We start from the raw sequence: 57,671 nt of genomic DNA on the forward strand, positions 1-57,671 counted from the left end.
GATGGCGTAGTAGGGGTGGCCATCATGTTCTCCGCAAGGGGAGGGGAAAGGCGCGATGGATTCTGAGTTAAAGCGCTGAATCCACTCGTTGACCGCGGGGCGCGTAACGTCGGTCAGCCGGGCGACATCGGCGAGTGTCAGTGTTGCGGTCACTTGAGGCCTCCTTTCATAGGGTAGTGATGGGGAATAAGGGCGAGCGGTCATCGCTGACTGCTCTGTCCAATACGTTAAATGAACTCGAGTAAAGTTCCCAGCTTTTAGTCTGTTAATCGTCCTGAAGGGGGCTTAAGGCTGGTTAATTAATGCTAAAAGAGTGTTACCCGAGATTGGTTTGGTTGTGTGGGGATCGGGCTTCAAAAGCGCATGACTTGCTGACGTGTTCGGTCAGGTCCGGTGCTAAAGCGGGGGATTGATGCGCACTCTGTGGCCGATTTCCTGCTTGTGAATGTGTTGGCTCGGGCTGTCTGTCGACGTCGAAATGTGCATGGTTATCGTCTCTGCGCTGAGCGTGTTCGACAACAAGCTGGCTCCGTTCTGGAACGAGGGTAAGGCGTTTTGTCGGTACTTTGTCGGTTCTGTGCGAGCTGCGAGTCGGTGTTGAATACAGGAGTGAAACTCCGTAAGGTTAACGCTAGGTTAACAAACAGAGAACAGAAAGTGATTGGGTGAGTACCATGACGCATCTCAATGATCACCGCCTCGCGACCTTGCGCCAGGACCTCCACGACCTGTACGGCAACGCTCACGCTGCTGCGGAAATCGACGCCGAGGTAGACGCGGCAATCGCGCGCCATACTGCCGGTGCAACGGTCGAAGAATTCATCCCTGTTCTGGTTGAACGTGAGGTAAAAGATTACTTCGGCGAGCACCGCCTTCACGTGCGCTTTTCCGCTGGCGCAAATCAGGCCTTGGCACAGGAAGTTGTAGAGCTCGCCAAGAAGTATGCTGGCGACGCCTTGCTTGTCGACGCCGCGGCACCCCACGAGGAAGCCGACCCCGAAGGCCGTATGGTCGAAATGCCTGATTTCATCGTCTACCTAGGCCGCGAGATTCCGCGCGACGAGCCGGGCAAGGACATCAAGATCTGGGACATCGCAGAGGCTAACACCGAGGAAGAAAAGCGCGAGCTGCACGACGACCTCGACGCCCGCGTGCTTTATATGTTGGGCAAGCTGGGGATCGAGCCAGTAAGCGATAAGGCCCCTGTCGAGGCCTAATCTCACAACTAGAAGCGATAGGCCGGTGGCAGGTTCGCAGAAATAGCGTTGTTGGACACCCAGAACTCGGCGTAGTTATAGGGCATGTAGTGCGTGCCCATGCCTGGATGCCAATCCTGCTCGCCTAGTTGCGGCGGGACTGCCCGCTGGTGATTGAGTTCGCCGTGGGCATAAAGCCGCTCGGGCAGCGCGCCGATGATAGGACGGTAGTCGGCTAGAAGGCGCGCAAACTGTGCCGAGAAGTCCGAGCGAGAAAGATTCTTCTCCAAGAGCTCAATTCGCTCGAGAAGGGCGCTGATCGCGCTCGTCGCCGGAAGGTCTCCGCTTTCTACCACTGCAGCAGCTTTCTGCATATCTGCTTTCAACCATGCCAACTCAGTTGACCGCGTGAGTTTTTCGCCCTTAGCCATGCGCTGAAGGTCATCCAGCTGCGCCTTCGCAGTGCTGAGTCGGTGCAACTGGCGGTAACCCTGCGTAATTGATCCGCTGTGTTGGAAAAGTAGGGAAGCGCTAGCCGAAGGATCCAACGAATCCAGTGCCACAATGTTCGGCTTTCCCCGGCGATAGTCAGCCTTGATTTGTTCCCATTGAGCCTTGAAGGCTTCGTTAATCAGCGGGGTATTAAGTCCCGCGACGATTTTGTCGCCCTCGATGATGAACTTCGTGGCCGCTGGTAGAGCACTGCGGTTGAAATCCAGCTGTTCGAGGAGTCGACGGGCGGTTACCCTGCGCGAATACAGAAACGAAGCCACGAGCATCGTGACCGCCAGCACTGATATCGCGATGAAGATGCTCCAGCCTGGAAGCCCCGTGGTCGATTCGCGGGAGATAGAGGGATCGCCCGCAGCCTTGGCCGCTAAAAGCAGGCCGACGGTGTAGTTGCCGCCCCGCATCGGGGCTTCCATCTGGTCCAGAATACCGTCCAGGCGTCCCGGCGCCTCGATGGAAATCGCCTCGCACACGTCGGTACTGCAACGGGCAGTCGATGACACTGGCTCCAAACCAACGCCGATGAGCAGCGTTCCTTCCCTAAGACTGCGTCCATCCGGGTTCAGCAGGCCGCGGGCGTTGTCTCGCAGGTATTCCAATGCATCAGTCGATACATCCTCGTGGTTGTGCTCATAGGTGAAGTACAGAATCCGGCTTACCTCAGGAGGTAGGTCGAGTGCCTCCGATTCCTGGCGCAGAGTTGATTCATCCGAGGGAGAAAGCAGATTACCTTCATCAAAAATTTCCACCGTGGGCGTAGCGGCGTGTGCCGTTGCTGGCAGCGTCACCAGCAAGAAAGCTACGGCAAGTAGCTGGAAAAGATATTTCATTTGATAAAAGAGTCCGCTCTTAAAGAGATAGAGAATGCGAGCGCATTTATGGCTCTTTAGGCTCAGATTAATCGTAATGCTCACGGCCGGATTGTGTTAAATACGCGTCACTGCAGCCATGAATCCGTGTGGGAGCGAGGTTATCGTCCACAAACCACTAGGCTGTTTGACTGAATATTGTCATAAAACCGTTTGGAGAATCGAAGTAATCGTGACTGCCAACAATCCCTCCGCCAGCGCCGCTGGCAGCGAAACCCACGTTTTCGAACCTGTTCAGCGAATCTTGCTGCCCAAGCGCGGCGAGCCTTTTGACGTCCGGATGCTCTATCTCATCGAGTCCGAGCAAAACCGCGAGCGCCTGAGCTGGACCAACCGCACTGCGGTGACGATTCCAGCGGGTGAAGAAGCTTCTTTCGAGACCTACTTCAACGCTTTCCCTGCTTCCTACTGGCGCCGCTGGTCCCAGCTGAAGTCCATCGTGCTCTCCCTCGAGCTCGAAGGCCAAGCCAACGTCTCCATTTACCGCTCCAAACAGGACGGTCAGCGCATCTCCGTGGCCAACCACCTGGTCGGCAGCGGTCACCACGACTTCGAACTGCCGCTGAAGAACTTCGAAGACGGCGGCTGGCTGTGGTTCGACATCACCGCAGAGAAGGAAACCGTCCTTTCTAATGCGGCATGGTGTGCACCGCACGCCCCACAGGCACAGATCCTGCCCGATGGCACCGAACTGCCGGCTTCGGAAAAGCGCGTTGCCGTGGGAATTCCTACCTTCAACCGCCCAACCGACGCCGTCGCAGCTCTGCAGGCTCTCGCCGAGGACCCAGTGGTTGACGGCATCATCGACTACGTCCTTATGCCGGACCAGGGCAACCAGCACCCAGCAGACGAGCCAGGCTACGAGCAGGCCGTCGAGCACTTCGGCCCGCGCTTCCGCGAGTTCCGGCAGGGCAACCTGGGCGGCTCCGGCGGCTACTCCCGCATCATGTACGAAGCGTTGGAGAACACCGATTCCCCGTTCATCCTCTACATGGATGATGACATCGCCATCGAGCCTGACTCCATCCTGCGCGCAGTTCAGGCCGCGCGATACGCCGCAAAGCCGATCATCGTTGGCGGACAGATGCTGAACCTGCAGGAGCGCTCCCAGCTGCGCACCACTGGCGAGCAGGTCAACAAGCACGACTTCATGTGGGGCGGGGCGCCGCACGCGGTCTACGACCACGACTTCGCCAAGTACCCATTGCGCGCTATTGGCGACGCCCAGTCGCACCTCGACCCACGTAAGTACGACTCCCGTGCTCTGCATCGCCGCGTCGACGTCGAATACAACGGCTGGTGGATGTGCCTGTTCCCACGCGTAGTTGCCGAGTCCAATGGCCAGCCGCTGCCGCTGTTTATCAAGTGGGACGACACCGAGTACTCCCTGCGTGCAGCCGCTAATGGCTTCCCAACCGTGACTTGGCCAGGCGCTGCCATCTGGCACATGGCCTGGGCAGACAAGGACGACGCCATCGATTGGCAGGCGTACTTCCACCTGCGCAACCGTCTCATCGTCGCTGCGATGTACCACGACGGCGACGTCAAGGGCATTACGAAGTCCATCTTCAAGTCCACCCTCAAGCACACGATGTGCATGGAATACTCCACCATGGCCATCCAGCTGGAAGCTATGAAGGACTTCCTCGCCGGCCCGGATCACCTCTTCGACATCCTGGAATCCTCCCTGCCGCGCATCGCGGAAATCCGCAAGAACTACTCCGATGCCGTCATCATCGAGTCTGCCGACCAACTGCCGGCTCCGACCGGCGCGCCGGGCGTACCGACCCGCAACATCGGCGGCCGCCTCGGCAAGGTCAAGAAGCTGCCATGGCTGCTGAAGTCCGCAAAGCACCTGGTCACCAAGGAAGACCGCGCGCACTACGAGGCGCCGCAGCTCAACCTCACCCCAGACGAGGCGCGCTGGTTCACCCTGTCCCGCGTGGACTCCGCAACAGTTTCCACCGCAGGTGGCACCGGCGTGGCCTTCCGCAAACGCGACCGCGATCTGGCCACCGACCTCGTCAAGCAGACCCGCGGCCTGCTCAAGGAGATCGAGGAGAACTTCGACGATCTGAAGGCGCAGTATCGCGCCGCGATGCCGGAGCTGACCTCCCGCGAATCCTGGAAGAAGGTATTCGATGCCCAGTAAGCTTTCTGTAGCTGAATCACACGTTCTGGAAAGCATCCAGAACGCAGCTTTCGACGTTCCTGGAGTTGTACCTGCCGCCCGCGGCCTTAGCCACTTGGGTGAGCATGCCCTGGGCTGGATGGGCACTTCCGCTCTCATGTACGCGGTCAATCGCGCGGACAAAGCGAAGGCTCGCCAGTGGGCATACGTCGGCGCGAGTGCTTTTACTGCCCATGCGGCCAGCGTTGTGTTAAAGCGCATCGTTCGCCGCAAGCGTCCCGATTACCCGTACGTGCGTGTGGGCGTGGCAACGCCGTCTAAGCTGTCGTTTCCTTCTTCCCACTCGACGTCGACAACCGCGTTCCTCGTCGCCGTCGCACATCTTTTGTCCACCCCAGCGCCGCTTGTCGGCGTGCCCGTGATGATGGCTTCGCGTATGGTGCTCGGAGTGCATTATCCAACGGATACCGCGGTTGGAGCTGCGATCGGCGCAGTCACCGCAGAGGCATTAACCCGCTACGAAAGGAAGACCGCGTGAGCGATTCCCACCACGACGACGGTACGCAGCGCGTGTTCCACTCTGAACCGCATACCGCAGGCATCGACACTGGCCGCAAGCGTAAGCCGCCGAAGAACCTCGCCGACGGAATGGTAAAGGCCCTCCGCCCAAAGCAGTGGGTCAAAAATGTCCTCGTCCTCGCTGCTCCAGCAGCAGCGGGTGCGGACGCACTGTTCCATTCGCGCGTGCTTCTCGACGTCCTCCTTGCCTTCATCGTCTTCTGCATGGGCGCGTCCTCGATTTACCTCATCAATGACGCACGCGACGTCGAAGCTGACCGCGCGCACCCGACCAAGCGTTTCCGCCCGATTGCCGCTGGCGTCCTACCAGTTGGCCTAGCCTACGCCATGGCGGCAGTGCTCATCGTTGGCTCCATTGCGTTGTCCTTCCTGGCCACCGCTGGCCCACAGCTGGCAATCGTGATGGCTGTGTACATCGCTTTGCAGCTGGGCTACTGCTTTGGCTGGAAGCACATGCCGGTTATCGACATCGCGCTGGTTTCCTCTGGCTTCATGCTGCGCACAATGGCCGGTGGCGTTGCCGCGGGCATCGTCTTGTCGCAGTGGTTCCTGTTGGTTGCGGCATTCGGCTCGCTGTTTATGGCTTCCGGTAAGCGCTACTCGGAGATTCTTCTTGCGGAGCGCACCCGCGCCAAGATTCGCAAGTCCCTCGAGGGCTACACGCCGACCTACCTACGCTTCGTCTGGACCCTTGCGGCTACCGCTTTGGTCATGTCCTACTCGCTGTGGGGCTTCCAGCTTTCCAACGCCGCCGATGGCCCAGCTGGCGTCTGGTACCAGGTTTCGATGGTTCCGTTTACCATCGCTGTGCTGCGCTATGCCGCTGACGTCGACCGCGGCAATGGCGGCGCTCCCGACGAAATCGCCCTGGAAGACCGAGCACTGCAAGTCCTTGCGCTCGCGTGGCTGGCCTGCATCGCTATGGCGGTCTACATCATGCCGATGCTGTAGAGAACAGGGTTCTCTACAGGGGCAGAGCGCTCTACAGGAACGGAATATGACACCATAAGGAATGTATTCTGGCAGCACAAAGCCAGGAATATAACCAAATAAGATGGGTAATGTTAAACTTTTACCCCGTGAATAACACTAATAACAAGAATCTGGTCCGGCTCAGTGCCGTGGCATCGGTGATTGTTATTAGTGTTTTTTCTTTTTGGGGAGGCTTTGTCCGCCGCTGGATTTCCGACGACGGCCTCATCGTCCTGCGCACCGTACGCAACCTCGAAGCCGGAAATGGCCCCGTGTTCAACATGGGCGAGCGCGTCGAGGCTAACACCTCCACGCTCTGGCAGTACCTGATCCTGCTGCTGCGCTGGATCACTAGCGCCGACCTCGCAGGCATTGCCATCTACTTAGGGCTTTTCCTTTCTGTCTGTGCGATGGCGCTCGGCACATTTGCCACCGCTGGTCTTGTTTCGCGGGGCAAGAGCGCAACCCTCGTCGCTCCTGCCGGCGCACTGGTCTACCTCGCGTTGCCACCAGCTCGCGACTTTTTCACCTCCGGCCTCGAATGGGGCCTAGCCATCTTCTATCTGGCTGTGCTGTGGTGGATGCTGCTGAAGTGGGCTCGGGGCGTCGATAAGCATGCGGCGAATGCCAGCGACTCCATGCCATATTGGCTGGCTGTCTGGGCTGGTCTGTCCTGGCTCGTGCGCCCAGAGCTCGCTCTCTATGGCGGGCTGGTTGGTGTGCTGCTGCTGGCTGCCCACCGTAATTGGAAAGCATGGCTCGGCATTCTCACTGCGGCGCTGCCATTGCCACTGGGCTACCAGATTTTCCGCATGGGCTACTACGGCCTACTTACCCCGCACACTGCGGTGGCGAAGTCCGCATCCGGCGCAGCGTGGAGCCACGGTTTTAACTATTTGGGCGACTTCGCTCTGCCGTATGCGCTCTACTTACCGCTCATTGTCCTCGCCGCGTGGGCGCTGTGGAGCCTGCGTCGTGAACTGCGTCCCAGTGGGTTTCGTACTCCGGCCACCGCAGCCTACCTTTTGCTCGCGGCCGGTCTTTTACATTTGATTTATGTCCTGCGCGTCGGCGGTGACTTCATGCATGGCCGAATGCTTTTGTTGCCGCTTTTCGCCTTGCTGTTGCCGGTCTTCGTCCTCCCGTTGCGTTCGATTCTTGGGGGTCTAACCGCTGCTATCTGCGCGATCTGGGCAGGCGTGATTGTTCTGCGTGGGCATTCCGTTGACTGGGATGATTTTTCTCGCCCGCTCAACATCGTCGACGAGCGTGAGTTCTGGACGCATGCCACCAAGCACCAAACCGGCCACCCGCCGCGCTCGGTGGAAGACTTCGACCACATGCGCTTTATTGAGCACTACCAAGAGGGCATGGATGAGCTCGAAGCCGGCGACGCCCTTGCCGTTCTTTATGCCAAGAAGGGTGAGGAGAATGCCTATGGCTGGATGGGCATCGAACGAGACCCCAGCATTGATGAATTACCCACGGTCTACTTCATCAACATGGGCATGACTTCTATGAACGCCCCGCTCGAGGTGCGCGTGCTCGATGACATCGGCTTGGCGACGCCGCTCGCCGCCCGCCAACCACGCATCGCCGACGGCCGCATCGGTCACGACAAGAGCCTGCCGACATATTGGCAGGCGGCGCAGACCGCGGTGGACATTGACGAGCTGCCATCCTGGTACGACAAGGAAGAAACCCGGAAGGCGCGCAAAGCCTTGCAGACTGAGGACTTCCAGAAGCTGTTTGCCACCTACAAAGATCCGCTTGATGCGAAGAGATTTTTCGAAAACATCAAATTCGCGCTAACCGACGGCCGCACCCTGACTTTTTCCGAAGATCCTGGCGATTACCTTGGGAAATGATAGGGGTTTAATCTCCGTTACGGCGTGGCAGCTTCCCTAAACTGCCCTGCGCCTACCCAGCTAACGTGGTTCTGGATGGGACTTTGCTGGCTAAGTGGGTTAAGCTGCTAGAGATTCCTCGTTATATTTCTGTGACGTTAACGTTTCCAGATGTGGCGACGATATGTGTCAGTAGCACTAAATTTTTCTATCTAGCTCTTGTTGAGAAGTACATAAAGGAGAGACATGACTTCACTGAGTTCGGGTCTCAAGGCGCGTGTTCTCACAGTTGTGATGGCCGTTGCGGTCGCGCTTGGACTCGCTGTTGCCGCCGGTAGCCAGGAAGCGTCTGCTGCAAACCGCGACTTTTTGCGTGCCGATGCCACGGGCACCTGTGACTGGGATGCCGTCGGTTGGTGGGTGCAGCGCTGTGACGTTTGGTCCCCAGCAATGGGCCGCAACATTCCGGTGCAGATTCAGCCGGCTAAGAACGGCGGCAACGCTGGTCTGTACTTGCTGGATGGCCTGCGCGCGACGAACCGCACCAACGCTTGGGTCAACGACGTAAATGCTGCCCGCACCTACGAGCCGCACAACATCACCCTCGTAATGCCGGTTGGCGGAGAGGCCTCCTTCTACGCTGACTGGGAGGGCCCGGCTACCTACAACGCTGTTTCCCCGATCAACTACAAGTGGGAAACCTTCCTGACCTCCGAGCTGCCAGGCTACCTGGAGCGCAACTTCGGCGTTGCTCGTAACAACAACTCTCTTGCTGGTCTGTCCATGGGCGGCACCGCAGCCATCACCCTGGCCGGTAAGCACCCAGACCAGTTCCGCCAGGTTCTGTCCTACTCCGGCTACCTGACCACCACCTTGCCGGGTGCGCAGACCTTTATGCGCCTCGCGCTTCTCGACGCCGGCGGATTCAACATCAACGCAATGTACGGTTCTCTGGTTAGCCCGCGCCGTTTCGAGAACGATCCGTTCCGCGTCATGGGCGGTCTGCGCAACACTGACATCTACATCTCTGCAGCTTCCGGTATCCCAGGTGCAGGCGATGCAGGTTACTTGCCGCAGCATCAGCTGTCTGGCGCCGTTTTGGAGATGTTCGCTGGCGCTACCACCCGTATCTGGGAGGCAAAGGCTCGTGCAACTGGTCTGCGCGTGACTTCCAACTACCCGATGCAGGGTCTGCACAACTGGGCACAGTTTGGCTACCAGCTGGAGCGCTCTAAGCCACAGGTCCTTAATGTGATGAACGCTTGGTAAGCATCTAGGGAATTCGTTAGGAAATCGCTCCGGCGAACTGTCCTAGATGTCTTCTTAACCGGCCGCAGGTTTTCCTGCGGCCGGTTTTGTGTTTTTGGCGTGTTCCTCTATGAAAAGTCTCAAGTTCAACTTAAACTTGAGCGCACAATAGACAGCACTTCGCGGCCTAGATGAGGAAAGTCCGGAGGAGGGGAACCTTCGGAAAACCACGCCTAGTCCGCTACCTCGACATTAAAACCTCGACTTCATACAAGGACTCATCTATGCGTAAAAATGCGTCTGCATCCAGCCTGCGCTCTCCAGGTTCCCCGACCAAGGCTCGTAAGGGTCTGGCCATCGCAGCTTTGCCTACTGCTGTAGCGGTGGGCCTGTCTCTCCTGCCGAATGCAACGGCTCAGTCCTCCCTTGGTTCTTTGACACAGAACCTGGGTAGCTCCAACCTATCTGATGCTTTCGCTCCTGGCACCCCGCCGGAGCGCACTCCGATTCAGACCGAGTACCCGGAGGTTGAGGGTCTTCCGGAAGGCGTCGACATCTCCCGCGTGGAATACCTGACCAACCGCAACCTGCGCGTCTACATCAAGTCCGCAGCGATGCCGGACAAGGAGCAGGTTGTCCAGATCCAGCTTGCTCGTGACTGGTACTCCAGCCCGGATAAGAAGTTCCCAGAGGTATGGGCACTCGACGGCCTGCGCGCACGCGATGACGAGTCCGGCTGGACCATTGAGACCGACATCCAGACTCAGTTCGCTGACCGCAACGTCAACCTCATCATGCCGGTGGGCGGCGAGTCTTCTTTCTACTCTGACTGGCAAAAGCCGGACAATGGCCGCAACTACAAGTGGGAGACCTTCCTGACCAGGGAGCTCGTCCCGATTCTCGATAAGGCTTACCGTTCCAACCAGAAGCGCGCCGTTACCGGTATCTCCATGGGCGGTACCGCGGCTATGAACTTGGCGGAGCGAAACCCGCACCTGTTCCAGTTCGTTGGTTCCTTCTCTGGCTACCTGGACACCACCACGCAGGGCATGCCTGAGGCTATCGCCGCAGCCCAGATGGACGCTGGCGGATACACCTCTACCAACATGTGGGGTCCGCACTACTCTCAGGATTGGATCGACCACGATCCGAAGCTGGGCATCGAAGCACTCAAGGACATGAAGGTCTACGTCTCCGCCGGCTCCGGTAAGGACGACTACGGCAATCTGAGCTCCGTGGCAAAGGGCCCTGCAAATGCTGCTGGCGTTGGCCTCGAGGTCATCTCCCGTATGTCTACCCAGACCTTCGTCGATTACGCGAAGCGCGCCGGTGTGCCAGTTGTTTCCCGCTTCCGCCCATCTGGCGTTCACAGCTGGGAATACTGGCAGTTCGAAATGCGCGAGGCTTGGCCAGTCATGGCCGACGCCCTCGGCATCGCTAAGGAAGACCGCGGCGCAGATTGCACCCCGGTTGGAGCTATCGCAGAGGCAACCAAGTCCGGCATCCTAGGCTCCTGCCTGAACAATGAGTACGACGTCGCCGGCGGTAAGGCCGAGGATTTCCAGGCGGGTACCGCTTACTGGTCCCCAGAGACTGGTGCACACGCCATCTTCGGTCGCATCGGTGCACGTTACGCAGAAAGCGGCGGCCCGACCTCCTGGCTGGGCTTCCCAACCACCGGCGAGACCAAGACCCCAGACGGCAAGGGTCGCTTCGTTCACTTCCAGCACGGCTCCATCTACTGGACCGCAGAAACCGGCGCTTGGGCTATTCCAGGTGACATGGTTGAGGCATGGGGCAAGAATGGCTTCGAAGGCGGCGACCTGAAGTACCCAACCGGCCCAGTCACTAAGGTCGGCGAGGGCTTCGCACAGGACTTCCAGAATGGCGTTCTGACCCGTAACCCGGATGAGTCCCACTCCATCGTCCACGGTGCTATCGGTGCCAAGTACAAGGAGCTGGGCGGCCCGTCCTCCCCGCTGGGCTTCCCGAAGGGTGGCGAAAAGCCAATCAAGGGCGGCTTCTTCCAAGAATTCGAGCACGGCAACATCTACTGGTCCGCTGAATCCGGTGCGCACTACATTCTGTACGGCGCAATCATGGACGAGTGGGGCAAGCGCGGTTTCGAGCAGGGCGAGTTCGGCTGGCCAACCAGTGACTACAACCAGATCGCAGCCGGCGGCATCTCCCAGACCTTCCAGCACGGTGAGATCCGCGAAATCATGGGCAGCGTTCAGGCGGAAAAGAAGTAATCATGCGTACCTCCTTCCGGGTTCCTGTAATGTGCGCAGCCTTCATGGCTGCAGCACTCGGCCTCAGTGCCTGTGGTTCCGCAACGGTTGAAAGCGAAAACTCTCCCGAACAGACGAAAGTCGCCCCGCTCGAGCGTTCTTCGCAGCCTGCAAGTGCTTCTGAAAGCGCTTCTGCGAGCGCCTCTGAATCTAGCTCGCAGTCGGCGGATTCTTCGGACGAAAAGTCCTCTTCAGAATCCAGCGCTGCTTCGGCAAGCGATGAGCCTGAAGACCGTGGCGCCCGGGAAATCTCCGCTATCCCTTCGCCTCGCCAGACTCAGGGACCTGAGCAAGATTTCCTAGCTGCAGTTCAGAAAGCTGGAGTAAAAACAGAAGGTGCAGAAGATCAAATCATCGGTGCAGGCCAAGCTGCATGCAACGAAGGCGATGCCGTAACCATCCCCGCTGTTGCAGGTCAGCTCATCGAGCAGGGCCGCGCACCTTTGTCACATGAGGAGCTAACCGCTGTCCTCACGGACCAAGCGCGCGGCACCCTGTGTGCTAAATAAGGTAGAAATTTATGCGAAAAACACTCACGGTTGTTGCCGTCCTTGTCGTATTAGCTGTCATCGGCGCGGGAGCGGTTCACTTCTTAAACGCCAACAAGGCACGAGAATCCAACAACCTGAGTGAGCCGGTGCCCACCGAGCAGGGCGGGGGAGTCGAGGCCCCTGCCCAGCCGGATTGGTGCCCGCGCTTCGAAGTGATTTCTGCCCCTGGCACTTGGGAATCTAAGGCCGATGATGACCCTATCAACCCGAGCGCCAACCCCAAGTCCTTCATGCTTTCCATCAGCAACCCGCTGAAGGAGGCCTACGTTCCTGAAGACGTAAAGGTCTGGACGCTGCCTTATACCGCGCAGTTTAAAAACATCAACGCTCAACAGGAGATGAGCTACGACGAATCCCGTGATGAGGGTACCTCTCGCCTCGAGGGCGAGCTGACCACCATGCACGAGAACTGCCCAGCCACCAATTTCATCATCGCCGGTTTCTCTCAGGGCGCTGTCATTGCGGGCGACGTCGCAGACCGCATCGGTGGTGGCAATGGCCCAATCCCAGCCGAGGCTGTTTCGGGCGTTGCGTTGGTGGCAGATGGGCGTCGCCAAGCAGGCGTAGGCCAGAACCCCGGTGTGCCCGTTGCTGGTGTCGGTGCAGAGATTGCTCTGCAGCCGGTTGGCATGCTCATCCAAGGCATCGTTCCTGGAGCATCCATGCGCGGGCCGCGTGCAAATGGCTTCGGCTCCTTGGCAGATCGCACCTTCCAGATTTGTGCACCTGATGACTCTATCTGTGATGCCCCACTCGATGGCCCAAACGGCCTTGAGCGCGCACGCGGGCTCATTGAAGCAAACGGTGTGCACGCGATGTATGCCACTAACTCGAACGTGATTCCGGGTACCACTGCCAACCAATGGGTCGTCGGCTGGGCGCGGGAAATTATCGACCGCACCTAACTCCGTTCAAACTTAAAATGGCCACGTTATGTAACGCTGCGCGTCTCCGAGATGATATTTTTAATGTCAAAAGTAAACAATCTAAGCCCAAAAGGAGATTAGATGGACCTCCAAGCATTGATTGGCCAGTTCTTTGACGGGAATGGTCGCATTGTTCTGCCGCCTCACTTGACCCTGCCGGGGCTTTGTGAGCACGTCTTTGAAATGGAACAACAATCAGGAGTTCCTGATCGCCCGGTTTTGCGCCAGTGGCTCTTTGATGATGACCCAGCTGGTGCCCCGCGCGATTTCACGCGCTCAGAAGTAAACAAGCGAATCAAGGTCGTGGCCGCGCGCCTGCAGCAGGTCGGCGCAGTAGGGGACCGCGTGGCTATTCTTGCCGGAAACTCTCCGGAGTACCTGTTTGGCTTTATGGGCGCGATGTATGCGGGAATGACGCCGCTGCCACTCTATGATCCGAACGAGCCGGGGCACTCCGAGCACCTGCGCGCAGTCTTTGGAGATTCGAATCCTTCGATTGTTCTGACCAACAATGTTTCTGCAGCCGCAGTTCGCCGCTATTTCGCAGACTTGCCGTCGGCGCAGCGCCCACGCGTGATTTCCATCGATTCTCTGCCGGATTCGCTCGCGGCTTCGTGGAAGAATCCAGTTGAGCAAGGCGCCGGTGAGGGCGCAGCAGCGCCCGTCGACGCTCCCGCTTTCCTCCAGTACACCTCCGGCTCTACCCGCACTCCAGCGGGCGTGTTGCTGACTAACCGCTCGATTTTGACGAACGTACTGCAGATTTTTGCTGCGGTACACATTAAGATGCCGCCGCGCATCGTTTCCTGGCTGCCGTTGCACCACGATATGGGCATTATTTTGGCTTCTTTCGCCACCATTTTGGGCTTGAACTTCGAGATGATGACACCGCGTGACTTTGTGCAGCAGCCGAAGCGTTGGGTACGCCAGATTAGCCGCCAGCCAGGCGATGAGAACTTCGCAGGAATCTATGCCGTGGTTCCGAACTTTGCTCTGGAGCTAGCTGCTCGTTATGGCGCACCGGTTGCGGGTGAGGATATTGATCTATCGCATATCGATGGCATTATCATCGGCTCCGAACCTGTAACAGAGACTGCAGTTGATAACTTCTGGGAGGTCTTTAGCAAGTACGGTCTCAAGCGCGAGGCTATGCGTCCTTCCTATGGTTTGGCAGAGGCAGCGTTGATGGTGGCTACTCCGCAGGAAGGCGAGCGCCCGCTCATCACGCACTTCAACCGTGAGCAGTTGACGGCAGGCAAGGCCGTTGTGGAGGCTAAGTCCGATCAGACGGTGGCTTTTGCATCAAATGGTCAGGGCATGCCTGCTCAGTATCTGACGATCGTGGACCCAGAAACCAAGGCTGAGCTTGCCGACGCCCAGATCGGCGAGCTGTGGCTGCACGGCGACAACATGGCAGCCGGTTACCTAGGCCGCGAGGACGAGACAGCTTCTACTTTCCGGAATACTTTGGCTACGCGCCTGCCGGAGGGTTCCCGCGTTGTTGGGGCGCCGGAAGATGACAAGTGGATGGCCACGGGCGACCTTGCCACCATCGTGGATGGTCACCTCTACATCACGGGCCGTTTGAAGGACTTGATCGTGGTTGCGGGACGAAACCACTACCCACAAGATATCGAGGCGACCGTCCAGGAGGCCTCGGCGCATGTGCGACCAGATTCCATCGCTGCCTTCTCTGTGGAAGGTGGCAGTACCGAGCAGCTAGTGCTGCTGATCGAACGTGCTGATGATGCAGATTCTGCAGGCGATGAAGCAGCGACTGAGGTTATTCGTACCGCCGTCTCGAAGGCACACGGTATTACGCCGGAGGTCATTCGCTGGTTTAGCGCGCATGAAATCAATCGCACTTCTTCTGGGAAGATTGCACGCCGTGTAGCGAAGAAGCACTTCCTCGCGAGCTAACGCGGCGCTTTTAGCTTTCTCACCTCTGCTGTATTGCACTGCCATATAGCAGAGGTGAGTTGTTATCGTGACAGAAGTTAACAAAATGAGACAATAAAGCGATAAAGATTGCATGCATGCGGCAACCAGTGCTGTGCAGAATTGTGCGGAAACTCCCCATTTATAGAAAGCTAATTTAGATGACTGTTGAAGAACTACGAGGCTGGCTACGCAATTGGGTCGCGCAAACCACCGGCCTATCCGCTGAGGAAATTACTGATAGCAAGCCTCTAGAAAACTTCGGGTTGTCCTCCCGCGATGCAGTGGTTCTCTCCGGTGAACTGGAGAACCTACTCGGGATGAAGTTAGAACCGACTGTCGCTTATGAATACCCGACTATTGCACAGCTCGCTGACCGTCTGGTCAACGGTGTAGCATCCTCGAGCAACTCCGCGGCCGATTCCAGCAGCGGTACCGCCTCCTCGCGCAATGCCGGCATCATTGGCGGCGATATCGCGATTATCGGTGAAGCTGGCCGTTTCCCCGGCGCGCAGAACGTCAAAGAGTTCTGGGACATGTTGGTCGAAGGCCGTGCCGGAACCGGCCCGCTACCTATGGGCCGCTGGTCGGAGTACGCCGCAGAGCCGACGGTCTCGGAAAAGATCGCTAACCAGAACACCGATGGCGGTTACCTCGAAGACATTGCTAGCTTCGATGCGGAGTTCTTTGGGCTTTCTCCCCTCGAAGCCGCGAACATGGACCCTCAGCAGCGTATTCTTCTCGAACTAGCTTGGGAAGCGCTCGAGGACGCAGGACTTCCAGCCAACCAGCTACGCGGCACGGCAACGGGCGTGTACATGGGCTCGACAAACAATGACTACGGCATGCTCATCGTCGCTGACCCTGCAGAGGCGCACCCTTATGCCATGACCGGCACCTCTTCTGCAGTGGTGGCGAACCGCATCTCCTACGCGCTGGACCTGCGTGGCCCTTCCATCAACGTGGACACTGCATGCTCTTCTTCGCTGGTCGCTGTTAGCCAAGCCGTCAATGACCTGCGCACAGGTGCCTCTGACGTAGCTTTGGCCGGCGGCGTTAATATCCTCGCTGCTCCGCATGCCTCGACTGGTTTTAGCGAACTTGGCGTTATCTCCCCGACCAGCGCTATCCATGCTTTCTCCGACGACGCCGACGGTATCGTCCGCTCTGACGCCGCCGGCGTTTTGGTGCTCAAGCGTCTCGCCGATGCCGAGCGCGATGGCGATAACATCCTCGCCGTCATCAAGGGCACTGCCGTTAACTCCGACGGCCACTCCAACGGACTGACCGCCCCGAACCCAGACGCGCAGGTTGACGTCCTCGAGCGCGCCTACGCCGACGCTGGTATTGACACGCAGCTAGTCGACTACGTCGAAGCACACGGCACCGGCACCATCCTCGGAGACCCAATCGAGGCCACCGCCCTTGGCCGTGTTCTCGGTTCCGGGCGCGAAATGGCAGCGCCGATGCTTCTCGGTTCTGCGAAGTCGAACATCGGTCACTCTGAATCTGCTGCCGGCGTAGTTGGCCTCATTAAGGTCATCGAGTCGATGCGCCACGGCGTCATCCCGCCAAGCATCAACTTCTCCGCCCCAAACCGCTACATCGATTTCGACAACGAGCACCTCGAAGTCGTCGAGGATCCCCGCGAGTGGCCGGAATACTCGGGCCAAAAGGTCGCCGGTGTCTCTGGCTTCGGCTTCGGCGGCACCAACGCACACATCGTTCTTACCGACTACCGCGGCCTGACTGCCGAGACCGCAGCGCAGGTCAACATCGACGAGGGCGCTCCAGTCTCCCTGCCGATTTCTGGCCTTCTTCCATCTCGTCGCGCGGCTGCTGCAGGCCAGATCGCTGACTACATTGAGCAAGAACATCCTGACCTGCTTTCTCTCGCGCGCACGCTTGCGCGCCGAAACCATGCGCGCTCCCGTGCAGTGGTGACGGGCGTCAGTGAAGAAGACGTCGTCAAGCGTTTGCGTCAGGTAGCCGACGGCAAGGTCTCCATGGGAATCGCCTCTGCAGATTCCCCGTCTGTACCAGGCCCCGTCTTTATCTACTCCGGCTTCGGTTCCCAGCACCGCAAGATGGTTAAGGATGTGCTCGAGATTTCTCCAGCGTTTAAGGAACGCTTGGAAGAACTCGACCGAATCGTCGAATTCGAGTCCGGGTGGTCCATCCTCGACATCGTTGCCGACGACGCCCAGACCTATAACACTGAAACCGCCCAGGTAGCGATTACCGCAATCCAGATTGCTTTGACGGACCTTCTTGCATCCTTCGGCGTTCGTCCGGCGGGTGTTATCGGTATGTCCATGGGCGAAATCGCCGCTGCCTACGCTTCCGGCGGTATCACTGCAGAAGACGCCATGCTTATCGCCGCTCACCGTTCCCGCTTGATGGGCGAAGGTGAAAACTCGCTCGGTGAGGAAGAACAAGGCGCAATGGCTGTTGTCGAGCTTACTGCTGCTGAAATCGAAGCTCTGGACGGCAACATTGAACCTGCCGTCTACACCGGCCCTGGTATGACAACTGTTGGCGGTCCGCGCCCTGAGGTCCTCGCTTTGGTGGAAAAGCTGGATGCAGAAGGAAAGTTCGCACGCGCGCTTAACGTGAAGGGTGCAGGACATACCTCGGCTGTGGACCCAATTCTGGGCGAGCTGTATGCAGACATCGCTGGTATCGAACCACGGCCGCTGCACACGACGCTGTACAGCTCTGTCGACCGCGGTGAAATCTACCGCCCAGGGGCCCTTGTCCACGATGAGGATTACTGGATTCGTATGACTCGCCAGCCGGTCATGCTGCAGGATGCTACGGAAGCTGCTTTTGCCTCTGGACATACGCAGATTGTGGAAATATCACCGAACCCAATTGCGTTGATGGGGCTAATGTCGACTGCCTTTGCGGTTGGTAAGTCTGATGCACAGTTGCTGTTTAGCTTGAAGCGGAAGGTCGATCCGACGGAGTCTTTGTTGGACCTTCTGGCGAAGCTGTATGTGGCTGGTGCGCCGGTAGACTACACGGCGGTCTTTGGTTCGGGCGCGCTTGTCGACGCCCCGCATACCCAGTTCAAGCGCCAACGCTTCTGGACGAATGCCCGTCCCTCCTCTGGCATCTCTGGTTTGCCAGGTGCGCGAGTTAACCTGCCGGAGGGCAAGGTTGCGTTCTCGACGAATGCAGACCAAGCTCCTTCTGCTCTGGCAATTTTGGAGGCAGCTGCAGAGGCGGTTACTCCGGGGGCACAGATTGTGGCTTCGGAGGAGCATGGTGACTTGCCACCGCAGGGTGAGGTAACCACTGTGGTGTCGAAGTCATTGGGCGGACTGTCGATTGCGGTTTACTTTGTGAACGGTCCGGCTACGCAGCTGGTTGCAGAGGGTTTCGCTTCCGCATTGAACTTGGCTGAAACCGGCATTCCGGGTGTGGCTGCGATTGCCGAACCTGCCGCACCGAGTGCACCGGCATCCTTTACTGACGTCAGCGACGTAGAAGCTGTGCGTTGGGACCCATCGAAGGAGACGGTGGAGGAGCGGCTTTCGCTGATCGTCTCTGAGTCAATGGGCTACGACGTTTCTGACCTGCCGCGTGAGTTGCCGCTGATCGACCTAGGCCTGGACTCGTTGATGGGCATGCGTATTAAGAATCGCGTGGAAAATGACTTCCAGATTCCACCGATGCAGGTGCAAGCGCTTCGCGACGCCTCTCTCGCCGATGTCATCACCATGGTCGAGGATGCCGTCGCCGGTAAGTCTGTTGCTGGTGCTGCCGAGACCAGCGCCGTGGACGTCGGCGCTGGAGAAGTCGGCGCCGTGGACGCCGGCAATGCAGGAGCCAACTCTGCAGAATCTAGCGCTGCGGAGGTTGGCGCTGTAGAAGCCGACGCTGAAAAGGACGGCGTCGACAAGCACGATGCAGAAAACAGCGCTGAAGGCGTGGGTGTTGCCCCTCGTGATGCCTCTGAGCGCATGGTCTTTGGCACCTGGGCAACCTTTACCGGCAAGGCAGCAGCGGGCGTGACCTCTCAGCTTCCGCAGATTGATGAATCTGTAGCGGCGGATATCGCGCAGCGCCTGAGCGAGCGTGCTGGCATTGAAGTCACAACTCAGCAAGTCCTCGATGCCGAGACCCTCGAACCTTTGGCGGACCTTGTTCGCGAGGGGCTGGAGACCGAAGTCGAAGGCAACATCCGCGTTCTCCGCGAAGCCGAGGGACCCGCTGTCTTTATGTTCCACCCTGCCGGCGGAACGACGGTTGTCTACCAACCACTGGCGCGTCGTCTGCCAAGTGATGTCGCAGTCTACGGCGTCGAAAGGATCGAAGGCTCCTTGGAGGAGCGCGCTACTGCCTATATCGATGACATCATCAAGTACGCCCGCGGCCGCAAGGTAGTTCTCGGCGGCTGGTCCTTCGGTGGTGCTTTAGCTTATGAGGTTGCCTACCAGCTAGCGGACCGCACAAAGCGCGGTGAGGAAAGCGCAGAGGTTGCTTTCATCGCGTTGCTCGATACCACTCAGCCTTCAGATCCTGCTCCGGATACTCTCGAGGAGACTAAGGCGCGGTGGGGTCGTTACGCTGCCTTCGCAAAGAAAACTTATGGCCTAGACTTCGAGCCGCCATACGAGATGCTCGAGACCATGGGCGAGGATGCCTTGATGACCATGCTCGCAGAGTTCCTGTCTAACACCGATGCATCTGAGCACGGCTTGGCTGCTGGTGTCTTGGAGCATCAGCGCGCGTCCTTCGTGGACAATCAGATTCTGGGCAAGTTGGATATGCAGCGTTGGGCTGATGTTGACGTCCCGGTGATTTTGTTCCGCTCGGAGCGCATGCATGAAGGTGCCATTGAACTCGAACCGCGGTATGCCGAGATTGACCCGGATGGTGGCTGGGGCGCTATCGTTGAGGATCTGGAAATCGTGCAGCTGCAGGGCGATCACCTAGCAGTTCCTGATGAGCCGGCTATCGGTATCGTGGGCAAGCACATCAATGATTGGATCGAGGAGAAGATTCGGTAGTGACTACTACTGCTCATAAGCTGGAAGACCTGCGCCAGCGCCTGGAGCGCGCGCAGGACCCAGGCAGCGAGCGCTCCCGCAAGCGCCGCGATGACGCCGGCCGCTCAACCCCGCGTCAGCGTATTAATGCGCTGCTCGACGAAGGTTCTTTCGTTGAAACGGGTGCCTTGGCAAAGACCCCGGGTGACCCGGACGCGATTTACTCGGACGGCGTTGTCACCGGTTATGGCCGCGTGAATGGCCGCCCAGTGTGCATCTATGCGCACGATAAGACGGTTTATGGCGGCTCGGTTGGCGTTATCTTCGGTAAGAAGGTTACCGAGATTATGGACATGGCCATCAAGATCGGCTGCCCAGTAATCGGTATTCAGGACTCCGGCGGCGCGCGTATTCAGGATGCGGTGACTTCGCTGGCGATGTATTCGGAAATTGCGCGTCGCCAGCTGCCACTTAGTGGTCGTAGCCCGCAGATTTCCATCATGATGGGTAAGTCTGCTGGCGGTGCTGTGTACGCCCCGGTTACTACTGACTTCGTTATCGCAGTCGATGGTGAGGCCGAGATGTATGTGACCGGCCCTAACGTCATCAAGGAGGTCACGGGTGAGGAGATTACTTCCCATGACCTTGGTTCTGCGCGCCAGCAGGAGCTAAACGGAAACGTTAGCGCTGTGGTTGCCTCGGAAGACGATGCTTTCGATTTGGTACGAGACTTGCTGGACCATCTGCCGCTGACTTGTTTCGATGAGGCGCCGGAGTTTGCAGCTCCCGAGGATTCGGAGCTCGAAGATCCAGAGCTCAATGAGTTCATGCCTGACGACACGAACGCGGGCTATGACATGTTGGAGCTTTTGGCGCAGCTAGGTGATGACGAAGAAATCATCGAGCTACAAGAAAACTACGCGCCGAACATGATTACCGCCTTTGGCCGAATTGATGGCAAGGCTGTCGGTTTTGTTGCCAATAACCCGATGCATTTGGCCGGTTGTATCGATGCCGATGCTGCGGATAAGGGCGCGCGCTTTATCCGTATTTGCGATGCTTATAACATTCCGCTCGTCTTCGTCGTTGATACTCCGGGCTACCTGCCGGGCGTTGAGCAGGAAAAGGCGGGGCTCATCCACCGCGGCGCTAAGTTCGCATTCGCGGTGGTGGAGGCAACGGTGCCTAAGGTATCGCTGATTGTGCGAAAGGCTTATGGCGGCGCTTATGCGGTTATGGGTTCAAAGAACCTGACCGGTGATATTAACCTGGCCTGGCCGACTGCGCAGATCGCTGTGATGGGCTCTGCGGCCGCAGTCGTGATGATTGCAGGCAAGCAGCTCGAAGCTGCAGAGACCCCGGAGCAGCGTGCAATGACGAAGAAGATGTTTATGGACTTCTACGACGAGACCATGACCGCTCCTTATGTCGCTGCAGAGCGCGGCTACTTGGATGCAATGGTGGAGCCGAGCCAGTCGCGTTTGGCTTTGCGTCAGGCTTTGCGACAGCTGGCCACGAAGACCGAAAGTGACTTGCCTAAGAAGCACACCATCGCGCCGATGTAACGCCCTAAAGGGGAGCGGACGATAAAGGTGGATGAAACGACCTCAGAAATGAAGGAGAAAGTAAATGTTGCTGTCTAGCGCACTCGATATTGTCGGTGAAATCATCAACTACGTCGTTATGATTTTCAACCATGGCGCAGCAATGTCCAGCTAAGAACTTTTGCCAGAAGCCTTTCTGGCAGCCGAAAGCAGTCTTCCCACAGGGCAACTTGTGGGAAGACTCTTTTTGTATAGCGGGGTTTATATTGCGGGGCTGGGAATTACGACTGGTCTGCCACCGCCGGGCGGCAGCCAACATATTCGACCTCTAAGGCGGGCCATTCTTCCGCGGCCTGTGGGTTTATCGGGTGAATCATCGTTGATGGCGTTGTGGTAGTGGCATAACGGAACCAAATTGTCGATGTTTGTCATTCCGCCGTCTTCCCATCTATCCAGGTGATGGAATTGGCATTCGTTGGCTGGGCGCCGGCAGCCCAGCCATGCGCAGGTGGGATGCTCAGCCGCCAACATGGTGCGCTGTTTTGCCGACGCAAAACGCCGCGTGCGGTACAAGTTAACCGGGCCAATTTCTGGATGAACGAGGGTAACGAAGCCGATGTCTGCGAAACGCTTCTGGATGAACTCTGCGCCGCTTAGCGTTCCGCCATCTGTGGCCAGAAGCTGGATATCGTCGCCGTCACCGCGGGCGATTTTATCTAGCTGTTCCAAGCGCACAATCACGTGCGCATGCAGCTGTGGCGAGCTGGAGCCAGCGCCGCTAAATACTTGGCGGACTGCTCCGAGCAAGTCGAGGCCGGCTGCAGCTTCTTCAGCCGCAGTTGCGGCGGCAGTGGGGTCTTTAGCAGTGGCTTTGATGGTGCCGAATAAATCAGCAATAGCGCGCGGGGAGTCAGTAATGACGAGACTGTGCGGGCCATTATCGCGCCGTAGCACCTTTACCCCGCGGGCAACCTGCGGTGGCTTCCTTAGCTCTTTCAGGCGGGCGACAGCCACCTTGGCAATATCGCGCTCCCTGGTGGCACACAGTTCTTCTCGTAGGCGCCAAGCTTTGCGCTTATCCCTAACGCGGCCGACGTACTTTTCAATCTCTCGCAGCGATTCCAAAGAGTGCGAAGTATTTCGCGCTGCGCGCTGCATGGCGCTGAAAGCAGTCTTTCCAAAATAGATTTCATGCAAGGACAACAAGGACTGCGCAAAAGACTCGGTGGCGCCCATCGCCACCAACTCGCTGCGGTTGTGGCCCGCACATAACGAGACCACGTGCATACCGCGCGCAAGTACCCCGAGTAAGTCCCCCAACTTCATGCCCAAACCATAAACGGGGTGAAGTGGGCCCGCAACCGGAACTAGTGGCGGCGGGAAGCGAGCGCGGCGATACCGCGCCAGCCGAAGAAGAACAGTGCCGACATCGTGGTTGCAACGATAAGGAAGCTGTAGTGCGGAAGGCGGCCGTTCACCAGCATCCATAGAGCCATTCCGCCAATTACAGCAGAAAGCCAAACTACGAGGCCTTCCTTCCAACGACCACCGATTTTTGCAGCGAGGATGATAACCCATCCGAGAAGAGCGCCGACGGTCCACGGCCAGAATGCATCAACCCAGCTACTGAAGGAGAGCCCTCCATGCGCAATGCGGGCGAGAACTGCGAAGATGGCGAGGGCGATGATGTCGATAATCGGTGCTGTGCGCATGAGTGTTTAAGTGTCCTTTCGATTCAGCGCTTGGTAGGTCAGCCCCTTGCTGGCGTAATGCACAAAGTAGATGACCCAGCCAATGATAGTGACCAGAGCAAAGGAAATAAGGCGGTAGATAATCGCTGCGGAGGTGGCATGTGCGGCAGTCAGGCCCGTAGCCACCAGCGGCGCAATGAGGGCGGCCTCCACCGTTCCAAGACCGCCCGGCGTAACCTGCGCCGAGCCCGCCAGCTTTGCGGCGAGGAAAGCGAGGGCGATGCCGGCCATCGTTGTGTGGTCTTCAGCAGCGCGTAGCCAAGGAATTTCTCCAGTAATGGCCCACACGCTGGCCCACAAAGCGAGCATGTCGCACAGGCGGTGCAAGAGCGAGGAGATACAAATGACCGCAAACGGGCCGCGGCTCAAGTGCACCTCGTCAAGGTTGTTTACTTCCTTGCGGACGCGCGCTAGCTTCGCACCCTTGAGAACTCGCTGGTGGTTTAGCCAGCGCTGAATGGTTGCCGGGTGGGATGTAATCCAGAAGATAGCGCCCATTGCCGCCAGCATCAGGACGATGGTGGTCAGCAACGACCCCAATGCCATATCCGCGTTCAAGAAAAACACACCGGCGACGCCGATGAGAGCCAGGAACATCGAGGAAATGATCGATGACAGGAACAGGAAATAGCTGCACAATGCCACCGATGCGCCCCCCCCGCGCTGTACCTGGAATGTCAGGATCGCAGCGAAGGCCGGTCCTGCGGGAAGGGTGGTGGACCAGGAATTGGAGGCCAGCGTAATTGCATAAGTTTCCCGCAGCGGGACCTCAATCTTGCCGGCCTTGATGAGCAGACGCATGACCTCTGCCATGCCGGCAATAGACCCGAATGCGAAGAGTACAACCAGCACGACTGGTAGCGGCTCCGCATGCCGAAGGCGTGTTAGGCCCTCGGCGATAAAACTCAGGTGGCCACGAAAGAACCATCCGAGTGCGATCAGGATGAGCAGCGAAACAATCCAGGTTAACCAGTTCTTCTTCATCGCTCTCCCGTGCGCTTATCGGCTTGGAGGCGCTGCATGAGCTCGCTGAATGGGATGAGGGAAGAGTCTTCCGCGAGGGAACGGCCACTGCGCTCGGGGCCTTCGTCCTCGTCTTTAGATGGCATCGCGGCAGCGGTTGGTTGGGCAGCAGACGGTGCAGAGACCGAAGCTGGCTGGCTGGAAGCTGGGGCGGGTTCGCGGCCGTGACCCAACTTGTCGTAAGCGCGATGGATGAAGCGGGGCGCCCACCAGTTGTCTTCCCGCAGCAAGTGCATGACGGCGGGGACGAGCAGCATGCGGACGATGGTGGCGTCGATAAGCAGTGCAAAAATCATGCCGAAAGCGATGTATTTCATCATCACGATGTCGGAAAAGCCGAAAGCGCCTGCCACTACAATCATGATGAGAGCCGCAGCCGTAATAATGCCACCGGTGTGCGCAGTGCCGATGGCGATGGCTTCATCTGTATCGGCACCGTCCGTACGACGCCTTGCCTCCACCATGCGGGAGACTAGAAAGACCTCGTAATCGGTGGAAAGACCGAAGACGATGGCAATGATAAGCACCAGAATTGGACTCATCAGCGGGCCGGCAGTAAAGCTCAAAGCGCTCGCTCCCAAGCCGTCGACGAACATCAGGGTCAAAATGCCGAGCGTTGCGCCGAGGGAGAGCAGCGTCATCAAAATGGCCTTAATCGGCAAGATGAAAGAGCCGAAAACTAGAGACATCAGCACGAATGTTGCCAGGACGACGTAGAGAGCCATCCACGGCAGCTTGTGGAAAAGGGCATCCAAAGACTCAACCTCCATGGCCGGAGTGCCTCCCACGTAGAGCTCAACGCCTTCAGGGGCTTCCACCTGCTCGAGTTCGTGGACGATACGGGCGTAGTCATCACGGTCCTTGATACCTGCGGCAAGGACGGTGGTGCCGTCCTTCGTTGGAGTAACAGGGCCCATCGGCTTGGTGAGGCCTTCGAGCTGGCGTACTTGCATGACGACGTCGACAAGCTGCTGATTGGTGGCGTTAGTTACCACTAGCTTTACCGGCTCAGTGCGGAAGGACGGGAACTGTTCATTGAACTCGTCCTGAGCCATGCGGGTTTCATGTTGTGGCGGCAGGTAGGTCTCGTTGATGCCGCCGAACTTAACACCAAGAACTGGCAAGGTAAGGGCAATGAGCAGGCCGCAGATGGCCACGGTCATGAGCTTGGCATGGCGCATGGCCCAACGAGGAAGCTTGTACCACACTGTGTCTTCTAAGCGGCGGGCCTTTCGAGAAGTCTTGCGCACGGCGAACTTGTCGATGCGCTTGCCCAGCAGGCCGAAAAGCGCCGGCAAGACGGTCACAGACAACAGCGCTGCCAGGCCAACTGCAGAGATTGAGCCATAAGCCACGGACTTCAGGAAGGCCTGCGGGAACAGGAAAAGACCAGACAACGCCACGGTCACCATGCCCGCGGAAAAGACCACGGTTTGGCCGGCTGTGGCGGTCGTGGTGGCAACGGCATCGGGGGTCGAGCGGCCTTTATCCAGCTCCTCGCGGAAGCGGGAGACCATGAACAGGCCGTAGTCGATAGCAAGGCCCAAACCGAGCAGCGTTACGACGGCCTGGGCAAAGACGTTGACCTGCTGGAAGCCAGCGAGCACAGACAAAATACCCAGCGAGCCCAAGATAGAAAGGCCACCTACAACAAGCGGCATGCAGGCAGCGACAACCGAGCCGAAGACAATCAGCAGTAGGAGACCAACCAAAGGAAGGGCTGCTTTTTCAGCGCGGGAGATGTCGTGCGCCATGCCCTCATCGAGGCTGTCAGCGACGGCAGTAGCGCCAGCGACTTTGACCGGGATGTCGGTGGCGGTGAGGTCGCTTTCAATCGCGCGGAAGTCCTTCAGCGTCTGTTCGCCGTCGCCTTTGAGACTGATAGCGGCAAAGGCAGTGCTGTGGTCACGATTGACCAAGTTTGGGTTCTTGGTATCGAAGTAACTGGTGATGCCATCGATTTCCTGCGGGTGCTGTTCTTTTAGCGTTGCGAGGTGGTCCTTTGCTGCGGCAAAGTTCTGATCGGGATCAGAAAACAGCAGGATGACGTCGCCGGAGTTATCGCGCCCGAAGGTTTCCTGTTCGATGCGGGCTGCGCTTGTCGACGCCGCGCCGGGATCCTCCCAGCCTTCCTGGCTCATGCGCTCGCCTAAGCGAGTACCGAAGCCGATGAAAAGCAGCAGGATGATGCCAACAATGACGAGCGGGACGACTTTGCGATGCGCATAGGAAAAGCGGCCCCAAGCGTAGAACATGGTCCTCCTAACGCTGCTTGAGTAGGGCGGTGAGCGGGCGGAAGGGTTGCAACCAGGCGCCGCCTTCTGGCAGGTTGTCGAGGTTGATGCGCGGCAGTGGCTCGCGGAAGACGCCTTCGATGTCCTCGAGGTCGACGAATTCGATGTCATCGTGTGTCACGGCCCAAGAGGCATGCTCGTGGAAGCCGAGAACGCAGACGGGCTTGCCCTCGGCTGCGATTTCTTCGAGGAGGGACTGGAAATTCTGGCCGTCGGCGGAGGCGACGATGACGCCTTCGAGTTTGTCGCGGTTGGCCTGGATGTAATCCACCATGTCTGGATCGACATCGTCGTCCTCGTGCAGCTTCGGCTTGGCAAAGACTGCAAAGCCGACGTTACGGATCGCCTCGACCCACGGGCGGATGACGTCAGCGCCGCCGGGGGTGACGTTGGTGAAGACGGCAGCTTCTGGCTGGGCTTCGTTCTGCAGAGCGATATCGACGAGCCAGCGGCCGATGGCATCAAAACGTGGGCGGTGCGCTGCAGTTGGGCGGCCACCGAGGATCGCGCCTAGCCCCATGTCCATGTTGGGGGCGTCCCAGATGAGTAGGTAGGAACCTTGCATTAGATCTTCTCCCACAGGTATTCGGTGATGACGTGGTCTTTGTCGAGGCCCTTGCCCTCGAACTTGGTGATGAGCTGGCGATCAGTCAGCTGCGGGCACTCGGGCCATGGCCAGCCTTTGTAGCGGAGGGCGGGCTCGACGTCGACAAGCTCGTTTATCCACTCGGCGTAACCTGCGTGGTCAGTAGCGACGTGCAGAACACCGCCCTTTTTCAGGCGGGAGGCAAAAAGGTTGAGGGTGCCGGATTGGATGATGCGGCGCTTGTGGTGGCGGGCCTTCGGCCATGGGTCAGGGAAGAAGACACGGATGCCGTCCAAGGATTCTGGCGCAAACATGCGGACCATCACCTCGATGCCGTCGCCGCGGATCATGCGGATGTTGTCGATGTCGTTGCGAACGACAGAGCCTAGGAGCTTGGCTAGGCCCGGCTTGTAGAGCTCGACGGCGATGATGTTGGTGTCCTGCTCGAGCGGTGCCATAGCGGCGGTGGAAGTGCCGGTGCCGGACCCGATTTCGACGATGGTCTTGGCGCCGGTGCGGCCGAACCAGGAATCGATGTCGAGGCGTTCGTCGGCAAGCATTGCTCCTAGGCGTGGCCAGTGCTCTTCGAAGAGGGCATTCTGGTTGTCAGTGAGCGTGCCGCGACGGAAGGTGACGTTGCCGAGGCGTGGGTAATCGAGGTCGTTTTCGAATTCAGCGTTGAAGTCGGTCTGCAGCGGGCGGCCGTGAGGCATTTCGCCGGCTGGGGAGTTTTGAGGATTATCTGCAGTATTCATTGCTCTTTATTGTTCCCTGTGCTTATGCCTCTAACAAAGTGCCGCGCCGCTTTTCGCTGGGTGGTGGAGGGAACTTTACGCGGTGGATATAACCGGGTTGAGTCTCGAGGGGGTGGATTATTCCAGACAAAGCTGCGCCCACTTCTGAACATTTCAGCCCCGTATTGGGGTGGGGTGAGGGGCTGTATGCTGTATGTCACAACGGCATACGCTTGGTTAAGTTGTGGTGAACGGCATGGTTATAACCATATTGGCTTTGAATGCCTAATTTTGACCCTAATTCGCGGCGACGTGGGGTTAATCTTGTGGTGAAAGACCCGTGGGGGACGTGTGCTCCGGCCAAGAACCCGGTAGATGTTCCTCGGCGGTAAAAATCCTCACGAACCGGACCACTAGGAGATTCTTAGATGACCGCCACCATTAAAGGCCTCGTCGGCGAGTTGCCAACGAGCAACGAAAAGCTCATTTCTTGGATTAGCGAAAGTGTTGAACTCTTCCAGCCGGAGCGCGTGGTCTTCATAGACGGCTCCCAGGAAGAAGCAGATCGTCTGGCAGGCGAGCTCGTCGAAAAGGGCACGCTCATCAAGCTGAACGAGGAAAAGCGCCCGAACTCCTACTTGGCTCGCTCTAACCCTTCCGACGTCGCGCGTGTGGAGTCCCGCACTTTCATCTGCACTGAGTCTGAGGAAGATGCGGGCCCTACCAACAACTGGGCACCGCCGGCGGCGATGAAGGAGGAGATGACGGAGGCATTTCGCGGCTCCATGAAGGGCCGCACCATGTACGTCGTTCCTTTCTGCATGGGGCCAATCAGCGACCCAGAGCCAAAGCTGGGCGTGCAGCTGACTGACTCCGAATATGTCGTTTTGTCCATGCGCATCATGACCCGCATGGGAGCACAGGCACTGGAGAAGATCGGTGCGGACGGCGACTTCGTGCACGCTCTGCACTCTGTAGGCGCTCCTTTGGAGGAGGGCCAGGAGGACGTGGCTTGGCCGTGCAACGAGACCAAGTACATCACCCAGTTCCCAGAGACCAAGGAAATCTGGTCCTATGGTTCCGGTTACGGCGGAAACGCCATCTTGGCCAAGAAGTGCTACGCGCTGCGCATCGCTTCTGTTATGGCCAAAGAAGAGGGCTGGATGGCTGAGCATATGCTCATCCTGAAGCTGACGAACCCAGAGGGCAAGAACTACCACGTTGCGGCGGCTTTCCCGTCTGCTTGTGGCAAGACCAACCTCGCGATGATTACCCCGACCATCCCGGGCTGGTCCGCAGAGGTTGTCGGTGACGACATCGCGTGGATGCACCTGCGCGAGGACGGCCTGTACGCCGTCAACCCAGAGAACGGCTTCTTCGGTGTGGCGCCAGGCACCAACTATGACTCCAACCCGATTGCCATGAAGACCATGGAGCCGGGCAACACCATCTTCACCAACGTCGCGCTGACCGACGACGGCGATGTCTGGTGGGAGGACATGGGCGATGCTCCAGCCCACCTCATCGACTGGCTCGGCAACGACTGGACCCCTGAGTCCACCACCAACGCGGCACACCCGAACTCTCGCTACTGCGTCCCGATTGCCCAGTGCCCAACCGCTGCACCGGAGTTCGATGACTGGAAGGGCGTCAAGATTGATGCCATCCTGTTCGGCGGCCGCCGCGCGGATACTGTCCCGCTGGTTACTCAGGCATTCAGCTGGAACCACGGCACCATGATCGGCTCCCTGCTTGCTTCCGGCCAGACTGCAGCTGCGGAGGGCAAGGTCGGCGCACTGCGCCACGACCCAATGGCTATGCTGCCGTTCATCGGCTACAACGCTGGCGACTACCTGCAGCACTGGATTGACATGGGCGAAAAGGGTGGCGAGCGTATGCCGTCCATCTTCCTGGTCAACTGGTTCCGCCGTGGCGAGGATGGCCGCTTCCTGTGGCCGGGCTTCGGCGAGAACTCTCGCGTCTTGAAGTGGATCGTGGACCGCATCGAAGGCAAGGTCGACGCCGTTGAGACTGTCGTGGGCAACACCGCTCGCGCTGAGGACATCGACATCGAGGGCCTCGACTTCGATATCGAGGATGTTCGCGAGGCGCTGGCCGTCAACGCTTCCGAATGGGCTGGAGACATGGAAGACAATACCGAGTGGCTGCACTTCCTGGGCTCCCGCGTTCCTTCCGAGGTGTGGGACGAGTTCAATGCTTTGAAGTCCCGCGTGGAAAACGCCTAATCTTCTTACTTTCCACGGTTGGCTAAGTCTAAAGCAGTTAGCTGATTGCTGAAGAGGCCGACTTCTGGACAGCTTGAGTAACTGAATTCAGGCTGTTTGGGCATCTAGGGTCTGGCTCCGATCATGCATCGGAGCCAGACCCTTTGTGTTATTTCGGGCAAATGGTAGGTCAAACAAAAGGCCTAAAAGGACAGAAGTCGATTGAGCCGCGATAAAAAGAATGGCGGTGAAACAAACTCGTACACCACGCTAACGGGCGCAACCCAATTTTCGCGGATGAGCCAACTGCATCCTTGGATAAAGCTAATGCAGCTGTAGTTATTGTTACTCACGACGACCGTGTTCGGAAACAATGTTCCCGAACGTTTGAATTGGATACATTTTGCGGGGAATCGGGCTCAACGGCGTAGCACGAGGACAAGGTTTGAGGTAAGGAACTCGCGCAGGACGGGCACCCGCGTTACCCACCACGCCCAGCTGGGGTGGTAGCGCGGGAACGTCGCTACTAGCGTCGGACCATCCTCTGAGGCGCCGCCAGGTGCGGCGCCACTGCTGGTGATAGCTTCCGCCCACTTAAGGCCCTCGCGGGCAGAGACCGCGAACAGCGAAGTGCCGAAGACGTTCTTCGGCGGGTGGCCGTGGCGGCGGGTATAGCGATCGCGGGCGAAGGCGCCGCCGACATAGTGCTCCCAGAGGCCGGTCTCATGCCCGCCGAAGGGGCCCAGCCACACGGTGTAGCTGAGCACAACCAATCCGCCGGGCTTGGTCACGCGCAGCATTTCTTCTCCCATATCCCATGGATGCGGGATATGTTCGGCGACGTTCGAGGAGTAGGTGATGTCGAAGGTATCTGCAGCGAAGGGTAGCTGCGTGCCATCACCGCGCACGGCGCTCGCCAGGGCGATTCCCGCCGCGGACATTTCCCCGGCGTCCGGTTCCACGCCGAAATACTGTGCCCCGCGGCGGGCGAAGGCCTCTGCGAAATAGCCCGGACCGCCGCCGACGTCGAGAACGCGCGCGCCGGTGAGTTGGGTGCCGGCGTCGTGGCAAAGGGCGTCGATAAGCAGTGCAGTGTCTTCGGCTAGACCGCCGTAGAAAATCTCCGGCGCAGTCTGCTCAAAGCGGAAAGAGCGGAGCAGGCGCCACGAACGCGCGAGCGTGGCCAAGGCACGGGTTTGTTTCATAACCCACTAGGCTAGTAGTTCGACATGAAGATTCTTTTACTGTGCTGGCGTGATTCCACCCACCCGCAGGGCGGTGGCTCGGAACGCTATCTGGAGCGCGTCGGGGAGTATCTGGCGGCGCAAGGCCACGAGGTGGTCTTCCGCACCGCGCGGCACATGAATGCTGCAAAGCGTGAGCATCGCGAGGGCGTTTTATATTCTCGTGGCGGTGCCAAGTTCAGCGTGTATCCGCGCGCGTGGCTAGCCATTTTGGCCGGGCGCTTGGGGCTTGGCGACGCCAAGAACATCGATGTCATCGTCGATACCCAGAACGGCATTCCTTTCTTCGCCAAACTGGTTTCCAAGGCGCCAACTGTTTTGCTCACCCATCATTGTCATCGCGAACAATGGCCGGTTGCGGGCCCTCTCTTGGCACGTTTGGGGTGGTTCTTGGAATCGAAGGTTGCGCCAAGTGTCTACCACAACAGCCCTTATGTGACGGTCTCGCAGGCTTCCAAGCAGGATTTGGAAGAGCTGGGAATTAAAGGCGCGCACATCATCGAAAATGGTGTCGACCTACTGCCAGAACATGTGCCGACCCTGCAACGCGAGACGGCCATCCATCTGGTGACGCTCTCGCGGTTGGTTCCGCACAAGCAGATTGAACATGCGATGGACACGGTGGCAAAGATGCCTGGCGCGGTCCTCGACGTCATCGGTTCCGGCTGGTGGGAAGCGCAGCTGCGTGAGTACGCCGAGCGCATTGGAGTGGCCTCGCGGGTTCGCTTCCGCGGGCAGGTCACCGAGGACTATAAGCACGCTTTGCTTGCGCTTGCCGACGTCCACCTCATGCCCTCGCGCAAAGAAGGCTGGGGGCTGGCAGTGATGGAAGCCGCGCAGCACGGTGTGCCGACGGTGGGCTATTCCTTCGGGCTGCGCGATAGCGTCATCCCGGGCCAGACTGGCGTGCTGGTCGATACCGAGAAAGAGTTTGTGCGGGCAGTCCGCGAGCTTGTTGCGGATGCGAATTTACGCCGTCAGTTGGGCGAGAATGCCCGTGAGCTGGCAGCACACTACTCCTGGGAGAAGACGGGGTGCGCTTTTGAGAAATTGCTAACGCAGACCGCTCGTGTGACGGCGGGTAGCCAGAAGGCCTGGACGGACCAGCAGCCAGAGCACTAAGCAGGCCAGCGGGCTGGCCACCCAGGCGGCGGTAAGAGCCCACGGAACCTTGGGCGCGGGGGCGGGCGGCTCGGCGACGATGCGGCCGTCAACAACCACCGCGCCCACGCCGAGTTGGGCGAGCTTATCTAAGTCCTGGTCCTGCCAAGCTTGCAGCGCCGCGCGGTAGGCGGGCTGGGCTTGGTCGACCACAACGCCGTCGACGCGCAGTTCGCCGGATTCCAGTTTGTTCACGGCCTTCGAATACGGGTCGACTGCGGTGGTGCCGTCGGACAAAGTGACGAGGGAGGGGCGTTGCGGGAAGAGTGCTAGCCGGCCGTCTAGCTCTTCGACGAGCTGGTGATCAATGCCGCTGGGGCGTGGCGTGAGGACAGCTAGCTCGCGTGGAGTGTCGGGAGCCTGAAGCAGACAGGCGAGGAGTGCCAAGGCCGCGGGGAGGTTAGGCAGGGCGCCGATACCGGCGACGTAGAGGGGTAGGGCAAGTAGCGTTAGCTTAGAGGCGTCGCGAAGCAGGCCCGCGCCGGGGACCGTTTCAATCAGCCACGCCAGCGCGCCGGGGCAAGCCCAGGCAATAAGCGCGCTGCCGAGGCCTACGGCGGCGAGGAGGAGAAGGGGGCGTCGGCAAGCGGGGGCGAGGCGGCGGGCGCCGAGCAGCGCAACAGCTGCAACCACGAGCCCTGCGAGCGCAAAGCCGTGGTGGCGGGAGTCGGGAACGGCGTCGGCGCTCCAGATGCCGCCGAGACCAAGGAGAGCGCCGACGGTGCCCACGCCAGCTTCCGCGCGAGGCGCGAATGCAGCCACCTGCGCGGCAGCCGGACCGGGAACTGCGTTGTTGGTAATCGCCGGCACCAGCCACGGCAGGCACAGCGCCACGCCACCCGCGGCGAGCTTGAAACGGCCAGTAATAAGGGCGATTAGCACGCCGAATACGCCGCCGGTGGGAGTAAGGGAACTTGCCCACAGACTCAGCCACGCGGGAATCGCGCGCTTGTGCAGGCACGCCCATGCCAGAACTGGCGCGAGCCATCCCGCAATTGCAAGGGACCAGTGCCCCAGGAGCAGGCGCTCGACGATGAAAGGATTGGCCACCGCACAAGCCATCGCAGCGGCGGCGGAAAGCGAAGTGCGGGCCCACTTCGCGGCAACGTATGCGCTAGCACTTGCGGAAGCGGTGACGAGCACGCGTGCGAACCAATCGCCGCCCAGCAAAGCCAGCGCGCCGTCCTGGGGCGCATTACGGGCGGGCAGCGAGCCCAGCCCAAAGTTGGAGGCGGTAAAACCGGGGTTGTGGAGTAGAACCATATCGCGCCACACCATCTCGCCAGGCAGGAAAAACGGCCAGCACACTGCCACCACGAGCAGGGCGCCCCACAGCCCTAGGCCCCAGCGCGCGGACCTGCGGCGCGCGGACCTGTGGCGCGCGGGTTTAGGCGCCGGCACGGTGGCGGCGCATGTACATAAAGGCGGCATAGGCCAGCAAGATAACGCCGATGACCTTGCCTAACCAGCCGACGATGCTGAGAATCTTCACGTTGTTGATGGTCGTGCGTACCGTGTCCAAACGTTCCTTCTTGGTGGCATCGGACCAGTTCAAGCTGGCCTGGAAGAGGGAGCGGTCGGCAGTGTCGTCCTCGGCAACCATCTTCTTCGCCTGGTCCTGGTCGGTGGCGAGGAAAATCTTTATGTCCTCATGAGCATCGACGATGGTGCCGGTGGTTGGTTCTACCCATACGTCGCGCTTGACCGTGTAGAAAGGCTCGAGGCTGACGTGCTCGGTGGGGTCCAGCCCGAAGCGGTGTAGCGACTCCTCGTCGAACATCGCCTGTGCCGGGCCGGAGCGCTGCAGCTTCTCTGGGCTCGTGCGCGTGGCTTTCTCATCGGGGGTTTGCTGCTGCAAGATGCCCAGCGAATAGGCCAAGGCAACCGGCTCAATTTCCTGGTGGAAGATGTAGGTCGGAATTGTCTCGCGCTTTTCGGTACCGGTGAAGTCGATGGGCGCTGTGGTCTGCGTCATCGGATCGAAATACGGGTAGCTGCGCTGTTCCGCCTTAGCCGGGAAGAAGTAGCTGATGCCATCGCGCGAAAAGTCGCGGCCAGCCGCAGAGATATTCAGCGGGGCGATATCAACCTGCTGTGAGCTATTGGGCCCTGCTACCGGATAAGCGGATTCGCGGTTGAGCAGCGAGTTTTCCTTGATCTCCGCGATAGTCTGGCCATTCGAGGTGACCTGGAGGAGGGAATCGGCGGAAGCCACGGCGTCGTCGGCAGTAGGCGAGGTGCGGGTGGTGCGTTTGAGCGAAACGTCTCGTTCCTCTGCATAGCAATAGAGTGGAGCATCCTTGGCATCGCAGTCAGGGTTGCCGTGGGCATCCGCTGGCTTCTTGTGTTGCACAGCGCGGCTGACGTTAAGAGCCGTGCCCTGGGTAGGGGCGGTGTCGATGGTGAAGTTTAGATCATCTGGCAGCGGCCGGGCCTGATTGTTGTACAACGGCGGCAGCACAGAACCGAGGAGCAAAAAGATGATTGCCGCGACGATCACCTTCGTCATCCGCGAGCTCCAGTTAATCAGCCGCTTCATTACAGTAGAGTTCCAATCAGTTTACGTGCGCCGTGCATTATGAGGAGGAAGGAAAATTAGTGTGGCTTCCCATTCTTCCTTAAAGAGCCTACCCCGCCATATTTCTGAGTTGGATGGTATGCGAGGCTGCGCCGCTTTGGGAATTGTGGTCACGCATGTCTCCTTTCAAACGGGCACCGGTTGGGGGATTGCGGAGCGTTTCGATTACTTCGTTTCGGTGTTCTTTGCGCTGAGCGCTTTCCTGCTGTGGCGCCGGCGCGCCCTGCACAGCCCGCGGGATTATGCGTGGTCCCGCGTGGGACGCCTGGCGCTTGCGTATCTGGTGTGTGTGGTGCTGGTCTTCGCACTGCTTCCCGACGCCCATTCCGCCACCGCTACCCAGCTATTCAGCAACCTAACGGGCACGCAGATTTATGTAGTCGACGGTTTGGCGCCGGGGCTTACGCAACTGTGGTCGCTGTGTGTGGAGTTCGCGTTTTATCTGGTGCTGCCGCTGCTGGCGGCGGTGATGCGCGGATGGTCGCGGCGGCGCAGGGTGTGGGCCATTGCTGTGGCGGCGGTGCTGAGCTGGGGCTGGGGCTTTGTTCCCTTCGTGGCTGATTACGCCAAGGGGGACGTGAATTCGCAGATTTGGCCGCCGGCGTATGCCTCGTGGTTTGCAGTCGGGATGCTGCTAGCTGAAGCAGAAACTGTGCGCGGGCAGTTTCCAGGGTGGCTAAAACGTGCGCTGCGGATGCGGTGGGCGTGGTGGCTGGTGGCGTGTGGTTGCCTGTGGCTGGCTAGCCGCGAGTGGTTTGGCCCGCGGGGTTTGGCGCATCCGGAGCCAGGGGAGTTCGCGCGACGCATCATGGTGGGCGCGGTCTTTGCGGTGTGCGTGATGGCGCCTGTGGCTTTGGCCCCACGGAAGTCTTCGCTGCTGAGCAGCCAGTGGGGGCAGGCTTTGGGGCGTTGGTCCTACTCGCTGTTTTTGTGGCACGTTGCGGTGTTGTCGGTGGTCTTTCCCTTGCTGGGAGTGCCCCTGTTTTCGGGCAAGGTCGTGGACTTCTGCGTGGCCTTCGCGGTGACGGTGGCGGGCAGCCTGCTGGTCTCGGCCGTTAGCTACGCCGTGGTGGAAGAACCCGGCAGGCGGTTGGTTGGTCAGTTCGCGCGGCGGCTGGGCCACAGGACGCAGGCTAGCGAGGCAGCGCACAAGCAGGTCACGAGGACCGAATCGCCGGCATAGCTGCCGCTGGCCCACGGCGCGCGGGCAAGCATGGTCCCAGCCGCCGCCGTCAGGGCGGCGGCTAAAGGAGCAGCGCTTAGCGACGTCCATCTCAACACCACCCACGCAGCTACACCCGCGAGTACGGCGGGCAGGCCGAGCAGGCTGAGCGTACCCAGGCCGCATACTGCAGCGAGAATGTGGGCGCCGCGGCCATCGTCTGGCTGCCACGGCGCGGTGGGGCGGCGGCGAAGAGAAAGCAGGCAGCCGGCCACGGTCAGCAGGGCCAGCGCGCCGCCTAAGCCAAGCGCGGCCTTATAGGTACGCGCCGCGGCAAAGCTCATGCGGAAGCTACCGCTTCTGCCTGCGGGAATAACAAAAGCCTGGAGGGAAGCGTTGATCTCTCGCGGCGCGAGGTCGATGCTGCCGGCCTCCGAATCGAGGTGGCCCTGCAGGCCGGGGTTAAACGCATTGCCGGTGATAAGCAGCCGGTCCTGCCCCGTGGCTTCGATGGTGCCGGAGGTTCGTTTGCTGGCGGCGGCCGGTGACCAGCCCACCTCGCGCAGGCTGATCCATCCGCCGGTGCTGCGCACGCGGTGGGTGCCGGAGCGGAGGGTGAGGTGCGCACCGGGGTTATAACGCACACCGTCGATAAGCACGGGCTTGCGGGCGTCCAGCTCCAACCGCATGGTGCGGGGCACCGTGAAGTCACGGATGAGGATACGGGTGTCCTGGGCTAGCTGCTGGAAGAAGAACTGGTGGACGTCCGGGGAAGTCGCCGGAACGGTGACCACGCGCTCGATGGGGGAGCCCACGACCTGCGCGTTGGCGATGCCCACGCGCTCGGAAAGATCGATGCGGATGCTGCGGGTATCCCCACCTGGCACGCGCACTTCTCGGGAGCGGTAGGGCTTGAGCTTAACCTTGACCTTCGCGCTTCCCGAGCGCACGGTGACCTCGGTGTGGGCAGTGGCCATGAGCTTGACCACCGGCGCGTGCCACGCCGGCGTATTCGGGTCCTTGTTTAGCTCCAGCCAGCCGGTATCGCCGGGGGCGGGCCACCAGGCGGTGGAATTTTCGCCGTCAACAGCAGCGGTGCGCGAGCGCGCGGGATTGGCGCCGCCGAAGGCATCGGCGTCGGCAGCCGAGGAAGAAGCGCGGACTGTGCCGCCGTGCGAAACCACCTTTGTCAGCGGCCCGGCGGAGGGGTAGTCGCGCAGGCGGTTATTCACCGTCGAGGGATCTCCCTCGGCCAAAGGCGCGGAGATGGGCCCGTCGAGGGTGCCGTAGTTGCGGTCGGTCAGCGTGGGCGTATCGGTGACGATGTCGGCGTCACGATCGACGAGCTCGTAGGCAGGAGCCGAACCGTCACCATGGGCATCCAGGAAGGCCAGGGACTCCCCGCCGCCGGCCACGCGGACGGGATTGGCGGAGGTCAGCGTGCCTACGGCATCGTCGGCATGCGGGAGGATGATGACCTCCACCTCGTCATCAGGGCCGAAAGAGTGGACCTGCCCGCCGTAGGAGGAAGCATCGCGCCAGGCCGCCAGCTGGGAGTCATCGCGGCCGTTCGCGCCCTCTGTAGAGACTAAGTCGTGGCGCAGCAGCACCGCACCGATGCCGAGGCGGCGCAGCGCGGCGCTACCGGTGGCGGGATCTTCGTGGAGGGCTGCCACCACGCCGTCGAGTCCGCGGATGGCCTCGGGCGGGACGAGGGGGATGGCGTCGCGGACGGCCCACGGGACGTCGAGAAGCGGCTGTGCCGGCTCATCGCGTGTCCAACCCCAGTCCTGGCGTGCGAAAGAAGCCTCGGGGAACAGCAGCGTGCGCGTGCCCTGGGCATGGGTGTTGAGGAAGTCCACGGCCTCGTGCCAGTACTCCGGGACCTTTTCGTAGGCGCCCTTGGGAAGTAGACGCCCAGTCCACGCGGGCGAGAAGGACGCGCAGGCAATGGCGGCCACCAGCACCGCCACCGCTTGGCGACGCCCCGGCCGCAACCACTCGTCCCGTACCCGCGGCAGGGGCAGGGCGGAGGTTGCCGCGGCGAAACCGAGCAGCAGTGGGATGCGCACGAGCGGATCGAACTTGTGGAGGTTTCTTAGCGCGGCAAGCGGGCCGTCGAGCGCGTTGAGATACCAGGCGGCGTGGGTGCCGAGGATAGCGATGCCCACGCAGGCCATGACCGGCCAGACTCGCGGCAGTCGTGCTAGGCCGTAGAGGCCAATTGCTGCCACCGTCATGGTGACCAGTACGAAGAAAGGCTGGGTGGCCAGTGCATATCCGGCCGCGCGCTCCGTGTCGACGAAGGGTGCCCAGCTGGTGGTGCCGCGGAGAATTTCCGGCAGGTTTAGCCAGCGGGTGGTGACATAGGAAGACTCGATGAACTCAGTAAATGGCGGGGCGTAGCGCCCCAGCACCAAAAGCGGCACTATCCACCACAGAGAAACCGCCGCGCAGCCGGCCAGCCACACTAGGCCGGGACGCCAGGCTCGGCGGTACAAAAGCACCACCGCTGCCGGAACACAGGCAGCGAGGGTAGCGGTGGCATTGACCGCGCCCATCGCTGCCACCGGCAAAACTGCTGCCGTGGCGCAGCGCCACGTTAGCTCCCGGCGCAAGAAGGGCAGGATGACCCACGGCGCCAGCATGACCGGCCAGGTCTCCGAGGAAATTGCGCCTATCGTAGTCAGCGCGCGGGGCGAAAGCGCGTAAAGCAGGGCCGCAAGAAAAGGCCAGACGGGCGAAAACTCCCGCCTAAGGCCTTCCCGTCTAAGGCCTCTGAACTGCGGAGGAAGGGACGCATAAATCAGCCGGTGGAAGCCCCAAAAGCCCACGCCTAGGACGAGTAACCACCACAAGCGCTGAGCTACCCAATCCGGCAGCGGCGAGGTAAGAAGAAAAAACGGGCCCTGCGGGAAAAGATAACCATAAGCCTGGTTCTGTAACTGGCCGAGCGTAAAGACCTCGGTATAGGCGCTGGTCGCCCCGCGTAGAAAGCCCAGGGGGTTAGCGGTGAGATCGTGCTTGGTATCCGCCGCAACCAAGCCAAAGGGCTGGGTAAATACAAAAACAGCGAGAGCTAAAAGCCCGCCTATGCGCCAGCGGGACTGCGCATTCATTAGTTCCTAGAGCCGTACTCCGGGCCGCCCATTACGGCATCAGAAGCGGAAACTGCACCGTCCGACGGAACTGCATCAGCATTAGAAAACTGCGCGATGCCAATGATGGTGATGACGCCGAGGGCGATGCCCACGACGGTGCTGCCCACGGCGGGGCCGAGGGTGCGCTTGTTGAGGGAGTCCGTCTCGAGTGCCATAAACCCACATCCTAGCAGCTACCTGCTAGAAATTTAGCTATCTTCTTCCTCCGCGTCGTCGTCCAGCTCGGGCGGAACAATAAAGACCGGAAGGCCAGCGTTACGCACGATGTGCTCGGCCGTGGAGTTGGTCCACCAGCCGCGGAAGCCGCTGAGCGCGCGGGTGCCGGTGACGATGATATCGACGTCGAGTTCTTGCGCGGCGTCGACAATAGCGGAGGCAATCGTGGTCACCGACTCCACCAAGTGGGCGCGGCCGGAAAGGCCCAGGTTTTCTGCAACCTCGACTCCTTGCCTACAAATCCGCAGCGCTTCCTCATAGGCCGGATCATCTTCCACCGCTTCCGGCGCCACCGTGGACTGGTGCATGCCAGTACGGCTGACTGCACGCGCTGCCTGACGGGCCATCGGCTCCCACGCCGTCAAAATCTCGACGTGGCGCGGGCGCAGCAGGCGGGCTGCGTGCTCCATCGCGCGGGCTGCCCGAGTGGAGCCGTCGTAAGCAATCAATATCGTCTCACCGTTACTCATGGATGCCATACTAATCCCCTCCGCGGGCATATCGCTGGGAATCGTGCACACTGGAAGGCATGGAGCTTTCCCCGTCCCCGATGTTCTCGGCCCGCACTGCGGCTGCTGCTGTCCTCACGCTTGGGCTTGGTTTTGGCCTGGCTTCCTGCGATAGCGAGCAGCCGGAAAGCACGCAGGAACCCGCAGCGTCGAGCTCGGCGCCTGGTGCGGCGTCGGCAAGCGCGGCACCGAGTACAACCCCCAGCGAAGAAGCGCCTGTGCCCGTGGACCGCCGCCAGCTGGCCGCATCGGTGCTCATGCCGCCCGCGGTGAACTACGACGACGCACTGGCCAAACTGCAGGCCGGCGCCGGCGGAATCTTCATCCCCAGCTGGGCAGACCCGGCGCTGCTCAGCGAGCCAGGACGCGACATTAACGCCCTGCGTGCGGCAGTGGGCCGCGATTTCCAAGTCTCCATTGATTTCGAAGGCGGGCGTGTACAGCGCTTTTCCGAAATCCTCGGCGAGCATCCTGCACCTGCGCAGATGGCCGCCGAGCATAGCCCAGAAGAAGTCGAGCAGATGGGTGCCGAGATCGGGCGCGTGCTGAAAGAACACGGCATCAACGTGGACTTCGCGCCGGTTCTCGACGTCGATGGTGGCGAACTCGAAGTAGTAGGCGACCGTTCCTTTTCCACCGACCCCAAGCAGGCCGGCGAGTACGGCGCGGCTTTTGCTCGCGGCCTGGAATCGGCGGGAGTAAAGGCTGTGTTCAAGCACTTCCCAGGTCACGGCCGCGCTTCCGGCGACACCCATCTCGGCGAGGCCGTGACTCCGCCGCTGGAGGAGCTCTACGGTCACGAGTTTGTGCCTTTCCAAGAGGCGATCCCGGCGGCTCCTGCGGCGGGACTCATGATGGGGCACCTCGTTGTGCCGGGGCTGGGCGACGGGCAAACCCCCGCCTCCATCAATCCCGCGGCGTACCAGCTTGCACGCGAGCAGCTGCACTATGGCGGGCCCATCTACACCGATGACATCGGCGGCATGGCCTCTATCGCAGACACCATGAACGTCCCGCAGGCGGTGGTGGCTGCGCTGGCTAGCGGCGCGGATATGCCACTGTGGTCTACGGATGCTGAATTCCCCGCGGCCGTCGATGCGGTGGTAGCAGCACTCGATGACGGCACGCTCACCGATGCGCAGCTGCAAGCCTCCGCCCAGCGGCTTACAGGTGGAAAATTGCCCGAATAGTAAGAGCTGATCAGTACCTTACTAGGAAAGTTTCAGCTTGAACGATAGTCTTTAAGGCGTGAAAAAGGCAGTAGGAAAGCAAACTGGCAAAGGCTGGCACATCACACTCGGTGTGATTGTCGGCCTTCTCCTCATCGCAGGCATCGCCTATGGGTGGGATGTAATTGCGAATCAGGGCAAGGTCCCGCGCGCGACGTCGGTTGGCGGCGTCAACATTTCCGGCATGGAGCGCACCGCAGCGGTGGACAAGCTGGAGCGGGAGCTTGGCGACGTCGAGACCAAGCCTGTCTCGGTCACCTCTGGAGAGAAGTCATCCCAGTTGGTGCCGAATGAATCCGGCTTAATTTTGAACTATCAAAAGGCCGTGGATGGTATCCCTGATGCTTCCTACAATCCGTTTAGCCGCCTTTATAGCTTCGTGAAATCCACCAAGGAAATCCCGGTGGCCGTGGACGTTGATGCCGCGGCTTTGGACAGCACTTTAGAGCGGGTAAAGAAGGAACTTTCCTTCGAGCCGAAGGACGGCATGCTGGAGCTAAACAACGGCGGCCTGAAGGTAACCAAGCCGGTCCTTGGTCAGACCGTGGATGATGCGGATCTGCAAAAGTCGGTGAAGGAGAACTGGCTGGACCCAGCCGGCGTTGAGGTGGCGCCTGTTGTTGTGGAGCCGGCGATTAACGACGACGCGATTGAAGCAATGCGCACCGGTGACGTCGCGAAGGCTTTGGATAACCCGCTGACCTTGAACGGTGAGAACAATGTCTCCGGCACGCTGCGCAAGAATGAGATCGTGCAGTTTGTTTCCATCGAGGCAAAGGATGGCAAGCTGGAACTGAAGGTGGATGCCCCGAAGGCGCGGCAGTTGTTTGAAGAGCGCATGGATGGCTCGCAGGTGCCAGGCCAGAACGCAAAGATTTCCTTCAGTGGCAGCAAGATGAACGTGACTCCATCGGTCGATGGCTCGATTATCGACTGGGAGAAGACCATGAAGGACTTCGATAAGCGTGTTAAGGGCGACGAGCGCACCTGGGATGCGGACTACAAGCCGGATCCGGCGGAGTACACCACCGAAATGGCGGAGAAGGCAACCTTCAACGACACTGTTTCTGAGTTTTCTACCGGTGGCTTTTCGGGCGCTTCGGGCGAGAATATCCGCCGTGTGGCGGAGCAGGTAAACGGCGCTGTTGTCAGCCCGGGCGAGACTTTCTCCCTGAACGGCTACACTGGCCCGCGCGGTACTGCGCAGGGCTATGTGGAATCCGGCATCATCATTGACGGCCACTCCGGCACTGCAGTGGGCGGCGGCATCTCGCAGTTCGCCACCACGTTGTACAACGCTGCCTATTTCGCCGGTATGGAAGACGTAGCGCACACGCCCCACTCCTATTACATCTCCCGCTACCCGGCGGGCCGTGAGGCAACCGTCTACGAGGGTGCTATCGACCTGCAGTTTAAGAACACCACGAATACCCCGGTCCGCATCGAGACCGACTTTGGCGGCGGCAAGATTGCGGTCCGTTTCAAGGGCGTGAAGACCTACAACGTGGAGTCCGTCAACAACGGCCGTTGGGCCACCACCCAGCCAACCCGTATGTCGGTGGGTAAGGATTGCTCGCCGTCGTCTGGCGCGCCAGGATTTACCACCTCTGATACCCGCATCATCAAGGACCTTTCCGGCCGCGAGGTATCCCGCGAGACCACTACCACGGTCTACGACCCGCAGCCGATCGTCTCGTGCTGATCACGAAGGGCGCCGCAAGCAAAAGCCTGCGGCGCCCTTAAAATTTGGAGCCGACGACGGGAATCGAACCCGCGCCGTAAGCTTGGGAAGCTCAAGTTCTACCATTAAACTACGTCGGCGCAATGCTATAGATGCATTGCCGAAAAGCATAGCACCGCGCATAGTTTCTAAAGCAAATGCCTTGGCAGATGTATCGGCAGAAACACAAGACGCGTAAACTCTAGGCCGTGCTTCTTTCAGATCGTGATATTCGTGCAGCCATTGACTCCGAGAACCTAGCCATCGAGCCATACGACGCCGAGATGGTCCAGCCCTCGTCTATCGACGTGCGCCTAGACAAGTTTTTCCGCGTCTTTAACAACTCGCGCTACACGCACATCGACCCAAAGGAAGAAATGCCGGACCTCACCAGTCTGGTAGAGGTCGAAGAAGGCGATGCCTTCGTGCTGCACCCAGGCGAGTTTGTATTGGGCGCGACCTTCGAGAAGTTCACCCTGCCAGCAGACCTGGCAGGCCGTCTGGAGGGCAAGTCCTCCCTGGGACGCCTGGGCCTTCTGACACACTCGACTGCGGGCTTTATTGACCCAGGCTTTTCCGGCCACATCACGCTGGAGCTTTCCAACACCGCTAACCTGCCGATTACCCTGTGGCCGGGCATGAAGGTAGGCCAGCTGGCGATTTTCAAGATGTCCTCGCCTGCGGAAAGCCCGTACGGTACGGGCGTGCTGGGTTCGAAGTATCAGGGCCAGCGTGGCCCGACGCCGTCGAAGTCTTACCTGAATTTCCGATAGTCTTCACGCTTCGTTTACATAACCGGCCTAACATTCGCGTTTATGCGTATGACGGTTATCGGCACTGGTTATCTCGGTGCAACCCACGCCGCCTGCATGGCTGAGCTCGGCCATGAGGTTATGGGCGTGGATGTGGATGAATCCAAGATTGAATCCCTTAAGTCCGGCAAGGTTCCCTTCTATGAACCCGGTTTGCCGGAGGTTCTGGAACGCAATATTGAGGCCGGCCGCCTTGCTTTCACCACCGACTATGCGCAGGCGGCGCAGTTTGCGAACGTCCACTTCCTAGGCGTTGGAACGCCACAGCGGCATGGCTCTTATGCCGCAGATATGACTTATGTAAAGGCCGTCATTCGAGACCTCGTGCCGCTTCTGGAAGGCGAGCACGTCATCTTTGGTAAGTCCACCGTTCCCGTGGGAACTGCGGCGGAGCTGCAGGAGATGGCGAATGAGTTGGCCCAGGAGGGCAGCCATGTGGAAATCGCGTGGAACCCAGAGTTTCTGCGCGAGGGCTATGCAGTAAAGGACACCATCGCTCCAGACCGCATCGTTTTGGGCGTGCGGGGCGGGCAGTCCCGCGGCGAGGCTGTAGCCCGTGAAGTCTATGCCAAGCCGTTGGCGCAGGATACGCCGTTTATTGTGACTGACCTGCAGACTGCCGAGCTGGTCAAGGTCTCTGCGAATGCGTTTCTGGCCACCAAGATTTCCTTCATCAACGCCGTGTCTGAGATCTGCGAGATTGCGGGCGCGGACGTCGTAAAGCTTGCCGATGCTATCGGTTACGACGAGCGCATCGGCCGTAAGTTCTTGGGCGCAGGTCTGGGCTTCGGCGGTGGCTGCCTGCCGAAGGATATTCGTGCATTCATGGCACGTGCCGGCGAGTTGGGTGCGGACCAAGCGCTGACCTTCCTGCGTGAGGTCGATGCCATCAATATGCGTCGCCGTGACCGCACCGTGGACATGGCTAAAGAGGCCTTCCAGGGTTCGCTGTTAGGCCACCGCGTGACAGTTCTGGGATGCGCTTTCAAACCGAACTCTGACGACGTTCGCGATTCGCCAGCGCTGTCCGTGGCGGGTTCTTTGTCCTTGGCTGGCGCTGCGGTTACCGTCTATGACCCAGAGGGCATGGAAAACGCCCGCAAGGTGTTTCCTACGTTGAACTACGCCGCTGACTGTGAGGAAGCTCTGCGCGAGAGCGAGCTGGTTATTCTCGCCACCGAATGGCAAGAATTCCGCCAGCTGGACCCCGCCGAAGTGGCGGAGCTGGTCACCAACAAACACATCATCGACGGCCGCAACGTCCTCGACGTTGAGGCGTGGAAGCAGGCCGGCTGGACCATCGAGGCGCTGGGCCGCAGCCTCTAGCGAACGGACAGGGCGCTATTAGTAGCGTCAGGTTCGGGACCCGCCTCACGCTGCGGGATGGTCAGCGCTGCGATGAGAGTGGTGATGGGCACTGCTAGGGTCAGTGCCATTGCACCCACGGCGGAGCGCAGGAGCTCGGTGGCTACGAGGTCGCTGGAAAGAATCTGGCCCGCCGGGCGCTGAGCTGCTGTAATCAGCATGAGCAGCGGCACTGACGCGCCGGTATATGTGAGGACGATGGTGTAGACCATGGAAGCGATATGGTCGCGGCCGACCTTCATGGCGGACTTGAACAGATCCGCAGGGCCTGCTTCGGGGTTGAGCTCATTGAGCTCGCGGACGGTGGAGGCCTGCGCGATGGAGATATCGTTGAGGCTGCCCAGCGCGCCGATGATGAATCCGCAGAGCAGGACACCCACGATGGAAACTCCGGGCATGTAGAGCAGGAGCTTGAGGTTGTCTTCGGAGCTAAGTCCCTGCAGGCTCGTTGAGTTGATAGTGGAGCTGGCCAGGAAAGCCGCCAGCAGCAGGGCGATGAGTGCACCGCCCAAAGCAGAGGCGGACTTCCAGTTGAACCCGTGCACGAGTGGTACAACGATGAAGATGATGGCGGCGCTGGTTACCAATGCCAAGCCCAAGGGGTTTGTGCCCTCGACGAGAGCGGGAAGCAAGTAGAAGAATACGATTGCGAGCGAAATTGCCAGGCCAATGAGCGAGCGCAATCCGTGCCATGCCGCGAAAGCAATGATGACGATAGCGGCGATGATGGCCCAGAGGACGAGGTTGCCGCTGCGTTGATAATCGGCGAAGGCATAGTCTACGTCCCCGTTGGGGCCGGTGGCCTCGGAGAGCAGGATCTTGTCACCCTCCTGCAAGTCTGGGTCACCCGCGACGCCAAAGTGCACCAGCTGGGTCATCTTGCCTGCGTTGTCCCCGGAGGTGATATCGATGAGGGAGCGGGTGCAATCGCCGCCTGGCTCCGCCGGAATGAGTGGTGGCTTGTCGAAGGCCTTGCCGGTCTGATCCGACTGGCAGATGGCGTGGTCGACAGTCTTGACCGTGCCCTCGGCCTGCGGGTGGTTCAGAGCGTAAGTCTGCGAGAACTCTGCGCTCGTGTGATCTACCGGAGAAGTGGTAGGGCGCAGGAAAATAGCGCCGATGATGGTTACAAGGACGGCCAGCGCAAGCCCGATAAGCAGCGCGAGACGCCACGGGTTTTGGTTCGTCGCTAAATAAAGGCGGCCTCCACTAGGAAAGGAGACCACCGGCTTGGAAGCCGTCGTGTGTTTGCCCATGCAGCTTATTGTGAACGATTGTCAGTTCAAATGGCAACTGCGCACAAAAATTGCAAACAAATACGAGGCCTTTCACTTAGAAAGGCGGCTTGAGCTACTGGCGGTAGCTGGCCAGGAAGTTGCCGAGGCGCTCGATAGCGTTTTCCAGCTGGGAAGCCCACGGCAGGGTAACCACGCGGAAGTGGTCCGGGTTTGGCCAGTTAAAACCAGTGCCCTGGACCATCAGGATCTTCTCCGAGCGCAGGATATCCAGCATCAGCTTGGAATCGTCGTGAATCTCGTAGACATTCGGATCCAAGCGTGGGAAGCAGTACAAAGCACCCATCGGCTTGGTGACGGAAACGCCCGGGATCTCGTTGAGCTTCTCGTAGGCCACGTTGCGCTGCTTGAGCAGGCGACCGCCCTCGCCCGTGAGCCCGTAGATGGACTGTCGTCCGCCGAGAGCTACCTGGATTGCGTGCTGTGCCGGAACGTTCGGGCACAGGCGGGTGCCCGCCAGTAGGTCGAGACCCTCGATGAAGCCGCGTGCATGGCTCTTCGGGCCGGTCAGAACCATCCAACCAGCGCGGTAACCAGCCACGCGATAAGCCTTGGAAAGACCGTTGAAGGTAATCGTCAGCAGATCCGGAGCGAGGGACGCGATCGAGATGTGCTTCGCGCCGTCGTAAAGAATGCGATCGTAAATCTCATCCGCCAAAATTAGCAGGTTGTACTCACGCGCTACGTCTACAATGCGCTGCAGAACCTCGCGGGAGTAGACGGCGCCCGTTGGGTTATTCGGGTTGATGACCACGATGGCCTTAGTCTTTTCTGTGACCTTCGCGCGGATATCCTCGATCGAAGGATTCCAGTCATCCTCCTCATCACACAGGTAGTGCACCGGCGTACCGCCCGCTAGGGAGGTGGCGGCAGTCCACAAAGGGTAATCGGGGGCTGGGATGAGTACCTCGTCGCCGTCGTTAAGCAGCGCCTGCGTGGTCATGGTGATGAGCTCAGAAACACCGTTGCCCAGGTAGACATCGTTGACGTCGAAGTGCGGGAAATCCTCCAGCTCGTAGCGGGTGACAATCGCGCGGCGCGCCGGAATGATTCCCTTCGACGTGGAATAGCCCTGGGAAGTCGGCAGCGCTGCGATCATGTCGCGCATGATGACGTCCGGGGCATCGAAACCGAATACGGCAGGATTGCCGGTGTTCAGCTTGAGGATGCTGTGGCCGTCGAGCTCCATGCGCTCCGCCTCCGCAGAGACCTCACCACGGATGTCATACGCGACGCCCTGAAGCTTGGTGGATTGGTCAAAAATGCGGTTGTTCGGTGTAGTCATGGAAAGTATTCTGCCACTTACAGACTATAAATGGGTCAACCGGCAGGCTTATTCTTTATTCCATTGCTCAAGCTTGCGCTTGGCCAGATTCATGGCCTCGCTGGTCAGCTCACCTGCTTGGCGGCGCCTCTCCGCCCACTGCGCTTGCTCCAAAGCCTTCTGCTGGGCGCGCTCTTGGGCCGTTAGCTGCAAAAGCTCGCGGCGGTGCTGGCGCTCAATCTTGCGCGGGGAGGGCTGGTGCCAGGACTTTGGGCCGATTTTGGCGACGTAGAGCATAATCCATAGCGCTGGGATGAGGAACAGTGCGCCCACGCCGCTGAGGAGAGCAATCGTGCCGGCGGTTTCGGAAACGACGAAGCAGGTGGTGGCGGCGAAGGTTAAGGCCATCGAGCCAATCAGCGCGGTGGCCAGGCGCGGCTTTTTGCCGGCTTTGTATGCACGCTCGACCTCGCCGCGGGAATAGACCTTGATTTCGGTGGCAGAAACCGCCGGGATGTCTGTGAACAAGGGGACCAACTCGCGGCGGGTGGTGGCGCGCATGACGTCGTCAGAGCGCTGCTCGAATTCCTCCATGCTGAGCCTGCCCTCGCCGACGGCGCGGGCGAGATCGTTGATGGCGTCCGTCTTCTCTGCGTCGGAAAGCCGCATTGAAGAGGAAGGATCGAAGGGCGAGGAACCGTAGCTGTGAGTCACAAATTCTACTATAGGAAAACTATTTGCCTTTGTGGTCAGCTGTTAGTGATCAGCTTTCTTCTGCTTCGATTCCGGCTGAGGTTTAGGCTCTGCGGGTTCGTTTTCTTGCTTGCCTTTGACCAAGCTAGATAAGAGCGGGAAGAGCACTACAGTCAGCGCGCCACCGGCAACAAAGATAGAGGCGGTTTCGGTATCGACGATTTTGGAGCTGACCGCGATGGTCATGACAGCGACGATGATCGGAAGACCCGTGGCGGCGTAAAGGGCGACCTGCAGGCGCTCGCGGGTGGTTTCGATATCGGAGCCGGTGTGGTGGATGTTCTCACGCAGGAATACCGGCAGGCCGCGGGTGACCAGAATCAGCGCGGGGATGCCGATGACCTTGAGAGGGCTATTGGCGATGACGTGCCAATCGATGGCCATGCCGGAGACCACAAAGAAGACGGGGATCAGCATGGAATAGCAGACCACATCGAGGCGGGTTTCGAGGCGCTTGTGGAACTCGTCCGGAATGATCCGGTTGAGGATGATGCCTGCGGCGAAGGCACCGAGGACGATGTCGAGCTCGAAGACCGAGGTCACGGCCATGAGGATGGCCAGGATCAGGATGATGAGGCGGAGGATGGTTTGGTTTGTGGAACCTGCGCCGGAAAGGAACGCCGTCTTGAGCCACGGCACTGCGACGATGAGCGCGCGCGGCATGACCGCAACGACGACCGCGATGATGATGAAGGCCAGCAGAATTAGCATCGTGGTCAAGGTGGAGCGGGTACCGAGCAGCAGAGCCATGGCGGTAATCGGTGCGACCTCGCCGATGGCGCCGTGGATGACGACGGAATTGCCCACCTTGGTGCCGAGGAGCTTGTCCTGCTTGAGCATTGGGGTGATGGTGCCCAAGGCCGTGGAGGTAAGCGCGATGGCCATGACGATGGCACTTGGAATGTCATCGAGCAGGAAATAAGCACCCACGAGACATGCCACCATGCAGATAAACCAGGTGGAAAAGCCGGTGACGGCTTGTTTAGATTTCAGCGTCGCAAGATCGATTTCGAATCCCGCGAGGAGGAACAAAGCGCCGACGCCCAGCTCTTTGAGCATGCCGATACCAGGGTCCTCGTGTGCGAGGTCTAATACAGACGGGCCCAGGATCATGCCGAACAAGATAAGCAGTGCCACGGCGGGCATCTTGTTTTTCAGCATGAAAGAAACCAGTGGCGCTAGGAGGGCGGCGGCCATGATCCAAGCGAAGGAGACGAGGGACGGGGTGTAGTCAGCTTCCCCAGATGCGAGCACCAATGTGTCGGCGGCGCTAGTCGCGACATTAAGCATGTCAACAGCGTACGCGTCGAATCTTCCATGTGCCTATTCGGCGAAGCATGCGCCTTTTCCACCTAGTCCTGTCTATCTGCTGATAGCCCCTTTACTTGGCTCCTTTATCAAGCTCCCCTTGCTGCCAAATGCCTTGATTTTCGGTTGATTCGGCTTTTAGTTACTCGATAAACAACCATTTGCAACGGACCGGATGACCGGGACCATTTGGCCAAAACGACGAAAGGGCAGCCTGGGTATCCCAGACTGTCCTCGTGAATGGCCAACCAGCTTTACTCTGACGCTGGCGGCTTGGGCGCAGCTGGTGGCTGTGGCGCTGCGGGTGGCTTGGGCGCTGCGGGTGGCTGCGGCGCTGTTGGCGGCTTTGGCGCGGCCGGTGGTTCAGGCGTGGCTGCCGCAGGTGGCTTTGGCGCAGTCGGTGCTGCAGGTGCAGCGGGCGCCGGGGCACTAGGTGCCGCCGGCGCAGCTGGTGGTTGTGGTGCAGCAGCCGCTGGGGGAGTAGGAGCACTCGGGGCCGTCGGTGCTGGAGTTACAGGTGGTTGTGGTGCAGCCGGCGCGGCCGGTGGAGTTGGAGCTGGCGGAGTTTGAGCAGAGGGTGCGGCGGGCGCCGAGGGAGCGGCTGGTGCGGCGGGCGCCGAGGGAGCGGCAGGTGCAGCAGGAGAAGCCGGGGTAGCCGGTGCGGGCGCAGCTGGCGCTGCAGGCACGGCCGGAGAAGGTGTAGAGGGGGCAGCTGGGGTTGCGGAAGCGGCCGAAGCAGACGCAGCTGGGGCGGAATCGGCAGATGCTGGGCGCGCCGCGGAAGGCGCAGGCGTCTGGGAAGGTGCCTTGCGGCGGATTGGCGTGCCGAGGAACGCCTTCGGCCGCGGCTCGGGGAGGGCGCCGTCGGCGTCGGCGACGGAAGCGCGGAGCATGAGGGCAACGTCGGTGACGGCAGGTGCAGCGGACGCTGCTGCAGAACCGGGGGCGTCGGCAAGCGCTTTAACGCCGCCGGTGAACATGACGTTGCAGAATGGACAACCCGTGGCAATCTCCTCCGCGCCGGTGGCGCTGGCCTGCTCCGCGCGGAACTCGTTGATGCGGGTGCCTAGCTTTTCCTCCATGAACATGCGCGCGCCGCCAGCGCCACAGCAGAAGGCCTCGTCGCGGTTACGGTCCATCTCACGGAGGGAAACGCCAGTGGCTTCCAGCAGCTCACGCGGCGGATCGAAGACCTTGTTGTGGCGGCCCAAGAAGCACGGATCGTGGTAGGTAATTGGCTTGCGGTTTTCCGGGGTACGCGGGATCGGCTTGAGCAGGCCCTCACGCACTAGGCGGTTGAGCAGCTGGGTGTGGTGGAAGACGTCGAAGTGCCCATCGAAGTCTGGGTACTCGTTACGCAGCGTGTTGAAGCAGTGCGGGCAGGTGGTGATGATCTTGCGCTGGCCTTCCGGAACGCCTTCGAAAGCGTTGTTTAGGGTCTCAACGTTTTGCTGCGCCATCATCTGGAACAGGAACTCGTTGCCAGCACGGCGCGCGGGATCGCCGGTGCAGGTCTCACCAGTAGAAAGCACGCCGAACTTCACGCCCGCCGTGTGCAGCAGGTCCACCACGGCGCGGGTGGTCTTGCGGCCCTGTTCGTCGTAGGCACCGGCGCAGCCGACCCAGAACAGGTACTCCATGTCGGCAAAGTCCGTGGCGTCCTCGCCGATGATAGGCACCTCGATGCCGTCGGCGCGTGCCTCATCGATCCAGGCGCGGCGCTCAGAGTTATTGCGGCCCCACGGGTTGCCCTTGGTCTCAATGTTTTTGAACAGTCCGGTCAGCTCAGAGGGGAAGTCGGATTCCGCCAAGACCTTGAAGCGGCGCAGGTCAGCGATGTGGTCGATGTGCTCGATGTCGGTCGGGCACTGGTCCACGCAGGCGCCGCAGTTGGTGCAGGACCAGAGGACGTCGTCGTCAATAGCGTTTGCCATTGCCAACACGTTGACGCCCTCGTGCGGGTTGTAGTTCTCGACGGCGGCATCGCGCATGTCCATCACGAACTTCTTCGGACTCAGCGGCTTCTCGGTGTTCCACGCCGGGCAAAGGTCCTGGCAGCGGCCGCACTCGGTGCACGAGGTGGTATCGAGCAGCATCTTCCAGCTGCCGGGGGCGATGTCTTCTTCGAGGTCCGGGGTCGGAAGGGAGCCGAGTGCCTTGTCGCCGCTGACGTTGCGCTGGAAGAAGATGTTGAAAAACGCCATGAAGCGGTGCCACATGACGCCCCAGGTGAAGTGGCGCGAAATCAGGAAGATGAAAATCAGGCCGGTAAGCAGCTTGAACAGCGCGAAGAAGGACACCAGCGCTGGCGAGGCGGGAAGCAGCTTGGCCAGGTGGATGGAAAGGAAATCCGCCCACGGGGAGCCGTGGCCAAACGCCGCGATTTTCGACGCCTTGACCAGCAGCATTCCAAGCCCCTCCAGGAAGACCACGGCCTCGACGATGCGGGCAGGGCCTGGCTGGGAGTTGTAGAAACGGGAGCCGCGCTCGGTGTGTCCATACTTGAGGCGAACGCCGATGAGGAAGCTAATGCCCACAACGGTGGCGATACCGAGGACCTCTTCGATGAAGTGATAGACCGACCAATGCGATAGCAGCGGCCAGCCTCGCGACGGCGCGAAGGTCTGGATATAGGCTTCAAACCAGACGAGGATGCCGAAGAGGAATCCCACCATGACTGCCCAGTGCGCCGCGTTGACGAAGGGGCGGCCCTTGAAGTGCGTGTGGCCGAATACTTCCACCACGACCCGCCACAGGCGCTTGCCTAGGTGGTCGAAACGCTGCAGCAGAGTTGGCCCGCCGGAGCGAATGAAAGCGAACATGCCCCATGCGCGGTACGCAAAGTAGCCCCACACGGGGATCGAAACGAGGATGGCTAGCCAACCGAAGACGGCTGTCATTTCACGGACTCCTTATAAAGTTGCGCGCAGATATAAACAGCCTAAACGGTGGGCGCGCAAAGATGGGAGTCGGTATTCATCGCGGTTTCGAACCGAGCCCAGCCGGCAAACGCGAGGCACAGCTTTTCGACGCACTCGCCGAAAGGCTAGTCCTCTTCGGCGAACTGCGCCTGATTAAGCCGCCAGTAGGCGCCTTCGCGGGCAAGCAGCTCGGCGTGGGTGCCTTGCTCGACGATGCGGCCTTCCTCCATGACGAGGATGAGGTCCGCATCCCGGATGGTGGAAAGACGGTGGGCGATGACGAAGGAGGTGCGGTCGGCGCGCAGCGCATTCATCGCGTGCTGGACGAGCATCTCGGTGCGGGTATCCACAGAGGAGGTGGCCTCGTCGAGGATGAGCAACGCCGGCTGGGCCAGGAAGGCGCGTGCGATGGTGATAAGTTGGCGCTCGCCAGCAGAGATAGCGCCGGCGTCTTGGTCGATGAGTGTGTCGTAGCCATCGGGCAAAGCGCGCACGAAGCGGTCCACGTAGGTGGCCTTTGCTGCTTCGATGACCTCCTCGTCGGTGGCATCTAGGCGGCCGTAGCGGATGTTTTCCATGATGGTGCCCTCAAAGAGCACAGCGTCCTGGAGCACCATGCCCACCTGCGAGCGCAGTTCGGTGCGCGACATTTCGGCGGTGTCATTGCCATCGATAGTGATGGTGCCGGAATTCAGCTCGTAGAAGCGCATGATGAGGTTGACCAGCGTGGTCTTGCCCGCGCCGGTAGGCCCGACGATGGCGGCGGTCTGGCCCGGCTCAACGCGCAGGTTGAGATCCTCGATGAGCGGCTTGTCTTCCGAGTAGGAGAAGTCCACGCCGCGGAACTCCACCAAGCCCCGCGCGCGGCCTTCGAAGTGCGAGGTCGCGGTGTCCGGGCGCTGTTCCTCAGCGTCGAGGAATTCGAAGACGCGCTCGGCGGAAGCAACACCGGATTGGATTTGCTGCATCATGCCGCCCAGCTGGCCCAGCGGCTGGTTGAACTCGCGGGAGTACTGAATGAAGGCTTGTGCGCCACCCAAGGTGAGCTGGCCGTGGGCCACGCGCAGCGCGCCCATCACGGCGATGACCACGTAGGACAGATAAGAGATGAACTGCATGACCGGCATCATCATGCCGGAGAGGAACTGCGCTTGCGATGCAGATTTATAAAGTTCCTCATTGCGTTCATCGAATTCTTCGGTCATGGCGTCCATGCGGCCATAGACCAAGGCGAGGTCGTGCCCGGAGAAGGCCTCTTCCACCTGGCCGTTGAGTTGGCCGGTGGCACGCCACTGGGTGGCGAATTGCTTCTGCGAGCGCGCGCCGATGACACCAATGACGATGCCGGTCAGCGGCAGCGAAAGCAGGGCCACCAGTGCGAGCTGCCAAGACACGGAGAACATCATGACGGTAATGCCCACCACCATGAGCAGGTCGTAGAAGACCTGCGAGACCGCTTGCTGGAGCGCGGTCTGGATATTGTCGGCGTCGTTTGTCGTGCGCGAGAGCAGGTCGCCGCGGGAGTTGGTGTCGAAGTAGTTCAGCGGCAGCGCGTTGACCTTGGCCTGGATGCGTTGGCGCAGGTCATAGACCGCGCGCATCACCAATGAGTTGAGAATATGACCCTGCCACCACTGGAAGAGCGCGGAGACCAAGTACATCGCGATGACGATGGTGATGATGCGGCCCAATTGCGTGAAGTCGATGCCCAGGCCTGGGCGCAGGTCCATGGCGGAAGCCATGTCCGCGAAGGTGTCCTTGCCTTCCGCCCGCAGGCCCTCGATGACCTGCTCCTCGCTGGTGCCCGCCGGCAGCTGCTTGGAAAGCACGCCGGCGAAGATGACGTCGGTTGCCTTGCCCATCACCTTCGGTGCGTAGACCGCGAGGAATACGCAGACGATGTTCATCAATGCGATGATGATAAGCCGCGATTTGAAGGGCATGAGCAGCCCGAACAAGCGCTTCGCGGAAGGCCAGAATGCCTTAGCCTTGCGTGGCGCGTTGCCGGACCAATCGTCCCCGGCGGTCTTGGCTTCGAGTTCGTGGAGCTCTTCTTCGGTCATGCCGTGCGCATCTTGTGCAGTGCTTGCCATTACTGCTCACCTTCTACTGGTGTGGCTTGAGAATCGACGATTTCCTTATAAGTTTCAGAGCCTTCGACCAGCTCGGCGTGGGTGCCACGGGCGACGATGCGGCCGGCTTCCATGACCAGGATTTGGTCGGCGTCCATGATGGAGGACACGCGCTGGGCGACGACCACCATCGTGGCGTCGGCAAGCAGCGGGCTCTCGTGCAGGGCCTGACGTACGTTCGCGTCGGTGACCACGTCGAGGGCAGAGAAGGAGTCGTCGAAGAGCAGCACCTTCGGTCGCGCAACGAGCATGCGCGCGATGGATAGGCGCTGGCGCTGGCCGCCGGAGACGTTCGTTCCGCCTTGGGAAATGGGCATGTCCAGGCCCTTTTCGTCCCTTTCCACGAAGTTTGCTTGGGCGATGCGCAGCGCTTCCCACAGCTCCTCGTCGGTGGCTTCAGGGCGGCCGAGGCGCAGGTTAGAAGCCACGCTTCCGCTAAACAGGTAGGGCTTTTGCGGCACGAGGGACACGCGCTTGACGATGTCCTGGCGGTTCATGCGGGAGACATCCGCGCCGTCGAGAAGCACCTGGCCCTCGGTGGGCAGATACAAACGCGGAATCAGGTGCAGCAAGGTCGACTTGCCGGAGCCGGTGGAGCCGATGATGGCGGTGGTCTGGCCGGGCCGGGCAGTGAAGGAGATGTCGTGGAGGACCGGGGCGTCGGCGCCGGCGTAGGTGAATGTGACGTCACGGAACTCGACGACGCCGTCGTTGCGCTCCGGCGTCACGTTCTTCGCAGGCTCGGCGATGGAAGGCTCGTGCTCCAGTACCTCGGTGATGCGCTTAGCGCAGATAATGGCGCGGGGCAGCATCATGGCCATGAACGTGCCCATCATGACGGCGGCGAGGATTTGCAGCAGGTATTGCAAGAACGCGGTCAGCGCGCCGATTTCCACAAGGCCCTCATCCACGCGGTGGCCGCCGAACCACAGCACGGCGCCGGTAGCGACGTTGAGGATGACAGTGATGATGGGGAACATCAGGACGAAAATCTGGCCGATCTTCAAGGAAAGCTGCGTGAGATCGTGGTTGGCCTTGGTGAAGCGCTCGGTCTCGTGGGCCTCGCGGACGAAGGCGCGCACGACACGAATGCCCACGATTTGTTCGCGGAGGGTGCCGTTTAGGGAATCGAGTTTGTCCTGCATGCTGCGGAAAAGCGGCATGAGCTTGGCGATGAGCGCGGAAATCACGCCGAGGAGAACCGCCACGGCGACCCAGACCAACCAGGACAATCCGGCATCCTCGCGCACCGCCATGACGATGCCGCCGATGGACATGATGGGTGCGGCCACCATGAAGTCCAACATCATCAGGTAAACCATCTGCACCTGCTGGACGTCGTTCGTGCCGCGCGTGATGAGGGTGGGCGTGCCGTAGTGGCCCATGTCCTCGGCGGAGAAACGAGCGACGCGGCGAAAGACCTCGCTGCGCAGGTCGCGGCCGACGCCCATGGCGGTGCGGGCGCCAAACCACACGGCGGCGACGGCGGTAATGACTTGGGCGAAAGCTACGGCGAGCATGATGCCGCCGGTGTGCCAGATGTAGTCGATGTCCACCTTGGCCACGCCGTTGTCGATGATGTCAGCGTTGAGCGAGGGCAGATACAAGGTGGCGGCGGTGGATAGTGCTTGGAGCACAATGACTGCAAGCACGAAGCCACCATAGGGTTTTGATCGAGAGACCAGAATGCGAACTAGCTCCACTAGACCGACCTTTACTTAAGAATTGAAATTAACTCGGTCGAGTCTAATGCGAATGTGAAGAATGTGACTAGCCGCGTGCAGGTGGTATCGGCTGAATCACGTTTGAGTGCTAAAAGCAGACTGGCGCAAGTTGCGCGCGGCGGGTGACGGTGGCCCAGTCTTCGGGTTGCTCGGTGGGCTGGCGCAGACGAGGTCCACACACATGCCGGCGCCGATGAGCCTTTCAGCTGTGGATAGCGCCGCCGGGCCATCGCCGACGATTGCGACACGCTGCATGGAAACCTCCTTGATTTATTGTTTATAGACCGTTTTGTCTAATAATCTAGTCCGACCTGTTCAGTTCTGGCAATTTTTATTCTTGCATTGCCCCAAGCTCATCGGACTATTCGCGTGTTCAGCGCGCAATGTCTCCTGCACGAATGCGCCGCCTTGCCTAAAGTGAGTCGGCATGACCCAATCGTTAAACCTGCTGGACGGCGACAAGCCCTACCGCGACCCCAGCATTAGCCCGGAAGGCACGCGCGATACCGCGCCGCTCAACCAAGATATTGCCGCGAAAAACGAGCGCCTTGTCGATGAATGGGCGGACAAGCTCTATGCAGAATCCGCCGAAAACATCATGGCGTGGGCTGCAGAGCACGCGCCGGGCCGGCTGGCAGTGACGATGTCGATGGAAAACACGGTGCTGGCGGAGCTCGCGCACCGCGCACAGCTGGACGCAGACCTGCTCTTTATCGACACTGGCTGGCACTTTCCGGAGACGTTGGCTGTGGCCAACGAGGTTGAGGAGCGCTATGCGGATCTTCCTCTAGTCCGCGTGAAGCCGCTGCTGAGCCCGGAGGAGCAGGACGAAATCTATGGTCCGCGGCTCTATGCACGTGATACCAGCGCATATAACCGTATGCGCAAAGTGGAACCGCTGAACA

Annotated in this window: 41 protein-coding genes and 1 tRNA gene (1 of these 42 running past the window's edge); 20 read left to right on the forward strand and 22 right to left on the reverse strand. The window is 60.0% G+C overall.

Annotated features, from left to right (window positions below; genetic code table 11):
* Nucleotides 1–674: 674 nt before the first annotated feature.
* Nucleotides 675–1,217 (forward strand): three-helix bundle dimerization domain-containing protein, encoded by a 543-nt coding sequence (locus HMPREF2935_RS01090; protein WP_070731637.1) that lies wholly within the window; start codon nt 675–677, stop codon nt 1,215–1,217.
* 8 nt (nt 1,218–1,225) lie between these two features.
* Here the strand turns inward: HMPREF2935_RS01090 and HMPREF2935_RS01095 are convergent, their stop codons facing one another.
* On the reverse strand, nt 1,226–2,536 hold the full coding sequence (locus HMPREF2935_RS01095) for a hypothetical protein (RefSeq protein WP_070731638.1): 1,311 nt from the start codon (nt 2,534–2,536) through the stop codon (nt 1,226–1,228).
* Between the two features lie 211 nt (nt 2,537–2,747).
* Between HMPREF2935_RS01095 and HMPREF2935_RS01100 the strand changes: the two genes are divergently transcribed.
* The 11 genes from HMPREF2935_RS01100 (at nt 2,748) to HMPREF2935_RS01150 (ending at nt 21,620) form a co-directional block, all read left to right on the forward strand.
* The gene (locus HMPREF2935_RS01100; protein WP_070731639.1) at nt 2,748–4,727 is read left to right on the forward strand and encodes a glycosyltransferase; all 1,980 of its coding nucleotides are present in this window, start codon (nt 2,748–2,750) and stop codon (nt 4,725–4,727) included.
* Nucleotides 4,717–5,244, forward strand: coding sequence for a phosphatase PAP2 family protein (locus HMPREF2935_RS01105; protein WP_070455325.1), 528 nt, complete (start codon nt 4,717–4,719; stop codon nt 5,242–5,244). Before HMPREF2935_RS01100 ends, HMPREF2935_RS01105 begins: the two co-directional genes overlap by 11 nt.
* Complete coding sequence (locus tag HMPREF2935_RS01110) at nt 5,241–6,236, forward strand: decaprenyl-phosphate phosphoribosyltransferase (RefSeq protein WP_070731642.1); 996 nt, start codon at nt 5,241–5,243, stop codon at nt 6,234–6,236. Before HMPREF2935_RS01105 ends, HMPREF2935_RS01110 begins: the two co-directional genes overlap by 4 nt.
* A gap of 128 nt (nt 6,237–6,364) precedes the next feature.
* Nucleotides 6,365–8,125, forward strand: a complete 1,761-nt coding sequence (zomB, locus tag HMPREF2935_RS01115) for an arabinofuranosyltransferase AftB family protein (RefSeq protein WP_371326216.1) — start codon at nt 6,365–6,367, stop codon at nt 8,123–8,125.
* 225 nt (nt 8,126–8,350) lie between these two features.
* Nucleotides 8,351–9,373: an alpha/beta hydrolase gene (locus HMPREF2935_RS01120; protein ID WP_062043120.1), complete on the forward strand. Its 1,023-nt coding sequence runs from the start codon at nt 8,351–8,353 to the stop codon at nt 9,371–9,373.
* 263 nt (nt 9,374–9,636) lie between these two features.
* The gene (locus tag HMPREF2935_RS01125) at nt 9,637–11,604 is read left to right on the forward strand and encodes an alpha/beta hydrolase-fold protein (RefSeq protein ID WP_070731646.1); all 1,968 of its coding nucleotides are present in this window, start codon (nt 9,637–9,639) and stop codon (nt 11,602–11,604) included.
* 2 nt (nt 11,605–11,606) lie between these two features.
* Nucleotides 11,607–12,152, forward strand: coding sequence for a DUF732 domain-containing protein (locus HMPREF2935_RS01130; protein WP_070731648.1), 546 nt, complete (start codon nt 11,607–11,609; stop codon nt 12,150–12,152).
* A gap of 11 nt (nt 12,153–12,163) precedes the next feature.
* Nucleotides 12,164–13,099: a cutinase family protein gene (locus HMPREF2935_RS01135; protein WP_070731650.1), complete on the forward strand. Its 936-nt coding sequence runs from the start codon at nt 12,164–12,166 to the stop codon at nt 13,097–13,099.
* Nucleotides 13,100–13,201: 102 nt separating this feature from the next.
* Nucleotides 13,202–15,040, forward strand: coding sequence for a FadD32-like long-chain-fatty-acid--AMP ligase (locus HMPREF2935_RS01140; RefSeq protein ID WP_062043129.1), 1,839 nt, complete (start codon nt 13,202–13,204; stop codon nt 15,038–15,040).
* Nucleotides 15,041–15,219: 179 nt separating this feature from the next.
* Nucleotides 15,220–20,076 carry a type I polyketide synthase gene (locus HMPREF2935_RS01145; RefSeq protein ID WP_070731652.1) on the forward strand — a complete coding sequence of 1,619 codons (4,857 nt, stop codon included), beginning with the start codon at nt 15,220–15,222 and terminating at the stop codon, nt 20,074–20,076.
* Complete coding sequence (locus HMPREF2935_RS01150; RefSeq protein WP_062043135.1) at nt 20,076–21,620, forward strand: acyl-CoA carboxylase subunit beta; 1,545 nt, start codon at nt 20,076–20,078, stop codon at nt 21,618–21,620. The genes HMPREF2935_RS01145 and HMPREF2935_RS01150 overlap by 1 nt, the downstream gene beginning before the upstream one ends.
* A 240-nt stretch (nt 21,621–21,860) precedes the next feature.
* On the opposite strand, the gene HMPREF2935_RS01155 is transcribed toward HMPREF2935_RS01150, so the two are convergent.
* From HMPREF2935_RS01155 to trmB, 6 genes are read right to left on the reverse strand one after another with little or no spacing between them, the layout of a single operon-like run.
* Nucleotides 21,861–22,925, reverse strand: a complete 1,065-nt coding sequence (locus tag HMPREF2935_RS01155) for an HNH endonuclease signature motif containing protein (RefSeq protein ID WP_062043138.1) — start codon at nt 22,923–22,925, stop codon at nt 21,861–21,863.
* A 41-nt stretch (nt 22,926–22,966) separates the two neighbouring features.
* Nucleotides 22,967–23,311, reverse strand: coding sequence for a DUF3054 domain-containing protein (locus HMPREF2935_RS01160; protein ID WP_061925014.1), 345 nt, complete (start codon nt 23,309–23,311; stop codon nt 22,967–22,969).
* 6 nt (nt 23,312–23,317) lie between these two features.
* Entirely contained in the window at nt 23,318–24,334 is a 1,017-nt protein-coding gene (locus HMPREF2935_RS01165; RefSeq protein ID WP_070731654.1) for a lysylphosphatidylglycerol synthase transmembrane domain-containing protein, read from the reverse strand.
* On the reverse strand, nt 24,331–26,628 hold the full coding sequence (locus HMPREF2935_RS01170; protein ID WP_070731657.1) for an MMPL family transporter: 2,298 nt from the start codon (nt 26,626–26,628) through the stop codon (nt 24,331–24,333). Before HMPREF2935_RS01170 ends, HMPREF2935_RS01165 begins: the two co-directional genes overlap by 4 nt.
* Before the next feature lie 7 nt (nt 26,629–26,635).
* The gene (locus tag HMPREF2935_RS01175; protein ID WP_070731659.1) at nt 26,636–27,232 is read right to left on the reverse strand and encodes an NYN domain-containing protein; all 597 of its coding nucleotides are present in this window, start codon (nt 27,230–27,232) and stop codon (nt 26,636–26,638) included.
* Nucleotides 27,232–28,008, reverse strand: a complete 777-nt coding sequence (gene trmB, locus HMPREF2935_RS01180) for a tRNA (guanosine(46)-N7)-methyltransferase TrmB (protein WP_070731660.1) — start codon at nt 28,006–28,008, stop codon at nt 27,232–27,234. The genes HMPREF2935_RS01175 and trmB overlap by 1 nt, the downstream gene beginning before the upstream one ends.
* A gap of 407 nt (nt 28,009–28,415) precedes the next feature.
* Between trmB and HMPREF2935_RS01185 the strand changes: the two genes are divergently transcribed.
* On the forward strand, nt 28,416–30,233 hold the full coding sequence (locus HMPREF2935_RS01185) for a phosphoenolpyruvate carboxykinase (GTP) (protein WP_070731662.1): 1,818 nt from the start codon (nt 28,416–28,418) through the stop codon (nt 30,231–30,233).
* 398 nt (nt 30,234–30,631) lie between these two features.
* Here the strand turns inward: HMPREF2935_RS01185 and HMPREF2935_RS01190 are convergent, their stop codons facing one another.
* On the reverse strand, nt 30,632–31,417 hold the full coding sequence (locus tag HMPREF2935_RS01190; RefSeq protein ID WP_061924995.1) for a class I SAM-dependent methyltransferase: 786 nt from the start codon (nt 31,415–31,417) through the stop codon (nt 30,632–30,634).
* 24 nt (nt 31,418–31,441) lie between these two features.
* On the opposite strand from HMPREF2935_RS01190, the gene HMPREF2935_RS01195 reads away from it, so the two are divergent.
* Nucleotides 31,442–32,578, forward strand: coding sequence for a glycosyltransferase family 4 protein (locus HMPREF2935_RS01195; protein WP_070731663.1), 1,137 nt, complete (start codon nt 31,442–31,444; stop codon nt 32,576–32,578).
* On the opposite strand, the gene HMPREF2935_RS01200 is transcribed toward HMPREF2935_RS01195, so the two are convergent.
* Entirely contained in the window at nt 32,510–34,018 is a 1,509-nt protein-coding gene (locus HMPREF2935_RS01200) for an MmpA family trehalose lipid delivery protein (RefSeq protein WP_246817752.1), read from the reverse strand. The two genes, HMPREF2935_RS01195 and HMPREF2935_RS01200, sit on opposite strands and share 69 nt — an antisense overlap.
* Nucleotides 34,005–35,156, reverse strand: a complete 1,152-nt coding sequence (locus HMPREF2935_RS01205) for a PorA family protein (RefSeq protein ID WP_070731665.1) — start codon at nt 35,154–35,156, stop codon at nt 34,005–34,007. The genes HMPREF2935_RS01200 and HMPREF2935_RS01205 overlap by 14 nt, the downstream gene beginning before the upstream one ends.
* A gap of 61 nt (nt 35,157–35,217) precedes the next feature.
* Between HMPREF2935_RS01205 and HMPREF2935_RS01210 the strand changes: the two genes are divergently transcribed.
* Nucleotides 35,218–36,378, forward strand: coding sequence for an acyltransferase family protein (locus HMPREF2935_RS01210; RefSeq protein WP_305764082.1), 1,161 nt, complete (start codon nt 35,218–35,220; stop codon nt 36,376–36,378).
* Here HMPREF2935_RS01210 and HMPREF2935_RS01215 read toward each other — a convergent pair.
* From HMPREF2935_RS01215 to HMPREF2935_RS01225, 3 genes are read right to left on the reverse strand one after another with little or no spacing between them, the layout of a single operon-like run.
* Entirely contained in the window at nt 36,294–39,476 is a 3,183-nt protein-coding gene (locus HMPREF2935_RS01215; protein ID WP_070731668.1) for an alpha-(1->3)-arabinofuranosyltransferase domain-containing protein, read from the reverse strand. The genes HMPREF2935_RS01210 and HMPREF2935_RS01215 overlap by 85 nt on opposite strands.
* Nucleotides 39,476–39,673 (reverse strand): DUF2613 domain-containing protein, encoded by a 198-nt coding sequence (locus HMPREF2935_RS01220; protein WP_061924980.1) that lies wholly within the window; start codon nt 39,671–39,673, stop codon nt 39,476–39,478. The genes HMPREF2935_RS01215 and HMPREF2935_RS01220 overlap by 1 nt, the downstream gene beginning before the upstream one ends.
* A gap of 33 nt (nt 39,674–39,706) precedes the next feature.
* The gene (locus tag HMPREF2935_RS01225) at nt 39,707–40,204 is read right to left on the reverse strand and encodes a universal stress protein (protein WP_070731739.1); all 498 of its coding nucleotides are present in this window, start codon (nt 40,202–40,204) and stop codon (nt 39,707–39,709) included.
* A 59-nt stretch (nt 40,205–40,263) separates the two neighbouring features.
* Here HMPREF2935_RS01225 and HMPREF2935_RS01230 point away from each other — a divergent pair, with 59 nt between their 5' ends.
* A complete protein-coding gene (locus HMPREF2935_RS01230) occupies nt 40,264–41,433 on the forward strand; it encodes a glycoside hydrolase family 3 N-terminal domain-containing protein (RefSeq protein ID WP_246817753.1) in 1,170 nt (389 codons plus the stop codon).
* A gap of 58 nt (nt 41,434–41,491) precedes the next feature.
* Nucleotides 41,492–43,174, forward strand: coding sequence for a VanW family protein (locus HMPREF2935_RS01235; protein WP_210400711.1), 1,683 nt, complete (start codon nt 41,492–41,494; stop codon nt 43,172–43,174).
* A gap of 45 nt (nt 43,175–43,219) precedes the next feature.
* On the opposite strand, the gene HMPREF2935_RS01240 is transcribed toward HMPREF2935_RS01235, so the two are convergent.
* Nucleotides 43,220–43,293, reverse strand: a tRNA-Gly gene (locus HMPREF2935_RS01240).
* Between the two features lie 108 nt (nt 43,294–43,401).
* Here HMPREF2935_RS01240 and dcd point away from each other — a divergent pair.
* A complete protein-coding gene (dcd, locus tag HMPREF2935_RS01245; RefSeq protein ID WP_061924975.1) occupies nt 43,402–43,965 on the forward strand; it encodes a dCTP deaminase in 564 nt (187 codons plus the stop codon).
* A gap of 42 nt (nt 43,966–44,007) precedes the next feature.
* Nucleotides 44,008–45,330, forward strand: coding sequence for a UDP-glucose dehydrogenase family protein (locus tag HMPREF2935_RS01250; protein WP_070518583.1), 1,323 nt, complete (start codon nt 44,008–44,010; stop codon nt 45,328–45,330).
* Here the strand turns inward: HMPREF2935_RS01250 and HMPREF2935_RS01255 are convergent.
* The 8 genes from HMPREF2935_RS01255 to HMPREF2935_RS13125 all read right to left on the reverse strand — a co-directional run bounded on the left by HMPREF2935_RS01255 (nt 45,327) and on the right by HMPREF2935_RS13125 (nt 57,021).
* Entirely contained in the window at nt 45,327–46,625 is a 1,299-nt protein-coding gene (locus HMPREF2935_RS01255; protein WP_082785832.1) for a YibE/F family protein, read from the reverse strand. The genes HMPREF2935_RS01250 and HMPREF2935_RS01255 overlap by 4 nt on opposite strands.
* A 94-nt stretch (nt 46,626–46,719) precedes the next feature.
* Complete coding sequence (locus tag HMPREF2935_RS01260; protein WP_061924969.1) at nt 46,720–47,949, reverse strand: pyridoxal phosphate-dependent aminotransferase; 1,230 nt, start codon at nt 47,947–47,949, stop codon at nt 46,720–46,722.
* Nucleotides 47,950–47,997: 48 nt separating this feature from the next.
* Nucleotides 47,998–48,642, reverse strand: coding sequence for a DUF1707 SHOCT-like domain-containing protein (locus tag HMPREF2935_RS01265; protein WP_371326218.1), 645 nt, complete (start codon nt 48,640–48,642; stop codon nt 47,998–48,000).
* 42 nt (nt 48,643–48,684) lie between these two features.
* The gene (locus HMPREF2935_RS01270) at nt 48,685–49,971 is read right to left on the reverse strand and encodes a cation:proton antiporter (RefSeq protein ID WP_070731670.1); all 1,287 of its coding nucleotides are present in this window, start codon (nt 49,969–49,971) and stop codon (nt 48,685–48,687) included.
* 272 nt (nt 49,972–50,243) lie between these two features.
* Nucleotides 50,244–52,889 carry a (Fe-S)-binding protein gene (locus HMPREF2935_RS01275; RefSeq protein ID WP_070731671.1) on the reverse strand — a complete coding sequence of 882 codons (2,646 nt, stop codon included), beginning with the start codon at nt 52,887–52,889 and terminating at the stop codon, nt 50,244–50,246.
* A gap of 146 nt (nt 52,890–53,035) precedes the next feature.
* Nucleotides 53,036–55,003, reverse strand: a complete 1,968-nt coding sequence (locus tag HMPREF2935_RS01280) for an ABC transporter ATP-binding protein (protein ID WP_070455366.1) — start codon at nt 55,001–55,003, stop codon at nt 53,036–53,038.
* Nucleotides 55,003–56,745 (reverse strand): ABC transporter ATP-binding protein, encoded by a 1,743-nt coding sequence (locus HMPREF2935_RS01285; RefSeq protein ID WP_070731673.1) that lies wholly within the window; start codon nt 56,743–56,745, stop codon nt 55,003–55,005. Before HMPREF2935_RS01285 ends, HMPREF2935_RS01280 begins: the two co-directional genes overlap by 1 nt.
* A 96-nt stretch (nt 56,746–56,841) precedes the next feature.
* Nucleotides 56,842–57,021 (reverse strand): hypothetical protein, encoded by a 180-nt coding sequence (locus HMPREF2935_RS13125; protein ID WP_062036937.1) that lies wholly within the window; start codon nt 57,019–57,021, stop codon nt 56,842–56,844.
* Nucleotides 57,022–57,193: 172 nt separating this feature from the next.
* On the opposite strand from HMPREF2935_RS13125, the gene HMPREF2935_RS01295 reads away from it, so the two are divergent.
* Nucleotides 57,194–57,671: the 5' portion of a phosphoadenylyl-sulfate reductase gene (locus HMPREF2935_RS01295; protein ID WP_070731674.1), read on the forward strand. 308 nt of this gene lie beyond the right edge of the window; only the first 478 of its 786 coding nucleotides appear in the window; the start codon lies at nt 57,194–57,196; its stop codon lies beyond the right edge, outside the window.

It is taken from the genome of Corynebacterium sp. HMSC076D02 (assembly GCF_001813815.1).
GTDB classification, from domain to species: domain Bacteria; phylum Actinomycetota; class Actinomycetes; order Mycobacteriales; family Mycobacteriaceae; genus Corynebacterium; species Corynebacterium simulans.

Excerpts from the sequence above, each read along its gene's own strand:
- HMPREF2935_RS01090 (WP_070731637.1), top strand. The coding sequence starts at position 675 with ATGACGCATCTCAATGATCACCGCCTCGCGACCTTGCGCCAGGACCTC.
- HMPREF2935_RS01095 (WP_070731638.1), bottom strand. The coding sequence starts at position 2,536 with ATGAAATATCTTTTCCAGCTACTTGCCGTAGCTTTCTTGCTGGTGACG.
- HMPREF2935_RS01105 (WP_070455325.1), top strand. The coding sequence starts at position 4,717 with ATGCCCAGTAAGCTTTCTGTAGCTGAATCACACGTTCTGGAAAGCATC.
- HMPREF2935_RS01120 (WP_062043120.1), top strand. The coding sequence starts at position 8,351 with ATGACTTCACTGAGTTCGGGTCTCAAGGCGCGTGTTCTCACAGTTGTG.
- HMPREF2935_RS01125 (WP_070731646.1), top strand. The coding sequence starts at position 9,637 with ATGCGTAAAAATGCGTCTGCATCCAGCCTGCGCTCTCCAGGTTCCCCG.
- HMPREF2935_RS01130 (WP_070731648.1), top strand. The coding sequence starts at position 11,607 with ATGCGTACCTCCTTCCGGGTTCCTGTAATGTGCGCAGCCTTCATGGCT.
- HMPREF2935_RS01135 (WP_070731650.1), top strand. The coding sequence starts at position 12,164 with ATGCGAAAAACACTCACGGTTGTTGCCGTCCTTGTCGTATTAGCTGTC.
- HMPREF2935_RS01140 (WP_062043129.1), top strand. The coding sequence starts at position 13,202 with ATGGACCTCCAAGCATTGATTGGCCAGTTCTTTGACGGGAATGGTCGC.
- HMPREF2935_RS01145 (WP_070731652.1), top strand. The coding sequence starts at position 15,220 with ATGACTGTTGAAGAACTACGAGGCTGGCTACGCAATTGGGTCGCGCAA.
- HMPREF2935_RS01155 (WP_062043138.1), bottom strand. The coding sequence starts at position 22,925 with ATGAAGTTGGGGGACTTACTCGGGGTACTTGCGCGCGGTATGCACGTG.
- HMPREF2935_RS01160 (WP_061925014.1), bottom strand. The coding sequence starts at position 23,311 with ATGCGCACAGCACCGATTATCGACATCATCGCCCTCGCCATCTTCGCA.
- HMPREF2935_RS01165 (WP_070731654.1), bottom strand. The coding sequence starts at position 24,334 with ATGAAGAAGAACTGGTTAACCTGGATTGTTTCGCTGCTCATCCTGATC.
- HMPREF2935_RS01170 (WP_070731657.1), bottom strand. The coding sequence starts at position 26,628 with ATGTTCTACGCTTGGGGCCGCTTTTCCTATGCGCATCGCAAAGTCGTC.
- HMPREF2935_RS01175 (WP_070731659.1), bottom strand. The coding sequence starts at position 27,232 with ATGCAAGGTTCCTACCTACTCATCTGGGACGCCCCCAACATGGACATG.
- trmB (WP_070731660.1), bottom strand. The coding sequence starts at position 28,008 with ATGAATACTGCAGATAATCCTCAAAACTCCCCAGCCGGCGAAATGCCT.
- HMPREF2935_RS01185 (WP_070731662.1), top strand. The coding sequence starts at position 28,416 with ATGACCGCCACCATTAAAGGCCTCGTCGGCGAGTTGCCAACGAGCAAC.
- HMPREF2935_RS01190 (WP_061924995.1), bottom strand. The coding sequence starts at position 31,417 with ATGAAACAAACCCGTGCCTTGGCCACGCTCGCGCGTTCGTGGCGCCTG.
- HMPREF2935_RS01195 (WP_070731663.1), top strand. The coding sequence starts at position 31,442 with ATGAAGATTCTTTTACTGTGCTGGCGTGATTCCACCCACCCGCAGGGC.
- HMPREF2935_RS01205 (WP_070731665.1), bottom strand. The coding sequence starts at position 35,156 with ATGAAGCGGCTGATTAACTGGAGCTCGCGGATGACGAAGGTGATCGTC.
- HMPREF2935_RS01215 (WP_070731668.1), bottom strand. The coding sequence starts at position 39,476 with ATGAATGCGCAGTCCCGCTGGCGCATAGGCGGGCTTTTAGCTCTCGCT.
- HMPREF2935_RS01220 (WP_061924980.1), bottom strand. The coding sequence starts at position 39,673 with ATGGCACTCGAGACGGACTCCCTCAACAAGCGCACCCTCGGCCCCGCC.
- HMPREF2935_RS01225 (WP_070731739.1), bottom strand. The coding sequence starts at position 40,204 with ATGAGTAACGGTGAGACGATATTGATTGCTTACGACGGCTCCACTCGG.
- HMPREF2935_RS01230 (WP_246817753.1), top strand. The coding sequence starts at position 40,264 with ATGGAGCTTTCCCCGTCCCCGATGTTCTCGGCCCGCACTGCGGCTGCT.
- HMPREF2935_RS01250 (WP_070518583.1), top strand. The coding sequence starts at position 44,008 with ATGCGTATGACGGTTATCGGCACTGGTTATCTCGGTGCAACCCACGCC.
- HMPREF2935_RS01255 (WP_082785832.1), bottom strand. The coding sequence starts at position 46,625 with ATGGGCAAACACACGACGGCTTCCAAGCCGGTGGTCTCCTTTCCTAGT.
- HMPREF2935_RS01260 (WP_061924969.1), bottom strand. The coding sequence starts at position 47,949 with ATGACTACACCGAACAACCGCATTTTTGACCAATCCACCAAGCTTCAG.
- HMPREF2935_RS01270 (WP_070731670.1), bottom strand. The coding sequence starts at position 49,971 with ATGCTTAATGTCGCGACTAGCGCCGCCGACACATTGGTGCTCGCATCT.
- HMPREF2935_RS01275 (WP_070731671.1), bottom strand. The coding sequence starts at position 52,889 with ATGACAGCCGTCTTCGGTTGGCTAGCCATCCTCGTTTCGATCCCCGTG.
- HMPREF2935_RS01280 (WP_070455366.1), bottom strand. The coding sequence starts at position 55,003 with ATGGCAAGCACTGCACAAGATGCGCACGGCATGACCGAAGAAGAGCTC.
- HMPREF2935_RS13125 (WP_062036937.1), bottom strand. The coding sequence starts at position 57,021 with ATGCAGCGTGTCGCAATCGTCGGCGATGGCCCGGCGGCGCTATCCACA.